Source organism: Gardnerella vaginalis 1500E, assembly GCF_000263595.1.
GTDB classification, from domain to species: domain Bacteria; phylum Actinomycetota; class Actinomycetes; order Actinomycetales; family Bifidobacteriaceae; genus Bifidobacterium; species Bifidobacterium vaginale_E.
On record NZ_ADES01000005.1, the window covers coordinates 115,343 to 173,013 of the forward strand.

The window sequence follows — 57,671 nt, forward strand, 5'->3', positions numbered from 1 at the left end:
GAGCTTTTGTTGTAGCTTTGCACGAGCGCATAAGCCAAGTAAAAAAAGCTGTTATTATTGGCAGCGGCAACACGGCATCTTCGGCAATGGCAGCACTTATAGAAATCGCACAAGCCTCAAAACTTGAACAGGTTAAAGTTATTGCTAGAACCGAAGATAACGGTAGCGTAAAAGGAGTTGAACGTTTTAATAATCTTCTGCAAAAGTACTGTACTGATTTTCCAAATAGCAGAAGCATAGAGCCGTGCTTAGAAAGTAGCGTAACTGAAAGTAGCGTGACTGAAAGTAGCGAAACTGAAAGTAGTGTAACTGAAAGTAGCGAAACTGATGCAAAATACGAATCAGTGCAAGGTATTGAATTTCCAACACTTAGCGAAGAAGTATTCGAATGTGACGAATCTCTCATTTTGCAATCTTTAAGTTCATTAGACGCAATTCGTGCAATCGCAGAAGCAGATATTGTAATAAGCACCGTTCCAGCGCACGTTGCAGACGGCCTGGCAATAGCGTTAAAAGCATACTGTCAAAATAGGTGCGTAAAAAGCCTTGGAACACTTCTTGATGTTGTGTACGATCCTCGACCAAGCATGCTGCTTAGCGCTTTTAGACAATACGGATTAGGAATTGGCGGCGAAGAAATGCTTTTGTACCAAGCTTTAGAGCAAGTAAAGCTTATGACGTTTGAGTACAGAAATTCTAAAGTAAAATCGGAAGAAAAGTCGGAAAATAGTTTCGAGAATGCTTCTGACAAGACCGCAGATTACGATAATTCTAAAGATTGTGAATATTTAACTAATTGCATGCGAAAAGCATTACAGGAGGCATTATGAGCGCCGAAGATCAAGCTGATGCGAAAAGTGATATGCAAAATAGTGAGCAAAATAGTGAGCAAAGCAATCTGCAAAGCAGCCTGCAAAATAGCACTCATCAAGAATTAGACTCAAATACTCACGGTGCAATCAATATGCAATTAGCAGACGGTTTTGAAGTTATGCTAATCACAGGCATGAGCGGAGCTGGGCGCTCGCACGCGGCTAACGCGTTGGAAGACATGGGGTGGTACGTTATTGATAATCTTCCTCCAAAACTGCTCATACCGCTGGTAGATATGATGACGTCATCCGGCTCAAAAGTGCATAAGCTTGCTGCTGTTATTGACGTGCGTTCGCGCGGATACTTCGACGATCTGTTTGCGGTTCTTGCGCATATTGACGAGCTTGGAGTAAAAACGCGAATCTTGTTCTTAGACGCTTCCGACTCCGTGCTTATTAAACGCTACGAGTCCGTTAGAAGGCCCCATCCTTTGCAACGCGGCGGCAGGCTTATTGACGGCATTTTAGAAGAGCGAGAGCTACTCGGTCATTTGAAAGATTGCGCGGATATTATTATCGATACTTCAAGTCTTAGTATTCATCAACTTTCAACCAAACTTTACGAAGGATTACTTGGCAAAGGATCTTCCACCGTAGCCGTGCACATTTTCAGCTTTGGCTTTAAGTACGGTATGCCAATGGATGCTGATTTTGTGGTTGATATGCGCTTTTTGCCTAACCCATTCTGGGTTCCGGCTCTTCGCGATTTAACCGGAAAAGACAAGGCTGTAAGTGATTACGTGCTTTCTAATCCTGCAGCGGTCGCTTTTTTGGACTCTTACGAAAAGGCGCTGCTCACTGCTATTGACGGTTTTGCTAAAGAAGATAAGCATTACGTTACGATTGCAGTAGGCTGCACAGGTGGTCAGCATCGCTCAGTTGCTACAAGTATTGAGCTTGCAAAACGCTTGCGATTGCACGGTTTGCAGGTTACTGTATCTGCACGCGAATTGCAGCGCAGGTAGCAAGTAATAAAGCAAGTAATTTAGTAAGTAATAAAACAAACGCAAAAATTTTGTGCTAAAAGTATATGCAAACGTGTGCAAATAACGCTAAAATGTCCAACGTATTCTGTATCACAGAAAGCCGGGCATGTCGTTTTCAAACGCATCATGCGAGTATCCAACAGCACGCATATTTTAAGAAGAACAAAAGTAGGAGGTTGTCCCTTGGCTCTTCTTGACGACGTCAAAAATGAACTCGTTTCCAACAACAATGAGCTCCCGACGGTCATTATGGCTCAAGCGGCAGCTATGATGCGCTTTGCTGGCGGTTTAAGGCCAGTAAATAACCAAGCTGTGATTCGCGCTCAGTTTGACTCTCAGCGTTCCGCACAGTGGCTTGTAGAGGTCTTAAAGACGCACTTCCAGCGCGAGGCGACCATCTCGCAGGTTTCGCGTCAAACTCCAGCAGGTACTGTTCTTCGTTACGACGTAGTTGTTGATCATGGTGCTGCAGCATTAGCATTACAATCTGGTTTACTTGACCGCCGCATGCGCATTGTTGCAGGACTAGCCCCAGAAATTATCGGCGGAAGTATCGCCCAAATTAAGGCAGCGTGGCGTGGTGCCTTCCTAGCTCACGGCGCAATTTCCGATCCTGGCAAAGCAAGCTACTTGGAAGTAGTGTGTCCAACTCACGAAGCTGCAAACGCTTTGCAAACTATGGCAGCTCGTTTAGGTATTACAGCTAAAGCTCGCCAAGTGCGCAGCTCTGAGCGCGTAACTTTGCGCGATTCCGACGCAATCGAACGCATGCTGAATCTGATTGGTGCTCCTCGTTCTGCTCGCGAATGGACAGGAAAGCGCTCAGATGGTGAAGCCCGAGGAAAAGCTAATCGTCTTGCAAACTTTGATGATGCGAATATGCGTCGTAGTGCGAAAGCCGCTGCCGAAGCTTGCGAAAAAGTTCGTCACGCCTTCGATATTTTGGGTGACGATATTCCAGATAATCTGTTGATGGCTGGAAAGCTTCGCTTGGAGCACAGCGATGCAAGCTTGGAAGAGCTTGGTCATTTGGCTGATCCTCCAATTACGAAGGATGCTATTGCAGGACGAATTCGTAGACTTTTGCAGCTTTCGGCGAAGGTTGAGAAGTCGCGTATGCAGCAGCTTTAGTGCTGTTTTACTGCTTGTTTATTGTAGAGTTAATTTTTAATTGCGCGAGTTTGCGGTTTTCGCTTCTCGCGCTTTTTGTTTGCGGTATTCTCGGGTTTCGGCTGGTGGGTTTTTGGAGTGGCTGTGTGATATGGATTGTTGAAGACTTGCGGTATAATTGCACACGGCATTGAGTTAATGTTTAGGCTGATTTTACGTCTTTTTGAACGCATTAAGCCAGTATGGTAAGCCAATAGATTTGGAAAGGATACCAATGAAGACACTGAAAGATTTGGGAGATTTGAGCGGCAAGCGAGTTTTGGTTCGCGCAGATTTTAACGTTCCTCTCAAGGGTACTACGATTACCGATGATGGTCGTATTCGTGCTGCTTTGCCAACAATTAAGGCTTTGCGTGAGCAGGGTGCTAAGGTGATTTTGATGGCTCACCTTGGTCGTCCAAAGGGCCAGGTTGTTCCAGAGCTTTCTTTGGCTCCAGTTGCAGCTCGTTTAGGCGAGCTTCTCGGCGTGAAAGTTGCTTTGGCTGCAGACACCTACGGCGAGGATGCTCAAGCTAAGGTTGCTGCCATGAACAACGGTGACGTTGTTTTGCTTGAAAACGTGCGCTTCAACGCTGAAGAGACCAGCAAGGATGCTTCCGAGCGTGCAGCTTATGCTAAGAAGATTGCTGCTCTTGGAGAGGTTTTTGTTTCCGACGGCTTCGGTGTTGTTCACCGTGCTCAGGGCTCTAACTACGATGTTGCTGCAGACCTTCCAGCAGCTGCCGGCTTGCTTGTTGAAAAGGAAGTTAAGGCACTTTCTCGCGCAACAGAAAATCCAGAGCGTCCTTTGACTGTTGTTCTCGGCGGCTCCAAGGTTTCCGACAAGCTTGGCGTTATTGAAAACTTGCTTTCTAAGGCTGATCGTCTTGTTATTGGTGGCGGCATGGTCTTCACCTTCCTCAAAGCTTTGGGTCACGAGGTTGGTACTTCCTTGCTTGAGGAGGATCAGCTCGAAAAAGTTAAGGGCTACATTGAAACCGCCAAGAAGAACGGCGTTGAGCTTGTGCTTCCAACCGATATTGTTGTGAACGCTGGCTTCCCAGCAGGTGATACCCCTGTTGCTCCAGAAGTTGTTCCAGCTGACGCTATTCCAGCAGACAAGATGGGCTTGGATATTGGCCCTGATTCTCAGAAGCTTTTCCACGACAAGATTGTTGACTCCAAGACTGTTGTGTGGAACGGTCCTATGGGTGTGTTTGAAGTTCCAGAGTTTGCTGCTGGCACTCGCGCTGTGGCTCAGGGCTTGGTTGACGCAACTAAGAACGGTACTTTCACCATTGTTGGCGGTGGTGATTCTGCTTCCGCAGTTCGTAATCTTGGCTTTGCGGAAGATGGCTTCTCGCACATCTCTACTGGCGGTGGCGCTTCCCTCGAGGTCTTGGAAGGCAAGACTCTTCCAGGATTGAGCGTGCTTGAGTAAATAAGCTTTACGCAAGTCGTAAATAAATTTTACGCAAGTCGTAAGTAAACTAAATGTTTTCAATTATGCCGGCTTTCGATTTTATGAATCTTTTGTAAATCGGAGTCGGCATAATACTAATTCGCGTAAAATCTTGTATAAAATTTTGTATAAAATCTTGCGTAATACTATTAATCTTCAATCCTCAACTTTTAAGGGTGATTATGGTTGTTAAAAGAAAGCCGCTAGTCGCAGGTAATTGGAAAATGAATTTCAATCACCGCGAAGCAACGCATTTTATACAAAAATTTGCGTGGCTTTTGCGTGACTGGCATTACGACTACCGCGATTGCGAAGTGGCTCTTATGCCTTCTTTTACTTCTATACGAAGCGTTCAGGTTCTTGTTGAGTCTGATCGTCTGCCAATATTGTACGGAGCGCAAGCAGTTTCCGTTACTGCACAAGGCGCTTTTACAGGCGATGTTTCTGCAGATATGCTTGCCAGTCTTGGATGCTCAATGGTTATTGTTGGGCATTCTGAGCGTAGAAAGTATCATCCGGAAGACGATGCGAATATTGTAGACCAGGTGCGTGCGGTTCTTGCGGCTGGAATGACTCCAATTTTGTGCGTTGGTGAAAGTTTTGAGGAACGCAAGCAGGGTATTGAGCTTGATTTTGCTGTTGGTCAGGTTCATGACGTAACGCGCGATTTGGACACAAAACAGGCTAAGCGTTTGATTATTGCTTATGAGCCTGTGTGGGCAATCGGCACAGGCATGGTTGCTACTGCTCAGTCGGCTCAGGAAGCGGCGTCTGCTATTCGCGAAGATTTGCGCGCAACTTTTGGAAGTGACGTTGCGGATACTGTTCGTATTCTTTACGGCGGATCTGTGACTTCTTCCAACGCTGCAAGTCTTATTGCTGAGCCTGATGTTGACGGATTTTTGGTTGGCGGAGCTTCTTTGGATGCTCAGGAGTTGTCGAATATTGTGCGACTCACCGCAGCGCAATCGCGTCTATAGGTCAACGGTTCTTATTAAAATTAGTCGAGTACTCTAAGACAGGAGGTTACTTGTGTCCGCTCTGAAAATCGTTTTGCAGGTATTGCTTGTGCTTACTAGCATTTTGCTTACACTGTTAATTTTGATGCACAAGGGCAAGGGTGGCGGCCTTTCCGACATGTTCGGCGGCGGTTTAACGAAGAACGCCGGTAGTTCTGGTGTTGCAGAAAAGAATTTGAACCGTTGGACAGTAATTATTGCACTGATTTGGGTTGCGGTAATTGTTATTTTGAACTTAATGACTAAGTTCTCTCTAATTTAATTATTCTTCTTTGAAAAGCGCATGGTCAGTAGATTGTGCGCTTTTTGTTTATTTAGGTTTGTTTATTTAGGTTCGTTTATTTAGGTTCATTTATTTAGGTTCTTACAATGCTGCGTTTTTCTCCTTCTTTAGTAATTGCTGATCTTGACGGCACTATGCTTCACGATGCCTATACTTTTGAAGGCCGCTATTTAAGCAGCGAAACTGTGCAGGCAGCTGAGCGATTGCGCGAATCTGGGATTCCGCTTGCAATTATTACGGCTCGTCCTGTTGGCAGTGCTTTCGATTTTGTTCACGATTTAAAAGCTCAAGTTTGCGCGTATCTTAATGGAGCGCTTATTGATTTTGATTGCGCGCATAGTACTGTTAGTGAGCTTACTTCACAACGAAACATTGATACTCTTACTCGTTTTGGTTTTGACTCTCAGCATGCGAGTGATGTTTGCTTGCGATTGCTTGATAAAATTCCTACGCTCCGTCTTGGTATTGTTATGAACGACGTTCGTTACACGAATTTTGACGTGCGTATGCTTTGGAATGAGCAAGATTTTGTTATTACTGACTTTTCTGACGTTCCGCACGGCATTGCAGACAAAATTATTATTGTGCCGCAAGATAGCGAGAAGAATGATCTTCAGCGTATTATTCCGGATGATTTTTCTTTGCACATTAGCGAAGACGTGTTGTGGATGCTCACGAATCCTCTTGCAAACAAAGGGCACGCGCTGAACGTTATTTGCGATCGTTTGGGCGTGAAGCCTAGCCGTACTGTTGTTTTTGGCGACGATATTATTGATATCGATATGTTTCGCGCCGGAGGATACGGCGTTGCGGTTGCGAATAGTAATCAGCGTTTGCTTGCGATTGCGGACGAGGTTTGCGCTTCCAACAACGACGATGGCGTTGCTACCTGGCTTAAAACAAATTTCTCTAGTGATTTATTGTAATCATCATAATCGGACGCAAAATCTAATACAAATCGGACGCAAAATAGCTATAAATCGGACGCGTCTTGCAAAATGCGGACGTTTTCTTGTTTTTTGGGCGCAAAACTACTAAAATCAGTCATAAAGAATATAAAATCGGACGGAAAATATATTTGCATCTTAAAACGTCCGATTTTATGCACGGATATAAATACAAACTTAATTAAAAAAACGACATTGCAACAAACCTAACTTACAAAGCGAGACCACAATGCTCAATATAAATTCACTATCTTCACTAAGAGAGAGTAATCAATTAGAAGCAAAAGTGGCTTCAAATGGTACGCCGAGAAGTATGTGGGAAACGTATTGTGCTTTTGCTAACACGAATGGTGGAACTATCTTGTTGGGTGTAAGTGAAGACGCACAGCATAATTTACAACTTGTTGGCGTAAATAATCCTGAACAAATGGTAAAAGATATTTGGGATACGCTAAATAATAAGAATAAAATTAGTTCGAATATTCTTATTGAAGAAAATATTTCTATTGAACAAACGGATGATAATAAATCTATTATTCGCATAACTGTTCCAAGAGCAAATCGTTCTGATAAGCCGATTTATATTAATGGAAATCCTATAGGTGGTACGTATCGTCGCAATTTTGAAGGCGACTACAAATGTTCGCAAGAAGAATATCAAGCTATGGTTCGAGATAATGGTTCGAGTGTAAATTCTATGGATCAATCTCCACTGCTGCAGCGTAGTGTTGACGATTTTGATATGGATACTGTACAATCCTATCGCAATATGCTAAGTGCAGTGCGTCCTCAACATCCTTGGCTTACGCTTGATACAGATGAATTTCTTATGAGAATCGGAGCATTAGCAAAGGACGAGTCGAATAAGTTACATCCCACTCGAGCAGGTCTTTTAATGTTTGGTCATGAGTGGTGCATTCTTACGGAATTTCCGTACTATTTTCTCGACTATAGAGAAGTTACAAATGCTAACAGTAGGTGGAGTCATAGAATTACCAGCTCGGATGGTTCGTGGAGTGGGAATCTTTATGATTTTTGGAATACTGTATGGCAACGTCTTTCTCGTAAAATTGATGTACCATTTCTGCTTAATTCGCAATCATTAAGAGTTGACGATACTCCTTTGCATATGGCAGTTAGAGAAGCCCTTGCAAACACGTTGATTCATGCTGATTATTATATGAGGGGTAACACTGTTATTACATATAATGATGCTGTGAACAATGAGATTGATAGTTTTTCACAGTCTTCTATAGAACCCAATAGTGTGAATACTGGTTTTAAGCTTTCTTTTGCAAACCCTGGGTGTCTACGTATGCCTATAGAAGTGGCTTTAGCTGGAGGTTTTTCGGATTCTCGGAATCCCGCACTTCTTAAAATGTTTGCACTGATTTCTGTTGTTGAACGTGCAGGAAGTGGATTTGATGCCATGAGAGCTGGTTGTGATTGGGCTGGAATAAGCCATCCAAAGTTAAGTGAGTCATTTAATCCAGACCGTACTACTCTTGAATTTTTTGTAAGCGATAATAATAACTTTGTATCTAGTTCTGCAAAAAACAAAACTAAGCTTAATGGTGATTCGTCAAATTTAGTGAATAGTACTTATAATTCAGAACTTACTGCAAATACACTTTTGCAAGATTCTAATAAATCAAATAAACGTATGAGTGTTGACGATTGCTATAAAAAGATTATTGAAGCATTGCATAATCATGGAACAATAAAACGTGAGCAAGTGCAAAATATTCTTAACGTGGGTAGTACCAAGGCTAAGCAATTGTTGTCTAATCTAGTTAGTAGGGGAGATATTTCAGTTTGTGGAAAGGGCCGAGCTACTACTTATATTTTTAACCACTAGGTAAACAAAACCGCACATGTGTGGAAAATAATCTACTTATTCTAAATTTTGTATACAAACAGTTTTACAATGTATCATCAAAATATTTTAGTAGATTGTGAATAAAAAATGAGTAAACAGATGATCGAAACAGAAAGATTAATTTTGCGCGCCTGGACTCAAGATGACGCTGAAGATTTATTTAAGTATGCTGCAGATCCAGATGTTGGGCCTATTGCAGGATGGCCTGTTCATAAAAGTATTGAGGATAGCAAATCTACTATTAAGAATGTTTTTCTTAACGCAAAAGAATGTTACGCTGTGTGCTTAAAGTCAAGTAACAAAGCGATTGGATGTATTGAGCTAAAGCTTAACGGTCATACGGATATGACTTCTAGGGATGATGAGTGCGAGTTGGGTTATTGGGTTGGTAAGCCTTTTTGGGGCAAGGGTTATATTCCAGAGGCTGCGAAAGCTTTGATTCAGTACGGTTTTGACGAGCTTAACATGACGACTATTTGGTGCGGATATTACGATGGCAACAATAAGTCGAAGCGCGTTCAGGAAAAGTGTGGTTTTGAAGCATATTGCGTGGATTCTTCCGTTGATGTGCCGCTTATGCATGAAACTCGCGTGCGCCATCGTAATGTTTTAACCAAATCTCGCTGGCAAACTCTTTCTGGCAAGTAATTACTGTTATTTTCTCAGTTGGCTGACTGCGTTAGTAACGGTGTTTGGGTGATTACCGTTACTTTTGCAGATACTTGACTGCGTTAGTAACGTATAATCTCGCTTTTTCGTTACTGACGCAGTTGGTGCGCTGCATTAGTAACGGATAGACGTGTTTTTTTGTTACTGGTGCAGTTGGCGCTCGCGCGGATTACGCGCTCGCTTACGAAACTCGCGTTGGAAGTCCACTGGACTTCCAACTTAAGCGAGTTTCCGCTCCGAGTTGCCTTCGCGCGCTAAATCGCAGCGCTCAGGCAGGTCGTCAGCGCACACAAAACACAACCAGATTCCCAATGAGCAACCGCGCGAATCTGCCCTGTCTTCGTCTTTTCTGACGAAGACAGACCTCGCTTGCGTTGAAAGCACACCCGTGCTTTCAACCTTGAGCAAGCTCGGCGCTCCGAGTTGCCTTCGCGCGCTAAATAGCAGCGCTCAGGCATGTCGTCGCGCTGCGTTAGTAACGTTTGAAGGTACAGCGTATATGCACCTGCGCTTATTTCATATTAGAGTAGTAAAAATGCTGATTTTGGGGTAAATTTGCGAAATAAAATTGTCGATTTTGGGGTAATACGCTAAAATAAAATTGTCGATTTTGGGAAGAAAGGTGGAATTACAATGGTTTACGAAGGTGATAAATCAACCCTCAAGTTCCCGCGCAAAATCTATTCCGAAATGCTAGCCTGGAAGCGCGAGTCCAAAGGCAAAACAGCGTTGCTTATCGAAGGTCCGCGTCGCGTAGGTAAATCGACAATCGTAAAAGAATTCGTCCAAAATGAGTACGAGAGCTACATTCTTGTCGATTTTTATACCGCATCGAAAGAAGTAAAGGAGCTGTTTGATGACCTTTCGGACATAAACTATATTTTCTTGCAGCTGCAGCTAGCATACAAAACAAGCTTAAAAGAGCGCAAATCTTGCATTGTCTTCGACGAAGTACAGCTTTGCCCTAAAGCGCGTCAAGCCATAAAAGCTTTAGTAAGTGACGGAAGATATGACTATATAGAAACCGGTTCGCTAATTTCGATTCACAAAAATGTTAAGGATATTCTTATTCCTAGCGAAGAACATAAGTTGAAAATGTATCCGATGGATTATGAGGAGTTTACTCGAGCGCTTGGTGATGAAGTTACTATTCCGCTTCTGCGTAAACTATATGATTCTAAAAAGCCAATCGGTCAGGCTGCATACAGGAAGATTCTTAGAGATTTTCGTCTTTATATGCTGGTCGGTGGGATGCCGCAAGCTGTAGAAAGTTATATTGAAACTAACGATTTTAGTGCTGTGGATCAAGTGAAACGCGACATTCTTTCACTGTATGAGGATGATTTTAGGAAGATTGACGCGACTGGTAAAATTTCCGCAATTTTCGACGCTATTCCTGCGCAACTTATGTCTAACACGTCGCGATACCACGTTTCTAGTGTTCTTGCTGGGAAAGGTGCGGATGATATTCTTGAGCAGCTCGCACAGCTAAAGGATTCCGGAACCGTTCTCATTGTGAATCACACTTCTGACCCTTCTGCAGGAATGGCTCAGTATAAGGATTTGACTAAATTTAAGCTTTTTCTTGCGGATACTGGGTTGTTTGTTACGCTTTCTTTTAAGGATAAGTCGTTTACGAGCAATGATATTTACGCGCGATTACTGAGCGGTAAGTTGCAAGCGAATCTTTGGTACGTTTATGAGAATATGGTTGCACAAATGTTGAGTGCGCATGGGCACGGGTTGTATTATCACACTTTTGCGGAGGATCTGATTGACGAAGGCGATGGTGCAAGTGGCGATTGCGCAAGTAGTGATGGTGCAAGTAGTGATGGCACAAGTAGTGGTGCTGCGATTAGTGCAGAAAAGCGTGGTAGGAGCAATTATGAAATTGATTTTTTGATTGCGGAAAATAATAAAATTGTGCCGATTGAAGTGAAAAGTTCTGGATATAAAACTCATGCTTCGCTTGATGTTTTCTCGCGCAAGTTTTCTTCGCGTATTGCGCGCGAGCTGCTGATTTACACTAAAGACTATCAGCGCGTTGGTGCGATTGAATGTTTGCCGATTGTTATGGCTGAGTTTCTGTGAGCACTATGACCTAACTGAGAGCTGCTGTTGAACATTTGCCGTAAGTTTCCTCGGCATTTGTTTTCTAGCGTTACCGTTACTTTTTGCAGATACTTGACTGCGTTAGTAACGTATAATCTCGCTTTTTCGTTACTGACGCAGTTGGTGTTCTGCGTTAGTAACGTTTGATGCTGTTTTTTCGTTACTGACGCAGTTTGTTGACTGCGTCAGTAACACTGGGTAGCTTATTTTATTGCGATTGATAAAACACAAAACAAAAACCGCGCCCGCGTAAGATTAGTACATACGCAAGGTGCGGTTTTCGTTATTTAGCAGTTTCGCTGATTAGCAGTTTCGCTATCAGACGATTAGTAAAATCAGGAGTTTACGCGATCGATACCAGACTGAACGTCTGCAATCACGGAATCCCAAGACTTGATGAAGGCGGCAACACCGTCGGCCTCAAGCTTGTCGGTAACGTCCTTAATGTTGATGCCAAGCTCAGCAAGCTTGTTCATAACAGCGTGGCTCTCTTCGTAAGTGCCCTTAATGGAAGCAGCACCGTTGCCGTGATCAGCAAGAGCGTTCAAAGTCTTTTCTGGCATGGTGTTAACAACATGCTCAGCAACCAACTCATCAACGTACTTGCAATCGGAGTAAGCTGCGTTCTTCGTGCCGGTAGAAGCCCAAAGTGGACGCTGCTTCTTAGCGCCCTTGGCTTCAAGCTCAGCCCAACGTGGGTCAGCTGCGAACTTCTTTTCGAAGAGTTCGTAAGCCAAACGAGCGTTAGCAACAGCAGCCTTGCCTTCAAGAGCCTTAGCTTCAGCGGAACCGTTAGCTTCGAGGAGCTTATCTACGGCGCTATCAACGCGGGAGACGAAGAAGGAAGCTACGGAACCAATGTGCTTCAAGTCGTGGCCGTTAGCGGCAGCCTGAGCGATACCTTCGATGAAGGCGTCGATAACCTGCTCGTAGCGCTCGAGGGAGAAGATCAAGGTTACGTTCACGGAAATACCCTTAGCAAGGGTAGCGGTGATAGCTGGAAGACCTTCCAAAGTTGCAGGAATCTTGATCATAACGTTTGGACGATCAACCTTTGCCCAAAGCTCTTCAGCCTGCTTCTCGGTGTTGGCGGTATCGTGAGCCAAGCGTGGGTCAACTTCGATGGAGACGCGGCCGTCAACGAAGTCGGTCTTTTCAGCAATCTCGCGGAAGATATCGGTTGCGTTACGAACGTCGGTGGTGGTCAACTCGCGAATAGCGGTTTCAACGTCGACCTTGCCGAGTTCCTTAAGCTGTGCATCGTATGGACCGACCTGGCTCAAAGCCTTCTGGAAGATGGATGGGTTGGTGGTAACGCCAACAACATTCTTGTTAGCAATCAAATCCTGCAAAGAGCCGGACTCAATGCGGGTGCGGGACAAATCGTCCAACCAAATAGAAACGCCGGAATCGCTAGTGCGCTGCGTTGCTTCAGTCATGTTATCTCCTTAACACTGTGCTCCACCAATTGGGGCACGTCGGTATTTTGGCGTTTTTACAAGAAACAGCGGTTGATGCCAAACCAACGGTAGCTCGGCATCAATACGCCGTCGCTGTTTCTTGTGAAGTGTTTCGTTAGCACTTCGAGTTTTGTGACATACCAATTTTATTTTGATACATCAAGATTTTTTTATTTTGCTTACTTTATCTTAAGCGCGAGCTTCTTCGATAGAAGCCTTAGCAGCTTCTACTACATGCTCAGCAGTAATGCCCAAGTCGATCATGTTCTGACCGCCGTCACCCTGCAAGCCGTACTGTTCGATAGAAACAGCCTTGCCGCAATCGCCAAGATACTTGTACCAAGGCAATGCCAAGCCAGCTTCGATGGAAACGCGAGCCTTAACGGACTTTGGCAAGATTGCTTCCTTGTACTCTTCGTCCTGCTCTTCGAACCATTCGAGAGATGGCATAGAAAGAACGCGAGCCTTAATGCCTTCAGCTGCCAAAGTCTTGGCGCCGGCAACAGCCCACTGAACTTCGGAACCGGTTGCCATGATGATTACGTCTGGAGTGCCTTCGCAATCAACCAAAACGTAAGCGCCGTGCTTCACGCCTTCGCGAGCCTTTTCAGCAGTCTCAGCGAGGGTTGGAACGCCCTGGCGAGTCAAAATCATGGCAGTTGGGTAGCTGTTCTTCTTCTCGAAGAAGTAGCGGTAAGCTTCAGCAGTTTCGTACTCGTCTGCTGGGCGCACAACCTCAAGCTGAGGAATAGCGCGGAAAGCAGCCAAGTGTTCGATTGGCTGGTGAGTTGGACCATCTTCACCCAAAGCTACGGAATCGTGGGTCCAAACGTAGAGGTTTGGAATCTCCATCAAAGCAGCCAAGCGAACTGCTGGGCGCTCGTAGTCAGAGAACTGGAAGAAGGTGCCGTTGAATGGGCGAGTGTCAGAACCAAGCAAAATACCGTTGGTAATAGCACCCATTGCGAACTCGCGCACACCGAAGTGAAGCTGACGGCCGTGCTCGGAAACGTTTGGCCAAGTGCGGGTTGCGTCTTCGGATGGACCGAAGGAGTCAGCGCCCTTAATGTTGGTGTTGTTGGAGCCGCCCAAATCAGCGGAACCGCCCCAAAGTTCTGGCATAACAGCAGCAATTGCGTTAAGAACTGCGCCGGAAGCCTTACGAGTAGCAACCTTAGAGCCAACTTCGAAGCCAGCAACCAAGTCGTCAATAGCCTTGTCGAAGCCTTCAGGAAGCTTGCCGGCCTTAAGACGCTCGTAAAGAGCAGCCTTATCTGGGTTGGCAGCAGCCCACTTTGCAAGAGCTTCATCCCAAGCCTTGTGAGCAGCCAAGCCGCGCTCTGCAACCTTGCGAGCGTGAGCCAAAGCTTCTTCGTCGATTGGGAACGAAACTTCTGGGTCGAAACCGCAAAGTTCCTTCAAGCCCTTCACAGCTTCCTCGCCAAGCTTGGAGCCGTGGGAAGCTTCGTTGTCGGTCTTGCCTGGGGTTGGCCAAGCAATCAAAGTATTAACCTTAATGAAGTGAGGCTTGTCGGTAACTTCCTGAGCCTTTTCAATAGCAGCAGCCAAAGCCTGAACGTCTTCCTTGTAGGAGCCGTCTGGCTGGATGAAGCTAACTTCATCGGTGTACCAACCGTATGCACGGTAACGAGCAAGAATATCTTCAGAGAAGGTGAGCTTGGTGTCGCCTTCAATCTGAATGTGGTTTGCATCGAAGATTACGGTCAAATTGCCGAGCTTCTGGTTTCCAGCCAAGGAAGCAGCTTCAGAAGAAACGCCTTCCTCAACGTCGCCTTCGCCGCAGATAACCCATACCTTGTGATCGAATGGGGAAGTGCCGGCTGGAGCTTCTGGGTCAAGAAGCCCGCGCTCAAAACGCTGGCCGTAAGCGAAACCAACAGCGGAGGCAAGACCCTGGCCGAGTGGGCCGGTGGTCATTTCGATGCCTGGGGTTAAGCCATACTCTGGGTGGCCTGGAGTACGCGTGTCAGCGCCGCCACGGAAATACTTGAGATCGTCAAGAGTCAAGCCGTAACCAGAGAAGAACAACTGCACGTATTGCGTAAGCGAAGCGTGACCGCCAGAAAGAATAAAACGATCGCGGCCGGCCCACTTTGGGTCAGCAGGATCGTGCTTAATGAAATGCTGGTACAGGGTGTACGCAATTGGTGCCAATGAAACAGGGGAGCCAGGATGTCCGTGTCCTGCTCGCTCAACAGCATCAGCCGAGAGAACCTTCGCCATCTTTACGGCGCGCTCGTCTAATGCAGACCAGTTGAAATCGGTCATGTGATCTACTTTCCTTCCAATAATTCGGGTTTTTAAGCACAGCTTACGCTGGCTTTTTACCCTCTCATTGCCCTTCAATCCTATCTTTCGCGCGCGACGAATATGTTACAAAGTGTGTCAAAAGTTTGCTTTTATGTTCTGTTGTGAGTTTGCTTTTGAGTTCTGCTAATAGTTTGCTTTTATGTTCTGTTGAGTGCTAAGAAATAGACTATTATAAGAATATTAGAAATACTAAGAATATTAGAAATATAGTATTTAGACGTATTTGTTATTTATTAAGGAGCGGTAATGCAGTCACGACGCATGATGATTTTGCGCGCAGTTGTGGAGGATTATATTCGTTCTCAAGAGCCTGTTGGTTCTGCAGCTCTTGCAAAGCATCATCAGCTTGGAGTAAGTTCTGCGACTATTCGTAACGATATGTCTGCCTTGGAAGAAGAAGGTTACCTTGTGCAGCCGCACACTTCTGCAGGACGCATTCCTACCCAAAAGGGGTATCGCTATTTTGTTGACGGCATGGCTGCAGTTATTCCGCTTTCTGAACCTCAACGTCGCGCTATACGTAACTTTTTAAGCGGATCTGTTAGTTTGCAAGATACTTTGCAACGTTCTGCGCGTCTTCTTGCAAGTATTACCGGTCAAGTCGCGCTAGTCGCGTCTCCAGCATTATCTAAATCGAAAGTAAAAAGAATTGAGATTGTTCAAGTATCGTCTTCTACGCTTCTGGTTGTTGTAATTACAGACGCTGGAGGCGTAGCCCAGCACATGATTCAAGCCTCTAACATAAATCCAGACGACTTATTGCATTTAGTTAATATGGTTAATGAGAGCTGCGTTGGAGCATCCATTTTAGATGCTTCTAAGCGCGTTTATTTGCTTGCAAATCGCAAGGATTTAGCGTCAGCTTTGCAAATTATTAGTCAACTTGCTAACGCTTTAGAAGACATGCACGACGGAGAACACACTCATGACTTGTATATGGCGGGGGCTTCCCAACTTGCGCATAGGCAAAGTATTGGCGATTTTGCTTCCCTTTTTGACGCACTTGAAGAGCAGGCTGTTATTATGCGACTTATGACTTCTTTAAGTGAGGAAGCGAGTGATTGCGAAAGCGGAGTTAGTGTTGCAATCGGCTCGGAAACACACACTCCTGGTTTGCTTAATGCGTCTGTTGTAACAAGCGTTTACGGCTACAATGCTGATTCTGATTCCGCGTTTATTGGCTCAATTGGCCCTACTCACATGGATTATGCGGCAACTATGACAGCTGTTAAGGCTGTTGCGCGCTACCTTAATTCGTTTATATCCGAAAATTCTTAAAATTAGCTGTTTTATAGCTGGCTGTGCCTTATGCAAAAATGATTTATGAAAAGGTAAAAGGGGAATTAATTGACTGATTACTACAAGATTTTAGGTGTTGATCATAACGCTAGCGACGACGAAATTCGCAAAGCCTACCGTAAGATGAGCCGCAAGTATCATCCGGATATTGCAGGCGCTGAGTTTGAAGAAAAGTTTAAGGAAGTAAACGCAGCTTACGACGTGCTTTCTAATCCAGAAAAGCGTCGAATGGTAGATATGGGCGTCGACCCTAACGATCCTTCTGCAGGAAGTGCTGGAGCTTCAGGCGCTGGATTTGCAGACATGGGCATGGGTGATATTTTTAGCCAGTTCTTTGGTGGCTCTTTTGGAACTTCGCAAGGCCCAATTTCTAGGGTTCAGCCTGGTGAGGACTCTTTAGCTGAAGCTAAGATTGATTTGAAAACGGCTATTTTTGGCGGAAATGTGAGTGTTCGTATAACTGCTTTTGGAGTGTGCCAAGATTGCAGTGGTTCTGGTTCTGCAGATTCCGCAAATTCTGCTCCGGAGCAGTGCTCGCAGTGTCATGGAACTGGCTTCTGTCAGAAGGTTGTGCGCACAATGCTCGGTCAAATGGTTTCTTCAATGCCTTGCGACAAGTGCGAAGGTCACGGCACGATTATTAAAAATCCGTGCCAAAACTGCCGTGGTCGCGGACGAGTTCGCGCGGTTCGCGAAGTTGGTGTGAACGTTCCTGCAGGTATTCGAGATGGCAGCCGTTTGCGTCTTGCTTCTCAAGGTAGCGTTGGAGAGTGTGGCGGCCCTGCTGGAGACTTGTATGTTGATATTCACATTCGCGCCGACAAGCAGTTTACGCGAAACGGCGACGATTTGCATTGCTGGATTACTGTTCCTATGAGCTGGGCTGTGCTTGGTCACGATGTTGAAATCGAAACTTTTGACGGATCTCAAAAGCTTGAAATTCCTGCTGGATGTCAGAGTGACGACACTGTAACTCTTGAAAATCTTGGAGTTACGAAGCTTCGTTCTAAAGATCGCGGCAATATTATTGTTCATGTTTTGGTTCAGATTCCAACGAAACTTAGTGCAGAAGAGCGTTCGCTTATTAGTAAGTTTGCTAATTTGCATGACGGTGACGTAAAGCATGTTAAGCAAAATTCGCTTGACGAGCAGTCGGGTGAGCGAAAAGGTTTTTTTAGTAAATTAAAGGAAGCTTTTGCTGGATAATTTTTTGCTGGATAATTTTTGCAGTCTGATTTTGCAGTCGAATTTTTACGTCTATTAAAAATAGAGGAAATATGGCATTACCAATTTTGTTTGCAGGCACTCCGGAAGTTGCTGTTCCATCTCTTCGTGAGCTAGCTAAAGATAGTGAGCATTTTGATGTTCGTGCCGTTCTTACGCGTCCGGACGCTCCAACCGGTCGCGGCAGAAAGCTTGTGCCAAGCCCAGTAAAACAAGCTGCTCTTGAGCTCGGCTTGCCAGTAATCGAAATTGACCCTAATAAAGACGAAGCTAACTTCCTTAATAAGCTTGCCGAAACTGGCGCGAAAGCTGCAGCGGTTGTGGCATACGGCAAGATTTTGCGCCAAAACGTTTTAGACGCGTTGCCGCTCGGCTGGTATAATCTTCATTTTTCGCTTCTTCCGCAGTGGCGAGGTGCAGCTCCTGTTCAGCGCGCAATTTGGGCTGGGGATGATATTACAGGTGCTACTGTTTTTCGCATTACGCGCGGCATGGATTGCGGCCCTATTTTGGCGCAGTTTACTACAAAAATTGATACTCGCGAAAATTCTGGCGATCTTCTTTCTAGGCTTGCAATCGACGGTGCGCCTCTTCTTGCAGCATCTCTTCGTGGCATGGAAACTGGCGAAATCGTGCCGGTTGAGCAGGATCAGTCTCCTCAAGAAGTTGCGCAAAAAATCACGGTTGAAGATGCTCACATTGATTTTCATGCGCCGGATTTTGCGGTTGATCGTCAAATTCGCGCATGTACGCCAAATCCGGGCGCGTGGTGCGAGCTTCATGCGGACGACGAGAATAACGCAGAGCCGATTACTTTGCATGTTTTGCGCGCAAAGCCTGCAGACTCTAACGATCCGCATTCTGAAGAATTGATGAAGCTTAATCCTGGAAAATTGCTTGCCGGCAAAAAGCAAGTTTGGATTGGTACTTTAAGCGGCGCGCTTGAGCTTTTGGAAGTAAAAGCGCAAGGTAAGAAAGCTATGAAAGCGGCAGATTGGGCGCGCGGAGCAAGGCTTTCTGCCGAAGCCTACTGCGCATAATTATTGCGCATAAAATTATGAGCACGAACTTTTCTTCTCTATTGCCAACTTTAGCCAAGCCGGGGCTTTTGGTTATGGATGTTGATGCAACGCTTATTGAAGAAGAAGTTATTGATTTACTCGGTGAGGAAGCTTGCTGTGGCAAGGATCTTTCTGCGATTACAGCGCGCGCAATGCGTGGAGAAATCACTTTCGACGACTCTTTGCGTTCGCGCGTAAGTATGCTTCGCGGCTTAAATATTGACGAGTGCAAAAAGCGTATTATTTCTAAAATTCACGCAACTAAAGGCGCGAATGTTTTAATTGACGCTCTTCATGCGCGCGGTTGGAAAGTTGGCGCAGTTTCTGGTGGTTTTCACGATATTTTGGACGAATTTCTACCGAGTTTGAATATTGATTTTTGGGTTGCTCACCATTTAGAGTCTATTGACGGCAAGCTTACAGGAAACGTGCTAGGAAATATTATTAACGCTAATGCAAAAGTTGAATCCCTTAGAGCTTGGGCGAGTGATTTTGGCGTTGAGCGCGAGCAAACTGTTGCCGTGGGGGATGGGGCGAATGATATTTCAATGATTAAATTCGCCGGATTAGGCGTGGCTTTTTGCGCAAAACCAGCAGTTCAAGCGGCTACTCCTTACCATATTCTTACTCGCGATTTAAGTGCTGTATTGCGTTTTTTGAATGCGAATTAATCAGTTTTTGAATGTCTCTTGTTTACTGTGGCGCGAGTTTGGGGGATTTCTCTCCTCGCACGTCCCGTCCTTCGGGCGCTCTGGCTGTTAAAGGCGTTTATTGTGTTCGCCTTTCTTTAAAGAATGTAGCTTCTCAGTCCTCTTTTAGTGCTCGTAAAGAAATCCCCCAAACTCTGCGTGCTAACCATTAATAACCTCGTTTTATCGCAGAGATTTTTCGATTTTTCTTCTTCGCTCGACGAATCAGCAGCCTACGGCTCTGACGTTCGTCTCGTTCAGTGCGAAAAATCTCGAATCTCACCACACGAATATTCCTCGAATGAATTACGAAACATATTGAGATGCAAAATAAATCTTGCATTTATAAAACGAAAAGTTGATGAATGTACATAAGCAATGTAAAATAATGAAGCAATGACTAAAGATTAATGATTAAATTTTTTGTGAAAGTTCTGTAGCTTTTATCCACAGAGCATGAATGTGTTGGTAAATCTTTCTATTGATTAGTAAAATAACAGTTAGTTTTTGAGAGAAAAGTGTGCGTAAACGCAGGAGATTCAATAGTTTACGTTGAAATTTGCGTACGAAGGGTAGGGAGTGTAAGTTGAATTTACGAGAAGTTGCGCTTGAAGTTGCGCGTATTTTGGAAGACGTTGGTAAACATGCGTATCAGGATCAGTTAAGTCCTCAAGATATGACGTCGCTTGCTTTGGGTGGTTCTACGCAATCTGAATCTGGTTTTGCCGACAAGCTCGTGCGCTTTATTCAAAACCGTTTAACCTACGTGAATCCTTTCCAAGGTTTTTGGCGCACTAGGCCGGAACATTGCAATCCTGGAGACCGTTTTTGGTGCGTTGGAAACGTTGACGGCGCTATTAATTTTAATCGTGATATGGCTGAGTGGACTATCACTGTTTCGTTGTTTGAATTTAACGATGAAGGTTCAGCTCGCCCTGTGCTTGGCGTGGTTCATGCGCCGGCTTTAGGGTTGACTTATCTTGCTGCGAAAGGCCAAGGTGCTATTCGCATTCGTAGGACTCCGCAAGGAGAGAAGCGTGAGAAGATTACGCCTTCCACTACGTCGACTTTGCGCGGTTCTGTGGTTTGCTACGGAATGTCTTATATACCGGGCGAATCTAAGCGTTCGCTTGACGTAGTTTCTTTGCTTGAGGAAGGCTGTCCGGCTGATATTAAGCGCATTGGTCCGGCTTCGCTCGACTTGTGCAAGGTGGCTGACGGCACGTACGACGCTTACTTTGAGCCGCATTTGCACCAGTGGGATATTCCAGCTGTTTCTGCTGGAGCTGTGGTTGTGGAAGAGGCGCAGGGGCAGTTTTGCCAGTGGGATGGAAGCCCTATTCATTGGCGACGCGAAAATGATGTAGTTGCTTCTAACGGTTTGCTTATTAACGAGTTAAAGCCGTATCTTAAGTAAGCGTAAACTAATTTTTGCACAAATAACGTAACTATTAGTTTTGCTCTAAAAGTAGCGAAAATCACATATAAAAGTGCTTGAAATGTATGAATTTTTGAGTAAAATACTGGCTGTGCTGGTTTCAGATTGCTAAAAATCTGATGTGCTGAACACATATTAAAACGTTGGCACTGTGATTTAGGCAGTATGATGACACTAATTGGTAGGAAAAACGCTAATTTGCCGAGTTTGATTTAATACGCAAAATCTCTCGGTTGAATAAACGGAGTAAAAGAAATAATGAAGAAGAATAATATTAACGCAAATAGTTTTGCTGATTTACTTAAGTCTGCTAAGAGTACGTCTTATGCGCCACTTTCTAAGAGCGTGTGCGCTGCAATGCTCGCAGGTGCTATGGTGCTTGGGGGGGGGGTATTCGTTTCTCCTGCTCCTGCCTATGCTGACGGTTATGTGAGCCCTGACGGTAATAATATTTACTACGGTTACAAGTCTGACGCAGATTACAGTAAAGATCGAATTAAGATCGAGGTTCATTACTATAGCAATATGAAAGATGCCGAAGAAGACAATATTGCTAAACAAGATCCTTTAGGCAAATATGTACATGTAAAGTACATTGCAAATCTTAATAAAGATGGAAACACTTTTGATAGGTGGGCATTCCGTCCTATGTGGTGGTACGGTGTTCCAGCTGGTTTAACTGACGTACACGATATTAATTATAGTCGTTTTGAAAAATACACTGATACGAGCGCGTCTGCTCCTTCAACTCCTGGCATTCGTAAAGATAGCGATAACGTTACCAAACATTATGCTAATTCAAAGGATTGGAAGGGTATTTCTAACTTCTATATTACCGATCCAAGCAAGCTTACTTCTATGAACGGTTTGAAAACGCTGCTTGGTATCGATGGTGGTAATAACAAAGGCTACGATAATAAAGGCGATACCGCTGGTAACTGGACAGAGTTTTACGATGCTACAAAAGGTATGCAGGGAATGTTTGTCGACTGGGAGTCTGCAGGTAAGCGTTATTATCAAATGACCTACGTTGCAGAACTTACCGAACAAGCATGGCAACAGCGTGATGAGCATCCTTTGCGTTTTGGTGCTGGTGTGTATCGTTTTGCTGGTAACTGGCATATTGCTACTGGTCAGATTCATCGCGCTCCAAAGATTGCAGACAGTTTGAAGGTTAAGTATCCAACGCAGACTCCAGTTGCGAATGTTAATTCACTGACTACTGAAGAACAGAACAAAGTTAAGACAGCAATCAATGATGCCAACAACAAAACTCCACACTTCAAGGATTTGCTTGACGGAACTGCTGGCATAAAAGTTGATGCAGATGGTACTGCAACGCTTAAGTTCAAGGATAATACAACTCTTGTTATGCCTGGAAAGTTGCTTGTAGTAGAAGATAAAAAAGATAACGTTAAGTTCCCACCTGCGTATCCTGCTCCGATTGGCGTTGTGAATCCTAAGAGTTTGAGCGATGCGGATCAGAAGGCGATTATTGAAGGCTTTAAGAAAGCTAATACAGGCAAAGAATTCCTTAATAAAGTTAAGGATCAAGACGCTGATGCTTATACGTTTGATAACAATAAGCAGGAATTGACTATTAATTACAAGGACGGCTCTTCGCTGACCATTCCTTACGATCAACTGGTGTATCAAGGACCAAAAATCGCTGATTGGGCGCCATATTCTGTGCCGGATATGATTACGGTTGATAACCTCACGAATATTACCGATACTGAGGTAACTACCATTAAGAAAGCATTCGACGATGCCAATAGTGGCTTGGATGTCTACACGAATGCGAAGACTAAGGACTCTACTGGTTACTTAACAATTGATAAAAAGACCGGCAATGCCACAATCAAGTGGGAAGACGGTTCTACGACAGAAATTGCTTCTTGGCAATTCTTGAAGGAAAAGGAAAAGACTGCACCTGCTCCAGAACCTTCAACGCCTGTTGCTGAAGAAAAGACCTTTACAGTTGATGCACAGGCTTCGCAAATACAAGTCAACTTCAACCCATTCAGTATGGCTGAAAGTGATTTAACAACTAATTCTGCGCAGATTGACCCTATTAAAGACGTATTGAAAGCCAAGAAAGGTAAGGATTCTAAGAATCCAAATACGCAAGTAAATATTGATAGCGTTGAATATAGTGTTGAAAACGGTATAGGATACATCACATTTAAGGCAAATGGATACAAAGATGCAAAGTATCCAATGGGTATGTTCTTTAAGCAGAGGCCGGATAAGCAGACTCCTAAGGAAACTGAACATAATCCACAAGGAAAGGACCAATATAAGTACAAAGTTCAGCCTGTAGAATACGAAGGTAATTCCGTTACCCCTCAAGACTGGATGAAGGCTTTAAAGCAGTTTGTTAAGTCTAACTACGGTAAAGATTTAACGAGTGATTCTGCAGTTGTTGAAACATATGTATTGCCTGAAGGTATAACACCTGTAGAAGGTACTAAAGGATTACAACGTTTCGTTAAAGGTAAGAATGGCGATAATGGTGTAACTACTATTCATGTTGGTAATGATGGAGTCTTAGAAGTACAAGGTTACGAAAATGGAGATAATAATCTGAAGACTCTATTCACTGTTCCAGCAAGCGAGTTGTATGTTAAGAAGAATGCTAGTGGCGTTGATCACACTGTTTCGGATTTGAAGGATCTTGCTAAAAAGATTCGCGATGCAAAGAAAGCCAGTGGTGTAACAGACATCGATTTCAAGCGAGCTGGTATTGATGATGCTAGTGACAACACTATCAACGGCATGAATGAGAAGCAGCTTCGTGAGCTTATTGCCAAGCTTACTAATGCTACAAAGGCTGAGTACATCTACACTGCAAGCCCAATTGAAATTGATCGCGATCCAAATGCTTCCGACTTTGCAGCAACAGATGACGAGGTTCAAGCAGCTGTTAAAGCATTCTTAAAGGCTAACTACACTGGTGAAGGAATTGATAGTTATACTATCACTGGCAATAGTGGTAACTTTGATAACATAACGTGGACGCCTAAATCTGGCACTAAGAACCTTGAGCTTAAGTCTACCTCTAATCCTGCTGGTATTGATTCATTTACTCTCAACTATGATGATGCTAAGAGTGTCAACTTTAAGAATGGCGATACTGTTCTGTTCAATGTTCCTGCAACTGAGCTGTACAAGAAGAAGGAAGCGTCTAAGCCAGCTCCATCCGCTGAAGACCTCAAGAAGCTCAAGGAGCAGGCTAAGGAGCTTATTGACCGCAATCCAAAGCTTACTGATGCACAGAAGAAAGATTACAAGAAGAAGATTGAGGATGCTACTACCAAGGAGCAAATCCAGAATATCCTCAAGGAAGCTAATAATCAGTCTGCTGCGAGTACTGTCACTCCTGAACAGCTAAAGCAGAAGGAAAAAAGGGAAAAGGAAAAGCGCGAAAAAGAACAGCGCGAAAAAGAACAGAAAAAGCAACTTGGTGAAGACAAAACCAAAGCCAAGGAAACTATCGAAGGCCTGACCAATCTGACTGATGGCGATTCTGGCGATAAGAAGAAGTTATCAGGTGAAATTGATAATGCTCAAACTTCTGAGGAAGTTAAGAATATTATCGAAAAAGCCAAGGCGATTAACGACGCTCGAGGTGCTTTGAAGGAAGGCGCGCTTCCATTCTTAAGCCACGGCAAGGGAGAAAGCGACAACGACGATAAGGCTCTTAAGGAGCTAATCGGTGCTGACCCAACTCAGAAAGATAGCACACTCACTGCTTTGGAAAATGCTATTAAGGACATTTCCAGCGCTCAAACCTCCGCAATCCGCGCTGCTATTGACGCTGCAACACGCCAAAATGGAATTAATGAGCAAGCTGCAAGGCAGGCTGCTAATGCCAAGATTGCTGAGTTTGAGAATAAGCTTACAGCTGCTGAAAAGGTTCTTACCGATAACACAACAATCAAAGCTGACGATAAGACTGCTGCTACTAACGCTATTAATGAGGCAAAAGCTGCTATCACAACTGCCAAGACTCGGATAGATAACGCTACCAAGCCTTCTGAAATGTTGACTCATTTTACCGACGTTAAGGATAAGTTCAATACCGCTAATGGCAAGGTCAATGATGCTGTTAACAATGCTCAGAAGGAAAACAAGAAGGGTAACACCAACGATCCTGATGCTACTACTTTCCAATCCGAGAAGGATAAAGCCAAGAAAGAGATTGATAACATTCCTGGATTGACCGAAGAAGAGAAGACTGAGTACAAGAAGCAGATTGATCAGTCTACTCACACTGGCGATCCTGAAGCAATCGTAAATCGTGCTAAGAAAAACGATAAGATTAAGAAAGCTTTGAAGAAGATTGACGACTTCAAGCATCTTAATAATGCGCAGAAGGAAGCCTTCAAGAAGATTATTGAAGACACTGACGCTTCTGATCACAAGAATGCTGACGGTACAACTTCTGACGACATTGACGATGCGCTCGCCAATGCTGCAAACACCGATAATGCTATGGCTCGTCTTGAAGAGTTGAAGACTAAGGCGGATGAGTTTGCCAAAGGTGAAAAGTACAAGGCCTTGCAAGACGGAAATGAGCAAAAGAAAGCATTTGATGATGCTTCTACTGCTTCAGGTGCTGTACTCGATAAAGTTAAGGGCGATGCTAAGGGTGCTGATGAAGTCAATACTTTGTATGATGACCTTCTGAAAGCAATGCGCGCTATCGACCCTAATGCCCAGAGCGCTGGTCTTAAGACCGATGCACTTAAAGCTGAGATTGCCTCTGATGAGACTTTCAAGCCAGATACTACAGCAAATCCTGCAAAGCCAGGCAATCCTGTTTACAACACTTCTTCTAAGGCTAAGAAGGATGAGTTTGACAAGGCGTTAGGTGAAGCTAAAACGGTTTTGAATGGTGCTGGTAATGCTGATATTTCTACTGCAGATAAAGAAGCAACAGAGCAAAAGGAGATTGACGCTGCTCTTGACAAGCTTGTGAAGGCTCGCTTAGCTCTTGACGGTGTTGACACAACCAAGTTGCAAACTGAGATTGGTAATGCTCCTACTGTTGAAGAATCTGATGCTTATAAGTTTGCAACGAATAAGTCTGATTATGACACTGCTCTTAAGGATGCTAAGGAGCTTATCGATAAGCTGACCGGTAAGAAGCAGGCTAGCGCAGACGATCATCTTGACACCAAGGAGAATAAGCAGACAGCTTTGGATGCGGCTTTGAAGAAGTTGCAAGACGCGGCTAAGGCTCTCGATGGTAAGAAACCAGTCGAGCCAACCCCAACTCCAACGCCTTCTGTTGATAAGTCTCACTTGCAGCAGGGCATTAACGATGGTAGCGATGTTCATAATTCGGATGAGTACAATAATGCTCCTTCGGATAAGAAGCAGGCTTATGATCACGCTTTGGATCATGCTAACGAAGTTAATAATGATCCAAATGCAACTCAAGATCAGGTGAATCAGGCTACTGAGGATTTGAAGAAGGCTGAGCATGATTTGAAGCCGGCTCCAACTCCAAGCCCAGTCCCTGGCGGCGCTGGCTTTGGTGTGAATGATAACGCGTCTACTACTGTGGATAAGGGCGAGTTGAACATTCAGATTGATAGTGCTGAAGCTGATTCACAGCCTGGTAATGCTGGCAACGGTAACGCTGGCAATGCTGGTAACACAAACGCTGCTAATGCTGCAAATTCTGCTGCTGTGAATGCTGCGGTTGAAAATTCGCCGGCTGTGAAACAGGCGGATGCTCAAGTTGCTAAAGCTCAAGCTGCTTTGGACTCTGCTTTGGCTGAGGCTAAGAAGGTTGCGGCTGATCCTAATGCAACTCAGGCTCAGGTTGATGCTGCAGCTCAGAAGCTTTCTGCTGCTCGTAAGGCTTTGGCCGCTGCTAAGGCTCATGCGGCTCAGGTGCGTGCTTCTGTGCGCGCTCAGGTGTTGAAGAGTGGCGTGTCTCAGCTTAGTAAGACTGGTAGCAACGTGTCTGTGATTGGCTTGCTTGCTACTGTTGCTGCTGCTGGTGCTGCGTTCTTCGTGAGCAAGCGCCGCGGAATCTCTCGCCATAGCAACAACTAGGCGAGAGGCTGCAAAGCCTGCAAAGCATGTAAAGCCTGCAAAGCCTGCTGCTTTGCTAGACAATAAATAAATAAATACTTGCCCCACTTCGCATCTTTCTTCACTCCGCGAGGTGGGGCATTTTCGTATGCGAATATTTTTATTTAACACGAATTGAAACAGTCACGAAAATATGGGAGAATTGCCACATGACTACAGTTATTATGCATACTTCTGAAGGCGATATTAAAATCAACCTGTTTGATACCAAAGCGCCTGAAACCGTCAAAAATTTCGTTGGCTTAGCTACCGGTGAGCGCGAGTGGCTTGACCCATTCAGTGGAAAACCTTCGCATGAGCCATTTTACGATGGTTTAACTTTCCACCGCATTATTAAGGAATTTATGATTCAGGGTGGATGCCCACTTGGTAACGGAACCGGTGGACCTGGCTACGAGTTTGACGATGAAATTGACGCATCCTTGAAGTTCAACAAGCCTTATTTACTCGCTATGGCAAATGCTGGAAAGCGTCGCGGTCGTGACGGTCGTTTGCATGGCACTAACGGCTCGCAGTTCTTCATCACAACCGTTCCAACTCCATGGCTTGACGGTCATCATACAATTTTCGGCGAAGTCGCTGACGATGAATCGAAGGCCGTTGTTAATAAGCTCGAGTCGGTGGCAACCGATCGCTCTGATGCTCCTCTTGAGCCTGTTGGCATTATTTCTATTGAAGTTTTGTGAAGTTTAAGCTGGTAAATAAATCAGCAATAAAAAAGCGAGCTTTATAGTTAAGCCATGCAAGATTCCTTGCAAAACCTAGCTATAAAACTCGCTTCGGTTGTTCAACCTTCTTCTGTTATGCATTATCCATTGTAGGTATTTTATTCATTACTTTAAAAAGTAATTCGTGCGCTGTAAGCTCACATAAGCTTGCCTACAGCGCTTAAGTTCGCGCTTATTATCGCTTATTCTTTAACACTTTGGTAAAGCGACGAGCCAGATTCCTGGAACTTCTTGCTCATCTCTTTCATGCCGTCAGCAATAGCCTGGTTTCGAGCTTCTTCAACAAGCTGCTCCTGCTGTGCAGCTCCACCAAAGCGCTTACGAATATTTTGCGAAATAGCCATCGAGCAGAACTTTGGTCCGCACATCGAGCAGAAATGCGCCATTTTTGCTGGTTCTGCAGGAAGCGTATCGTCGTGGAAGGCGATTGCGGTATCTGGATCGTAGCTTAAGTTGAACTGATCCAACCAGCGGAACTCAAAACGAGCCTTACTAATAGCGTTGTCGCGATCCATAGCATGTGGATGATGCTTAGCAAGATCAGCCGCATGGCAAGCAATCTTGTACGCAATTACGCCCTGCTTCACGTCATCCTTGTTAGGCAATCCCAAATGTTCCTTAGGGGTTACGTAGCAAAGCATTGCCGTGCCGTAGCGCGCAATTTCTACGCCACCAATTGCTGAAGTAATGTGATCGTAGCCTGGGGCAGTGTCGGTAGTCAAAGGACCAAGCGTATAGAATGGAGCATTCTGGCAAATCGCCTTCTCCATTTCAATATTCATGCGCACAGTGTCGAATGGTACGTGGCCAGGGCCTTCAATCATCACTTGCACATCATGCTGCCAAGCAATCTTAGTAAGCTCGCCAAGTGTCATAAGTTCGGAAAGCTGAGCCGCATCGTTAGCGTCAGCCAAGCTACCTGGACGCAAACCGTCGCCCAAAGAGAATGCAACATCGTACTTTGCAAAAATCTCACACAATTCTTCAAAGTGCGTGTACAAGAAGCTTTCTTGATGATGCTGTAAGCACCATTCAGCCATAATCGAGCCGCCTCGAGAAACAATGCCGGTTACGCGGTTTGCAGTAAGCGGCACGTAGCGAAGAAGCACGCCAGCGTGAATAGTCATGTAGTCAACGCCCTGCTCGCACTGCTCAATAACAGTGTCGCGGAAAAGCTCCCAGCTTAGCTTAGAAGCGTCATCCTCAACCTTTTCCAAAGCCTGGTACATTGGCACAGTGCCGATCGGCACAGGGGAGTTGCGCAAAATCCATTCGCGCGTCGTGTGAATATCGTTACCGGTGGAAAGATCCATAACGGTATCCGCACCCCACTTCGTTGCCCACGTAAGCTTTTCAACTTCTTCGTCAATAGAAGAAGTTACGGCAGAATTGCCCATGTTTGCGTTGAGCTTAGTTAAGAAGCGTGAGCCAATAATCATAGGCTCTGCCTCAGGATGGTTAATATTGCAAGGAATTACAGCGCGTCCTGCTGCAAGTTCGGAGCGAACAAGCTCTACGTCGCAATTTTCGCGTGTTGCAACGTACTGCATTTCTGGGGTTATGATTCCGTGGCGAGCGTACCACATTTGCGTAATCGGATGATCCGCGCCCTTCATTGGCTTATGAGTGCGACCACGCCATTCTTTAGAAGCCTTACCGCGTTTAATTGCGCGCTTTCCGTCGTCTTGAAGATTACGCCTGCGACCCTCATATTCCACAACGTCACCACGGTCACGAATCCAGTCAAGGCGAAGCGGAGCCAAGCCTTCCTTAGGATCGCACTTTGGACCTTCAGTATTGTAATCCTTAAAAGGCGGATTAGGGCCAACGCCAGGAGTGTCCGAAAGCTTAATCTCAGTGTATGGAACTTCCAAATCGTAAGAACCGTACTCGTATTCAAAATGAACTGGAGTAGTTTTGCGAATATGAGCCTTGTCTCGCTGAGTGCATCCGCGTGATGCAATATCTACGCGCTGCTGCTTAGCTAACTTTGCTGCTTCTTTTGCTTCTTTAGCGTTAATAAAAGTTGGTTTCTTTTCTGCAGTTTCGTTAGATTCGGAGTTTGAAGCTTTTTCGTCAACAACTACGCGCTTAGCGTAGCCGTGCTTGCTTTCTTGGCGCACCGACTTCCAGCTTTCAACAAAATCATGCATTGTTGATTCTGGAGTTTGCGAAGCATAAATCGGTTCTGTAACGAAGAAGCCTGCAGCTTTTGTGCGAGCAATCATAGATACGTCTTCAAGCTGAGTTCTTCCGCCAACCAAAACTGGGAAATCGCTTGCGGAGCAAATCGTATTAATTTTTGCTTCGTCCAGCGTTGTGTGATTTGCTTCCAGTTCGTAAGAGGCAGTAGAGTTTTCTTGCCCCTCTTCTGGGTTTCGCATTGCTTTTACGCAAATGTAGTCAATGCAACCATCTGGAAGCTCGTTAATAACCTTAACTAAGCTTTCTGTTTCAACTGTTAAACCAATAACAGCATCCTCGCCAAGCAAAGCGCGCGCCTCTCTAGGTTCCATGTCGCTTTGAGCTAAGTGAACGCCGTCAACTTTAATGCTTTGATTTCTAGCCTGCCAAGCAACATCAACTCGCTCGTCAATAACAAAAGTTACTGAATCACACTTGTTATTGTCTTCAATAATTTGCGCAATATCTCGAGCAATAGTTGTGATTTCTTTTGCGCTTTCATCGTTTGCGTGCAAACGAATCAACGTTGCTCCTGCGCGCAAAGCATCATCAACAATATCGGTAAGCGGACGATTATTACAAGCTTTTGGGTCTGCAATAAAGCAGGCGGTGAGATTGAACTGATCACGCATTGAGGCGTATGGATAATTCGAGGTCATACTAAAATCGTTGCTCCCTACGTTGTATTAACTAAACAGGTTCGAAGGGTTAGGTTTTGCCTATCTCAGCCTTCTAAAAGAAAGCACCCCTGCAAATGTCGAATTATCAGCCATTTTACACGATTACATGCACTTTTTATTAAAGGCATGTTGCGAAGACTTTGTTTTTGTAAAGTTTTCACAACATGCCTTAGTTTTACAAAGTTATAGTTTGTAAGTTTTAGCGCTCGTGGTGATTTATAGTGCGTGAAATAAAATCTCCCAAGCTTTGCACAATCTGCACAAGAATAATGCAGAGCACCACGGCAACCGTCATAACATCGTACTGGTAGCGCTGGTAGCCGTAACGTATTGCAATATCTCCAAGTCCGCCAGCTCCAACTGTTCCAGCCATTGCACTAAAACCAAAAAGCGTTATGAATGTAAGAGCAGCGCCGCGAATAAGCGAAGGCAAAGCTTCCCAAAGCAGCACTTTGCACACAATTTGAAGTTTGCTTGCTCCAAAGCTTTGTGCAGCCTCAATTAAGCTTCCGTCAACTTCTGCCAAAGACTGTTCAACAATTCGCGCCACAAACGGAGCTGCTGTAATAACAAGCGGCACAATAGCGCCTGGAACTCCAAGAGATGTGCCAACAAGTAGGCGAGTGAACGGAATTAAAGCAACAAGAAGAATAATAAACGGCACTGAGCGCACAATATTAACAATCCAGCCAATAACAGCGCTTAAAGTTGCGTTTGGGCAAATGCCCTTTTTGTCCGAAATAATAAGCAGCACACCAATTGGAAGGCCAATTGCATAAGCTAAAAGTGTTGCAACAGAAGTCATTACTAAAGTATCTTGCACGCCTTCAATTAGTAAATCGCCATAGTTATCAATAAATTGTGTAGCAGTTTCTAGCATTTTACTTCACCTCGCCTGCAAGTGTGTAGTTTTCGGTAAAACTCTTCTTATTTCTATGATTTTCTACTTTGTCGTCTGCAATAAGCGTGCGCAAAATATCGCTTTGTGGATTTGCGAAAAGCTCTGCAGTATCTCCTAATTCCACAATATTTCCGCCGTCAATCATTGCCACACGGTCGCAAATATTTCTAGCAACTGCCAACGAGTGCGTAATAATAACGAGTGTTACGTTAAGCTCGCGGTTAATTCGGCGCAATAAATCAAGTATTTGAGCTGTTGTAGTGGAGTCGAGTGCGCTTGTAGCTTCGTCGCAAAGCATAATCGAAGGATTATTTGCCAAGGCTCGAGCGATTGCTACGCGCTGCTGTTGCCCGCCGGAAAGCTGGCTAGGGTAGCGGTCTGCAAGATTTTGCAATCCAACTAAGTCGAGCAAATAGTGTGCGCGCTCTTCACGTTCTTTTTTTGGAGTGTGATTTAGTTCAAGCGGAAAAGTTACGTTTCGCAATACTGTTCGCTGCTGGAAAAGACTAAAGTTTTGGAAAATCATTCCAATATTCGCGCGAACTTTAGCAAGCTCTTTATCTTTTACTTCTGTAATATCGTTGCCGTCAATTATAACTTTTCCGGAAGTTGGCCTCTCAAGCAGATTCATGCAGCGCACTAATGAAGATTTACCGGCACCAGAAGAGCCAAGTATTCCGAATACTTCACCAGATTCAATGGTGAGATTAATATCGTGCAATGCTTCATGCGCTTCGCTACCTTTTCCGTAGCTTTTATGAAGATGTTCAATCTGAATCATGCTTATTCCCTAACAGCTATTATTTTTAGAAATAATTTAGGTAAGTTCAATACTTAACTAAAATATCTATTCTACGTATATCACAAACTAAAAAATACTAAAAATACTGCCGCAAAGAACACACCTTGCGGCAGTATGTGGCTACTTTTTATTCTTTAGAAAACTGGAAGCACAGCGCCCTTATAATTCTTGGTAATATAATCGCGAACTGCACTTGTTTTCAAAGCTTTAATCAAGGCTTTAATCTTAGCCAGCTTTTGTGAACCCTTCTTTACAACAATAATGTTTTCGTAAGTTTTAGCGGCAAGACCACCAACTTTTTCGGAAGTAAGAGGATCCTTAGTTGGGTTAAAACCAGCCTGAATAGCGTAGTTTCCGTTCATTGCAGCAAGATCAACATCCTTAATAGCTGTTGGAACTGCAGACGGGTCAAGCTCTTTGAACTTCAAATTCTTAGGATTCTCAGTAATATCTTTTGTAGTAGAGTTAATATCTTTTGGATTCTTCAACTTAATCAATCCAGCATCCTGCAAAAGAAGCAATGCACGAGCCTCATTAGTAGGATCATTTGGAACTGCAACAGTTGCTCCGTTTGCTAATGCTTTAATCGTCTTGGTTTTTCCTGGATACAATCCAAATGGTTCAAAATGGATTCCTGCAATTGAAATCAGGTGCGAGCCCTTTTCCTTATTGTAGTTGTCCAAGTATGGAAGATGCTGGTAGTAGTTTGCGTCAACTTCACCTTCTTCGGTTGCAGCATTTGGCTGAACGTAGTCGGTGAATTCCTTAACAACAAGCTTGTAACCTTCTTTTTTCAAAATTGGTTTCACAACATTGTTAAGAATTTCCGCATGTGGGGTTGGTGTTGCTGCTACGGTAATTGTCTTATCATCGCCGTTTGCGCCTTTAGTGCTTCCGCATCCGCTTAAAGCAAAAGTTGCCAGCGCTGCGAGTGCTGTGAGTGATGCAATAACTTTAATCCTGCGCATATTTTCTTCTCCTTGTTTGTGGTTTTGTTTACCTGTTTGTTTGTTGTTTTTGTTGTTTGTTTTTTTTTTATTTTGTTTTTACGTTTTTCCCCTTCGCGAGTAACGAGTTCTCAATATAGGCCAGAAAAATCAAGAATTCTACAATTTGCTTATTAGTAATATTTATGACGTGTTACTAATCCGCGTGCTTACGGCATGTGCGGGGAAAAAATAAGTTTTTCAACACGTCGCTTACTTGCGTAACGCATGCTATTAAACTAGGAAATATGAGTTTTTTGCGATTGGCATTAGCGCAGATAGATACCTGCGTTGGAAACATTGATAGCAATGTTGAAAAAGTGGTGAAATACGCAACTTGCGCCGCAAATAATGGTGCGAATATTGTTGTGTTTCCAGAAATGACATTAACCGGATATCCGATTGAAGATCTTGCTTTAAGAGGAACTTTCCGTGCGGCTGCGCAAAAAGCTGCAGAGTCTCTTGCTAAAAAACTTTCGGAAGAAGGCTTGGGGGAGCTTTACGTAGTAGTTGGAACTGTTGGTTTCGATGAGTCTGCCGGAAAGCCTCGTAACCGTCTACTTGTTCTTCACAAAGGCGAATCAGTTCTTAAGTACGATAAGCATTTTTTGCCCAATTACGGCGTTTTTGACGAGTTTCGTATTTTCTCTTCCGGAAATAAGTGCGAAATTTTGCAAATTAATAATATGCGTCTTGGTTTTGCTATTTGTGAAGACATTTGGCAAGATGGCGGACCTGTTGCGCGCTTGGCAGAACTTGGTATTGATGCTCTTATAACAATGAACGGCTCTCCTTACGAGGAAGGTAAAACTCATGTGCGCTTGAACTTGGCTAAAAAGCGTGCTGCGGAAGTTCATGCTCCTGTTGTGTATGTGAATCAGGTTGGTGGCCAAGACGATTTAGTATTTGACGGCGGAAGTTTTGTTGTTGATTTAGACGGAACTTTGCTTGAGCGCTCGCCAATGTTTGCTGAAGACTTGTCTTTTATTGATTTTGACACTTCGCTTTCTTCTCAAAAAACTTCTAGTATTGCTCCAAAACTAGATTCGGACGAAGAAGTTTACAGCGCTTGCGTTCTGGGTCTTCGCGACTACATGCGTAAAAACGGTTTTAAAGGCGTGTGCTTAGGTCTTTCTGGCGGTATTGATTCAGCTTTAGTTGCAACTATGGCTGCGGACGCGTGTGGCGGCGAAAATGTTCACGGAATTTCCATGCCTAGCATGTATTCTTCTGACGGCTCTAAGGATGATGCGTGCGATTTAGCAAATCGCATTGGTGCACACTACGATGTGCAGCCAATTGAACCGCTTTTTAAAGCTTTTCAGTCTCAGCTTGATTTGCAAGGTGTTGCTGCAGAAAATTTGCAGGCTCGCGTTCGCGGAGTAATCGTAATGGCTTACTCAAATTCTCTAGGAGTGTTGGCGCTCGCAACTGGTAATAAATCAGAGCTTGCTTGCGGATATTCAACAATTTATGGAGATGCGGTAGGAGGGTATGCTCCTATTAAAGATTTGCTAAAAACGCGTGTTTGGGCGCTTTCTCGCTGGCGCAATCGTGCGGCTAAAGCTGGAGTAGGAATTGGTATGTTAAAAATTGTTGGTTTTGAGGATGCTAAAAAGGTGCAGGCTCCTAAAGACGGCATATTGATTCCAGTAAACTCTATTGTTAAGCCGCCTAGCGCGGAGCTTCGTCCGGATCAAAAAGATTCTGATTCTTTGCCTGAATATGAGCTTCTGGACCGTGTTTTACAAGCTCATATTGAGCATGCTCACGGAAGGGCTGATTTGCTTGCAGACGGTTTTGACTCTCATACGGTAGATACTGTTATGCGTTTGGTGGATCGCGCCGAATGGAAGCGCAGACAGTATCCGTTGGGTCCAAAAGTAAGCGCTATTGCTTTTGGTAGGGATCGAAGAATGCCTGTTACAACCGCTTTTCGCGAATAAAATGTGACATATCTCACTAGATTTCTTGCAAAACTCCTCGCGCACTTTTATACGTATGTCTTAAGATTGTTATTGAGACAGCGTGAAGGTGCGCTGCATTACAAAAGGAGCTTAAAATGACATCGGTTGATGCTTCCGTTCTCAATGAAGAGGATCTTCGCACCAAAGCTTGGGACGGTTTTGAAAGTGGCAACTGGCAGAAAGATATTGACGTTCGTGACTTCATTTTGAAGAACTATACTCCATATGAAGGCGACGAAAGCTTCTTGGCTAATGCCACAGAAAAAACGAAGCATATGTGGAAGTATCTTGACGACAATTACTTGGCTGTTGAGCGTGAGCGTCGCGTATACGATGTTGAAACTCATATTCCGGCAGGCATTGACGCCATGCCAGCAGGTTATATTGAAAGCCCAGAAGTAGATAACGTAATCGTAGGTCTTCAAACTGATGAGCCTTGCAAGCGCGCTATGATGCCAAACGGCGGTTGGCGAATGGTTGAGCAGGCTATTAAGGAAGCTGGTAAGGAAGTAGATCCTCAAATTAAGAAGATTTTTACCGTTTACCGCAAGACGCATAACGATGGCGTATTTGGCGTTTACACCAAGAATATTAAGATTGCTCGCCATAACAAGATTTTAACCGGTTTGCCAGATGCTTACGGCCGCGGTCGTATTATTGGCGATTATCGTCGTGTGGCTTTGTACGGCGTTAACATGCTTATTGAGTTCAAGAAGCGTGACAAGGATTCGATTCCATACCGCAACGATTTTACCGAGACTGAAATTGAGCATTGGATTCGTTTCCGCGAAGAGCATGACGAACAGATTAAGGCTTTGAAGCAGCTTATTAACTTGGGTAACGAGTACGGTTTGGATTTGACTCGTCCAGCTCAAACCGCTAAGGAAGCTGTTCAGTGGACTTACATGGGCTACCTTGCTTCTGTTAAGAGCCAGGATGGCGCTGCAATGAGCTTCGGTCGCGTTTCTGCATTCTTTGATTGCTACTTTGAGCGCGATTTGAAGGCTGGATTAATCAACGAAACAGATGCTCAGGAAATTATTGATGCTCTTGTTATGAAGCTTCGTATTGTGCGCTTCTTGCGTACTAAGGATTACGACGCAATCTTCTCGGGAGATCCTTACTGGGCAACTTGGTCAGATGCAGGCTTTAGCGAGGATGGTCGCACTTTCGTAACAAAGACTTCTTTCCGTTTGCTCAACACTTTGACTCTTGAGCATTTGGGACCTGGTCCTGAGCCAAATATCACTATTTTCTGGGATCCAAAGCTTCCAGAAGCCTACAAGCGTTTCTGCGCACGAATTTCTATCGATACTTCTGCAATCCAGTACGAGTCAGATAAAGACATTCGTGAGCACTGGGGTGACGATGCTGCTATTGCTTGCTGCGTTTCGCCAATGCGTGTTGGTAAGCAAATGCAGTTCTTTGCTGCTCGCGTTAATTCCGCTAAGGCTTTGCTTTACGCTATTAACGGTGGTCGCGACGAAATGACTGGCATGCAGGTTATTGACAAGGGCGTTATTGAACCAATTCGCCCAGAAGCCGACGGTACTCTTGATTATGAGAAGGTTAAGGCCAACTACGAGAAGGCTTTGGAATGGCTTTCCGAGACTTATATTGAGGCTTTGAACATAATCCACTACATGCACGATAAGTACGCTTACGAGTCCATTGAAATGGCTTTGCATGATAGGGAAGTCTATCGTACGCTTGGTTGCGGTATGTCCGGCTTGTCTATTGCAGCGGATTCTTTGGCTGCCTTGAAGTATGCAAAGGTTTACCCAATTTACAACAAGGATGCTAAGAGTACTGAAGGTCACGAGTACGAGTACATTGAAGGCGCAGATGACGACTTAATCGTTGGTTACAAGACGGTTGGTGAATTCCCAATCTACGGTAACGACGATGATCGAGCCGACGACTTGGCAAAGTGGGTTGTAAGCACAGTTATGGGCCAGGTGAAGCGTTTGCCTGTGTATAGAAACGCCGTGCCGACACAATCAATTTTGACAATTACTTCTAACGTTGAATACGGCAAAAACACCGGTTCTTTCCCATCTGGACACAAAAAAGGCACGCCGTACGCACCAGGAGCAAACCCAGAAAATGGAATGGATTCTCACGGAATGCTTCCATCTATGTTTTCTGTTGGTAAGATTGATTATGACGATGCCCTCGATGGCATCTCACTGACCAACACCATTACTCCTGATGGTTTAGGTCGAGATGAAAGTGAGAGGATTGATAACTTGGTCGGCATTCTGGATGCTGGCAACGGTCACGGACTGTATCACGCAAACATTAACGTGTTGCGTAAGGAACAGCTCGAGGATGCAGTTGAACATCCAGAAAAGTACCCGCATTTGACGGTGCGAGTTTCTGGCTACGCAGTGAACTTCGTGAAGCTCACTAAGGAACAGCAGCTCGACGTTATTTCTCGTACGTTCCATCAAGGATCAGTCTCTGACTGACTCATCTAATCTATGAGCGCCGGGAGCGAGCTTAGCTTCGCTCCCGGTTTACTTATTTGCACAACGGTTAGACGCAAGTTTACTGTTGCAACAGTTACACATTGCAATAGTTACACACAGCTAAATAAGTTTGGAGGGCAGAAAAGTGGTTGAAAATACAGCGTTTCGTACTACTACTCAGCATATGCTCAAAGAGTCAAAAGAGTATGCTCGTCAAACTTTAATGGGTGGACTTTCCGGCTTTGAGTCGCCAATTGGTTTGGATCGTAAAGATCGCTTAGTAGCTCTTAAAACAGGCGATATTGGGTTCGTGCATTCGTGGGATATTAACACTTCTGTTGACGGCCCTGGAACTCGTATGACAGTGTTTATGAGCGGTTGCCCGCTTCGCTGCCAGTATTGCCAAAATCCTGATACTTGGAAAATGCGCGACGGCAAGCCTGTCTACTTAGATGCGATGATTAAAAAAGTTGACCGTTATCAAAGTCTTTTTAAGGCAACAGGCGGCGGAATCACTTTTTCTGGCGGCGAATCCATGATGCAACCAGCTTTTGTATCTAGAGTCTTTCGTGCTGCAAAAGAAATGGGCGTTCACACTTGCTTGGATACTTCCGGCTTTTTGAATCGCAATTACACGGACGAAATGATTGAAGACATTGATCTTTGCCTTCTTGACGTTAAATCCGGAACTGAAGAAACATATAAAAAAGTTACCGGCGGCTTGCTTCAGCCAACTATTGATTTTGGTCAGCGCTTGGCGAAGGCTGGTAAGAAGATTTGGGTGCGTTTTGTGCTAGTTCCAGGTTTGACCGACAGCGAAGAAAACGTTGAAAAAGTTGCCGAAATTTGCGATTCGTTTGGGGATGCTGTTGAGCATATCGACGTGCTTGGCTTCCATCAACTAGGCCGCCCAAAGTGGCATGAGCTTAGGATTCCGTACCCTCTTGAGAATCAAAAAGGTCCTTCTAGGGCGCTTAAAGAGCGAGTTGTAAACCAGTTCAAAGACCACGGTTTTGTTGTTTACTAGACTGCGTTTAGACTGCATTTAAATTGCGTCAAAAATGTAACTGTAATTTAGGCAATCTTTGCGTATAGTATTGTTTTTTTTTAAAGGATTTTGTATAATTACACAAACACCCTTTTTAGAGAAAGGATACGCAATGAAGCGCAGAATAGGTTGTTGGATTGCATTAGCTTTTGCATTAGCGTTAGCTATTTTTGCACGGTGTAACGATCAGTTTGGCTTTGGCACAGCGCTTGTTATTTTAATTGTTTTGCCGATAATTTTGTTGCCGATAAATATTGTTGCATCTTTCGATAAGAAACTTCTTATTGAAGTGCCAATAATATCTATTGCTATAACCATTGCTACAGAACTTGCCACTTTCCCAATAAGAGATTTAGGTTTACATTCTCTCTATGTTATCCCAACAGTTTTAGTTTCGGCAGTCGCATTTACTCTTACTAGATTCCTTAAAACTAAGCTTGTTAAGCACATAAATGACGAAATAGCAAACAATAAAACAGATTGATTATTTATTTGATTATTTATTTGATTATTTATTTTTGAATAGTCGTAGTTGTGTGCGAAAGTTGAAGCCGTGTTAAAAGATGCATAATCTTTCAACACGGCTTAAATATTTTTTTACGGATATTTTGCAAAAAGTACAGAATATTTTGCAAAAAACGTAAGAATTTGGGTAAAGCATGCAATCGGGAGGCGTACTTGAACGAGGAACCAAAGCTCTTAAAAGAGCCTAGAGACGGTGTTCCAGAAGTCATTGATACGCTTGAAGCATATAAAGAATATTGCAGTTTATTGGCAGCGGGCTCTGGCCCTTTGGCTGCGGACGCTGAGCGAGCTTCCGGTTTTCGCTACAATCATGAAGATTGGTTGATTCAATTTAAACGCAAGGGTGCAGGAATTGGTTTGCTTGATCCTGTCTCTCTTAAGAAGCTCGGTGTTGATTGGCATGAGTTTAACGAGGCAATAGGGGATTCGCCTTGGATTATTCACGACTCTATGCAAGATTTGCCAGGATTTTTCGACATTGGTTTGCGTCCGCGTGACTTATTTGATACGGAAATCGCGGCTAAATTACTTGGCAGAAAGCGCTTCGGCTTAAGTTCTGTAACCGAATATTATTTGGGTTTGACGCTCGCAAAAGAACATTCTGCAGCGGACTGGTCTTACCGCCCTCTTCCTAGAGATTGGCGAAATTACGCGGCTTTAGACGTTGAGCTGTTAATCGAACTAGAAGAAGTGATGCGCGGCGAACTTAAAAAGCAAGGAAAATTGGATTGGGCTAAAGAAGAATTTAAGCACTTGCTTATAAAGGGCGCGCAAAAGAAAGCGCCTCATCCTCGTCCGTGGCTTAAAATTTCGCATATAAATGTTCTTATGCACGATCGTGTTGGCTTAATAATTGCAAAAGACTTGTGGCAAGAGCGTGATGCTTTAGCTCAAAAATACGATATTGCGCCTAATCTTTTGCTTTCTGACGTAGCAATTATTGAAGCTGGAAAGCGTAAGCCGCGTAATGCTCGCGATTTTCGTTCTATTCGTTCGCTAAACGAGCGTGTGCGCATTCACACAGGTAGCGAACAAGACAAAATGTTTGAACGTTACGCGCCAATTCAGCGCAAAATTAAGCCATCTCTTTGGAAGAATATTATTGAAAACGCGCTTAAACGTGCAAAATCCGGCGAAACAGCTATGGATGATTTTTCGGAGATTGAGCATAATAATTCTAACGATTTTAAAGATTCTAAAAGTTTGCAGCAGTCTCAAGACTCGCAATCTGCCCCTCGCTCAATGCGCTATTGGAAAGAGCATCATCCTGCTAGATATGAGCGTTTGCAACGAATTCGCGCAGTTCTTACAAGTATTTCGGAAGACACGCATACTCCAGTAGAAGTCATTATTAAACCGCAAATTATTCGTAACTTATGCTGGTGCGAAAATATTACGGATGTTGACGTTTATTCCTTCTTTTTGGAACAGGGCGCTAGGCCATGGCAAGTTGCACTTATTGCTGAGTCCGTAACTCGCGCTATCATGTAACGGTTGTGCCATACGGCAGAAGGTAGAAAACGTAATTTCAGGAGCGCAAGCGTGAAAATCAGCGTCAGGAATCTTGAGCCAACTAAGGTTAAGCTCACTATCACCGCAGATCTCGAAGACTTCAAGCCATTCTTGGATGAGGCTCGTAAGGAGATTGCAAAGCAAATTAACGTGCCAGGTTTCCGTAAGGGTCATGTGCCAGGCAAGATTGTAGATCAGCGTGTCGGTTTTGCAGCCGTTGCTGGTGAAGCCGTTAATTCCGCTGTACCAGAGCTTTATTCCAATGCTTTGGAAGAAAAGAAGATTCACCCAATGGATCAGCCAGAGTTTGACGTTCAGGAAGTTCCAACGTCTACTGAGGCTGATGCAACTCTTAAGTTTGTTGCGACCGTTGAGCGTCGTCCAGAGTTCAAGCTGAACAAGTTCAAGGGCGTTGAGATTGAAGTTGAGAAGCCAAAGGTTTCCGACAAGGATGTTAAGGCTCGTTTGGAAGCTCTTCGTCAGCGTTTCGCAACTTTGGTTGGCGTTGATCGTCCAGCTACTAAGGGTGATTACACCAATATTGATTTGGAAGCTCGCATTAACGATGAAGTTGTTGACGCTCAGGAAGGCGTTAGCTACGAAATCGGTTCCGGCGTTTTGCTTGACGGCTTGGATGAGGCTTTGGATAGCCTTTCTGCCGGTGAAGAAACCACTTTTGAAGGCAAGCTTGAGTCCGGTAAGCATAAGGGCGAGAATGCTCAGATTAAGGTTAAGGTTAATTCCGTAAAGACTCAGGAATTGCCAAAGCTTGATGATGACTTCGCTCAGGAAGCTTCCGAGTTTGACACTTTGAAGGAATTGAAGGCAGAAATTCGCAAGTCTTGCGAACAGGCTGCTGAAGGTCGTCAGGCCACCAACGCTCGTGACGCATTCCTTGTTAAGCTTCAGGAAGAAGTTGAAATTCCTGTGCCAAAGGGTGTTTTGGACAAGGCTGTTGCTGAGCATTTGAAGGGCATGACCCCAGATCCTGAAAAGGCTACTAAGAAGCAGAAGGATGAGGCTCAGAAGGCTGCAGAAAAGGAAATTCGCGACCAGATGGTTCTCGATGCTTTGGCTGAGCAGATGGATGTATCCGTTTCTCAGGCAGATGTCACTAACTTCTTGATTTCTGTTGCTCAGCAGTACGGCATGGATCCAAACCAGTTCATTAATGCAATCGTGAACAATGGTCAGCTTGGTTCTGCTGTTCAGGAAGTTGCTCGTTCTAAGGGCTTGCTTGCTGGTATGCGCGCTGTAAAGTTTGTTTCTGAAGGCGAGGCTCTTGATTTGAGCGCATTCTTGTCTGAAGAAGATGAAGAAAACGAAAGCGTAGAAGCTGCAACTAAGGCTGCTGCTGTTGCTGACGAGCTTTCTAAGTAGAAGTAGAGTAGAATTAACTAAATTCTAAGTTACTTTGTAAAGGCTTTAAGTAAGACCTGACGGAATTATTTTTCTGTCGGGTCTTATTTATATAAGGATTGCGAGAAGTTATGGATAGTAGCTCTGGAACAAAGTCTGAATCTTGCTCAAGATTTGGCGGTTTAGTTAATCTCGCAATTCGAGTAGCGCGATTTGCTGCAACTTCTGTTTTTCTCGGTATTCTTACAGGCTTAGGTGCAACAGTTCTTACGCTTATTTTTTACGCAGTACAATACCTTGCTTTTGGCTCAATTGAATCTGCTAAAAACGCTGTATTTTCAGCGCTTCCGTGGTATCGCTACGTGCTATCTACAACCATTTCTATGACTATTGCCGGCCTAGCTTGGTATTTTTTGCGCAAAAGAGAGAATCCTCCTCGTATTGTTACAATTCCGCAAGCTGTTTTCGGAAGCAATATGCCAATTTTTTCTACTGTCGCACACATTTTGCTGCAAATCGGCATTGTTGGCTCTGGAATTTCAATCGGCAGGGAAGTAGCCCCGCGAGAATTGGCCGCAATGATTGCTCAGCATTACAGCCGTATTTTTCATGTGCCTGCTAAAACTCAGCGCGTGCTGATTGCCTCTGCTGCTGGTGCTGGCTTGGCTGCAGTGTATCACGCGCCTTTAGCTGGCACTATACTTGCATTAGGTCTGCTTAGTAAAACTCAAGGTCTTGGTTTTTATGCGTGGCTAAATCGTGAAAATGGTCCTGCATTGGTTAATGTAGTTAAAAATATTGCGCAATCAGAGCGCATGTATTGCTTTCCTTTTGCGCTTGTTATGAATTATGTTGCTGCGTTTGTTGTTGAATTGTTATTGCATCATTCTAGTTATTACAATATTCCGCAATTTTCTTGCGCGATTTCTTGGCAAATCTGCGTTTTAGCTGTTGCTGTTGGTGCAGTGTGCGGTTTAGTTGGCTACGTTTTTCGTTTGGGTATTGTTTGGTGTCGCACTCATGCTTTGCGTGGCGTAAAAATGTTGTGTTTTATGCCTGTAGCTGGCTTAGTTATTGGTGTTTCAGCTTGCGGTTTTCCGCATATTATGGGCAATGGTAGGTCGCTTTCTCAACTTGCTTTTTCTGTATCTACTTCTTCGCATGTTGAAGTTGTCTCGAATATTATGATTATTTTGCTACTTCTTGCAATGATGAAAATGTTTGCTACTTTGATTGTTTTGCGAGCTGGTGCTTCCGGTGGCGTGCTGCAGCCGAGCATTTCAACTGGCGCTTGCATTGGTCTTGTTGTAGGCGTTATAAGTATGAAACTTCCATTTATCGGTAGCATGCTATTGAATCAGCCTGAAGTATTACTACTGTCTGCTATTTTTGGCGCTGCAAGTCTATTGACTGCAAGTCGAAAATCATTATGGTTTGCGCTTGTACTTGTGGCGCAATTAGTGGACGTTCCGCTTATTATGATTGTGCCGATGGCTGTTTCCTGCATTGCTGCACGAAGTGTAACGCTGCCGCTAAGAATTTTTAGACGCAAATAAAGTATGCGCCTTTGCCTATTCAATGAGTAACAAAAGCGCATACTTGCATATAGTATATTTGTATATTATTTACTCATCGATGAAGTCATCTTTATAAATAACACTGTCGTCGTTATTTAAAACAGTGTAATACAAGTGTATTGGGGAACTGACCTTATTCTTAGCTTCTTCAACTGCTGGGAACAGATTTGAAAGGAAAAGCCTGTCAGAGAAAGTAGCTTCAGCCTTTGAAATTGCATTGTCAGGTACACGATCTTTGAATTTAATAGTTATATTGAGGCTATCTCCCTGAGCATCAAACGTTGCGGATACGTCATCATCGCCTCTTTCTTCAAAGTCTGATGGATGGCAATCTGCGTATTCTTCAATATTGGCGCTTTTTTCTGCAGAACAATCGGAATGTTTTTTAAAAGTGCCTGAGATTAATCCGCCGAAAAGTATTACTGCTAGTACAATAGCAACAATTACAGCAATTCTTTTCTTATGCTCATCTGCTAGTGTCGTATTTACGAAGCTTATTACTTGCTGCTGAACATTTTTATATGTTTTTATTAAATTATCGCTGTTTATGTAAGTGTTTATTGGATTATTGTTATTCTGATAGCCATTATTCTGGTAAGTATTGTTCTGGTAGTCATTCTGGTAGTCATTCTGGTACCAATTGTTCTGGTAGTCATTCTGGTAGTTATTCTGGTAGTCGTTCTGGTAGTCGTTCTGGTATCCATTATTCTGGTAAGTATTGTTCTGATAAGTATTTGCTGGATTTGCATTATTTTGGTAACCAGAATTCATGTATGAATTGTTTTGATAAGTGTCCGTTTGATTCGCATTATTTGTGTAAGTGTTTTCTAGATTCGCATTATTTGTGTAATCGTTGATCTGATTCTCATTGTTTTCTTCTGTATTTTGAGAATGATTGTTGTTTGGTAAGTTGTTGGAATCCATGTTCTCTCCTCTGTGAGCGAATTTACATTCAAAAAAAGATATACTAAATATTTTATATCAAATCTATATAATAGTTGAATAATTATCTGAATTGATTTGTAGAAATTCAGTGTAGAATATTTCGCTGATTTTATGCATACAATATTTTCTATACGGTCACACGCACACGATAATCTAGGAATACTTAAGTTTATGGTAAGGAGATAAGGTGACTGAGCTTTTTACAGCTTCTCCTGTTATGGAACAGGCGGAAGCGTCTTCGCCAACCGATTCTATTTTTAATCGGTTGCTAAAAGATCGCATTATTTGGTTGGGATCTGAAGTAAAAGACGAGAATGCTAATATCATCTGCGCTCAAATGTTAATGCTTGCTGCGCAAGATCCTAAGAAGGATATTTGGTTGTATATTAATTCGCCTGGTGGCTCTATTACCGCAGGCATGGCAATTTACGACACTATGCAGCTAATCGAACCAGATGTTGCAACTATTGCGGTCGGCATGGCAGCTTCTATGGGTCAGTTCCTGCTTAGTTCTGGCACTCCTGGTAAGCGTTATATTACGTCTCATGCGCGCGTGCTTATGCATCAGCCTTCTGGCGGAGTTGGCGGCACTGCTACGGATGTGCGTATTAATGCAGAGCTGATTATGGATATGAAGAAAACACTTTCTGAATTAACAGCTAAGCAGACTGGTCATACCATAGAAGAAATCTACCGAGACAACGAGTATGATCACTGGTTCACTGCTAAACAGGCGTTGGAGTATGGTTTTGTAGATAAAATCGTAACAACTCCTGCTTCAATGCGAGGTGAGGAGTAACTTATGGCAAGTGAAGAAGCAAAGTTTGTTGCACGTGCTGAGCGTTTGGCTGGTTTTGGCGGCGTTTCTTCAGCACAGCGAATTACTAACCGCTACGTTTTGCCGCAGTTTGGTGAGCAAACTCCATACGGCTTAAAAACGCATGATCCGTACACGAAGCTTTTTGAAGATCGTATTATTTTTATGGGCGTTCAGGTTGACGACACTTCTGCTGACGATATTATGGCTCAGCTTTTGGTGTTGGAAAGCATGAATAGTGAACGCGACATTATGATGTATATCAATTCTCCCGGTGGCTCCATGACTGCAATGACTGCTATTTACGACACAATGCAGTATATTGGTCCAGATGTTCAAACCGTATGCTTGGGTCAGGCTGCATCTGCTGCTGCGATTTTGCTTGCTGCGGGAGCTCATGGTAAGCGTATGATTTTACCGAATGCGCGCGTGCTTATTCATCAGCCTGCAATGGGTCAAGATTTTGGTAAGGCTACTGAAATTGAAATTCAGGCTAAGGAAATGCTTCGATTGCGAGAATGGTTAGAAAACACTCTTGCTAAGCATACCGGTCAAGATGTTGAGCGTATTCGCAAAGATATTGAGGTGGATACAATCTTAACTGCTCCAGAAGCTAAATCCTACGGTATTGTAGATAAAGTTCTTGAGCATCGAGAGTAGTTTTTGTAGAAGCTAAGCAAACTCCGGTCGACACGCCGGAGTTTGTGTTTTGTTTGTGATGGTTGTATATTAGTCAAGTTGCCGAAAACGAGAGAGTTCTTCTTGTGGACGGAAAACATGCGCCAGTAGCCCAACGGATTAGAGCATCTGACTACGGATCAGAAGGTTGCAGGTTCGAATCCTGTCTGGCGCACGAACAAAACGCGAAGCATTTGCCTCGCGTTTTTTTTTTATCTCATCTGTTTGGTTTATCCCTCTCCGCTATACTAAAAAGTGCTGCAAAATTAATATGTTTTGCATAACATTGGGAGGAAATATTTACAACATGATACGACGCAGCTGGATAATAGTACGCAATATAGCAAACAATGAGCGAATTTCTGGCTTAATTATGCTTGGTTTTGCTCTTACTGGCTTATTGCTTGCAAACATTCCTTTAACCGCGCCAGTATTTGAAGCTGTTTCGCATACTCATATTGGTATTCCGTTTACTAATATTCACATGTCGATTAGCCATTGGGTTCAAGACGGCGTGCTTACTATTTTCTTCCTTTCTGTTGGTTTAGACTTAAAACACGAGCTTATTGCAGGATCTCTTTCTGATCCTCGTGCTGCTGCAATGCCAATGATTTGCGCAGTTGGTGGCATGATTGCCCCGCCGTTGCTTTTTGTTGCCACAGTAACAGTCTTTTCCGATCTTCACGCCGGTCAGGAGATTATGCGTCTTACTTCCGGCGCTTTACCTTCGTTAGGTATGGTTCGTGCTGGTTGGGCGATTCCAACTGCAACGGATATTGCTTTTTCGCTTGCAGTATTAGCTTTATTTGCTAAAACTTTGCCTCATTCTTTGCGTGCGTTTTTGATGACTCTTGCAACTGTTGACGATTTGCTTGGAATTGCGCTTATTGCAGTGTTCTTCTCTTCTCTAAACGCGTGGTACTGGTTTGTTGGCGTTGTTGTGTGTGGTCTTATTTGGACCACTTTAGTGCGTCTTAAACATGTTCCGTGGCCTCTTGTGGCGCTAGTTGGTATTGTGGCGTGGGTAATGATGTATGAAGCTGGAGTGCACCCAACTTTAGCTGGTGTAATGGTAGGATTACTCACTCCTGCGCATCTAGTTCACGGAGAAAAAACTTTGCGCGCGGAGCGTTATCGCGAAAAAATTCAGCCTGTATCTGCTTTAGTAGCGTTACCTATTTTTGCGCTTTTTTCAACCGGCGTGCATTTTGAAACGCTAACTTGGGAGCTGTTCTTATCTCCAATTCTTATTGCTATTACTATTGCTCTGGTTGTTGGAAAACCATTGGGAATTATGGTAACTGCTTGGCTTTCAAAGCATTTACTTGGCTTAAAAGTTCCGGACTCTTTGCGTGTAGTTGATTTGCTTCCGACTGCTTGTGCGTGCGGTATTGGTTTCACAGTCTCGCTACTTATTGCTTCTCTTGCATATTCGGACGCAGATTTGTCTGCAGAGGCACGTTTTGGTGTTCTTGTTGCTTCTATTGTTGCAGCTGGTGTTGCGGGATTCTTGCTTTCTATGCAATCAAAGCATATGGAAGAAGAATTAGATGATATTGAAGATTAGCTTTTTTGTATTAGCTTTTGTGATTATTTTTTAGGATTATTTTTAGGATTATTTTTAGGATTATTTTTAGGGAGTAGTTATGAATAATAGTCAGGAAAATTATTCTTCAGAAGTTCCACCTTGGTCTAATACATATCATCGCGGTTCTGTGCTTATGCGCGGGTCTATGATTCCTAAAGAAAGCACAACCGAAACGCTTCTTCGTAAAGATAGAAGTCAGCAGATTGCGGCAGGCGTTGGTGCAGACCGAGATAACAAGTGGGATTGGCGAAGTGCAGACCCTTGGCGCGCGCTTCGAATTCAGGCTGAGTTTGTTGACGGTTTTGACACTCTTGCTGGATTAGGACCTGCTGTTAGTGTTTTTGGTTCTGCGCGCATAAAAGATGGCGAGCCGGAATATATGGCCGCGCTAACTATGGGCAAGGAGCTTGTAAAACGCGGTTTTGCGGTTATTACAGGCGGTGGCCCTGGCATTATGGAGGCTGCGAATCGCGGTGCTGCAGAAGCGGGCGGCACTTCGGTTGGTTTGGGTATTGAGCTTCCGCACGAGCAGGGTTTGAATCAGTGGATTAATCTTGGAATGCAGTTTAGATACTTCTTCGTTAGAAAAACAATGTTTATGAAGTATTCTTCCGGAATTATTGTGTGTCCTGGCGGATTTGGCACAATGGACGAAATGTTCGAAGCTCTAACTCTTGTACAAACGCATAAGGTTGCGCGAGTGCCGGTTGTGCTGTTTGGAACTGAGTATTGGAAGGGCTTGATTAACTGGTTGCAGTCGACTGTTACTTCTCGTGGATTAATTTCGTCTCTTGACCCGCACTTGTTTGCTGTTACGGACGATCCGCTAGAAGCAGTGCGCATAGCGTCTGGTACTAATTAAGATTAATCGAGTCGCATTTTTAAGCGAAAACGACATTTTCTTTACAGTTACGTATAAGTTTATATTACAATTCGTTTAATGTGGCGTGAGTTTTTGGGGATTTCTTTCCTCGCACGTCCCGTCCTTCGGGCGCTCTGGCTGTTAAAGGCGTTTAGTGTGTTCGCCTTTCTTAAAGAATGTAGCTTCTCAGTCCTCTTTTAGTGCTCGTAAAGAAATCCCCCAAACTCTGCATGCTAATTCGTTAATAACCGTGCTAATCGCAGAGATTTTTCGATTTTTCTTCTTCGCTCGACGAATCAGCAGCCTACGGCTCTGACGTTCGCCTCGCTCAGTGCAAAAAATCTCAAATCTCACTATACGAACATCCACATGAATGAATGACGACGCAATTAATATGTAAATCAACCTACAAGTTTTTGCGCTCATTCACTAGTGTTGTAAGTTGCCAAATTTCTTCGCCGACGTCAATTCCGCGCGGACACTGCCTTGAGCACGCACGAACCGACTGGCATGCACTAATTCCGTCGCTGCCGTCAATCAAATCTAATCGACGCTCTGTTGCATTGTCTCTAGAGTCGTAAATAAAACGAGCCGCGTTAATCAAAGCAGCAGGCCCAATAAAAGCCTCGCCGCCGGCGTAGATTGGGCATATTCCTTCGCACGCACCGCACATAATGCAGTTACTTAAAAGCTCAAACTTTTGCAACTCTTCAGGATGCTGCAAAAACTCAATAAGCTTAAGTTTTCCTTCATTATTTCGCACAGAAACGTCTGCTGCTTGTAAATAAGGTTCTAAACGTTTTATTTGCGAAACCATAGGTGAAAGGTCGCAAATAAGATCGCGCTGAACTGCAAATCCAGCAAGAGGTGCAAGTTCGATAATACCGAAACTTCCATTTTTTTGAGCTACAGTCTGCGTAGATTCTTTTTGTAGAATTGGCGATTTTGCTGAGCTTTCGCCGCTACTTGAAGTTCCGGTTTTTCTAAATCCGCGAGATTGCACGTTATTTGTGATTTCTGGACGAGCGTTCGCGCCTATTGTTGCGCTGCAAAGTAAAGTTGGCATGCCGTTTACGTTTGCAGCATCCGATCCGCAAACTCCGTGGCCACAAGAGTAGCGAAAAGCCAAAGTCGGGTCGATTGTGCGCTTAATAGTTAGCAAGCAGCTAAGAATAGTATCCGTTGAACGAACTCGCAAAACGTAATCTTGAACCCAATGCTTGCCTTGAATGCGTTTCATAGAAGGAATGGAAGATTCAGCATCGCTATCTTCTTTTTGTGCAGAATCTACTTTTGCAAAAGGATTGCTACGCTTTTTTCGAGCAAATGGACTTTCGTGACGTTTTCGCACGAGTTTAGTAGCGTCTTGCGGATTTTGCGTTTCTTCGCACGGCGCAAAGCGCGAAATACGCAAAGTAACAAGCGCAGTGTTATCACCAAGCTCATTACTCATTGCAACCTCCAGTACGTACTGTTCTAGTTTGCCACAATACTTGCACAGAAATATTTTTAGTACTTGGCGCATCCTCACGTTAGGCTTTAGATTATGACTGACGCTTTATTTTTGCTAGATACTGACCACGATAATGCTCCTGTGCTTGCAGATGGGATTGAGGAAGGATGGACACTTACGCTTCCTTCCAGCGTAAAACGCCACGCAATATCCGCTATGCGCTTGTTAGAGGGTGACTCTTTGCAACTTTCTGACGGCAAAGGCTTGCGAATTCACGCAACTGTTACGGATGCGGAAAATGGTTTAGTTCGCGTCGATGCGTTCACTCGAGAAGCGCGTTGCACTACGCGTCTTGCGCTTGTGCAGGCTTTAGCAAAAACCGGCCACGATGAGCAAGCAATCGATATGGCTACGCAAATTGGCGTAGATGAAGTGATTCCTTGGTGCGCTGACCGCTCAATCGCAAAGTGGAAGCCTGGTCGCACGGATAAGCGTTGGAATCAGGTGTTGCAGGCTGCTACAGAGCAGTCTCGAAGAGCTTTTATGCCGGAGCTTCAAGAATGCGTGTCCAGTAAGCAGATTGTTGCAATATGTAGACGTGCGTGCGTTTACGGAAACCTAGTAGTGGTATTGCATCAGGATGCAACCGACTGCTGGAGTCAAATCGAGCAAGCTGTAAACACTCTTACAGAGCGCTGCCTGGATGATGGCAAGGAGCGCACTGTTTACGTGCTTGTTGGTCCAGAAGGCGGAATTAGTGACGACGAGGTTTCGATGTTTGTTGACGCTGGTGCTAAAAGCTGCGTTTTGGGCAGCAATATTCTTCGCGCATCCACTGCAGGACCTGTGGCACTTTCGCTTCTTTCGCGCGCTTTAGGCCGGTACGAATAGTGAAAAAATCATAAATAAAATGCGCAAGTTTGTGTAAAATAGTATGTAGTGTGCCGATTGCTTTTGGCTTTTGGCATGAATTTTATTTCGTAATAAAAAATAGGGGAGAAACCATGAGCGATGCAACTATGAGCAATGCTGCGAGCCATACTGATCCAGACTGCATTTTTTGCAAGATTATTGCCGGCGAAATTCCAAGCACGCGCGTTTACGAAGATGATTCGGTAGTCGCTTTTAAGGATATTAATCCGCAGGCAAAAGTGCATGTGCTAATTGTGCCGCGCAATCACTATAAGAATGTTGCTGAGCTTGCTAGTAAAGCTCCTGAAACTTTAGCTCATATTGCTGGTGTTGCGCAAAATATTGCTAACGACGCGTTTAATGGAGACTACAGGCTTGTTTTTAACACTGGTCTTGCAGCTGGTCAAACAGTATTCCATGTTCATGCACATGTGCTTACTGGCGAAAAGCTTGTGGAAGGCAGCTTGTAAAGCTTACAAAATAGCGCACTTTTACAAAATAGCGCGCTCGTGCAAAATCTAAACTAGCAACACTTGAAAAATAAACTTCGAGAGGAATAACAAATAATCATGAGCATTGAAGTCATGAACGAAACCGTGTGGCGAATCGACGCTAAAATCTTCTCCGATCTTGGAATGTGGGTGTTGCAGCAGATGAAAGTCAGCACGCAGTCAGATTTATCAATTACTTTCGTTGATCCGGAGCCAATTGCCTGCCTTCACGAGCGCTGGATGAACCTTGAAGGTCCAACAGATGTTATGAGTTTTCCAATGGACGAACTTACTCCTGGAAGCGATGACAAAGTTTCCGAGGGCATGCTTGGAGACTTGGTGATTTGTCCTTGGGTGGCTCAGCAGCAGGCGCTCGCGGCGGGGCATAGCACAATGGAAGAGATGATGCTTTTAACCATTCACGGCATATTGCATTTGCTTGGTTACGATCACACAACTCGCGAAGAAGAAAAGCAAATGTTTGGTTTGCAGCGTCAGCTTTTGCTTACTTTCTTCGCTGCACGTTCTGGGGAATTGTATGACGCTACTCTTCCGGAAGGAGCTGTGAACGAGCTTGAACGTTACGATGCTGAGCATGATGCAAGCGGAGGCAGAAATAACAAAAGCAAGTAAGCACGAGTAAGCACAAGTAAGCAGTCGTAAGATTTAAGAGCATAATTATGGAAGATATTAAAGCATTTTTTACAAATATATCGTTACCGGAACTTCCGTTGCACGTGTGGCTAGGATTAGCCGTTTTGCTTTTGCTTGCAATTCTTCTTGTGTGGCTGTCTCTTGCAATGGCAGCTGCAGAAGGGGCAGTGCCTAAAGTTACGCGAGCGAGCTTAAACAATCTTATGATTGAAGCTCAAACTCACGATGACGACACAAGCGCAATAGTGCGTATGCGTAGAATTGCAAGAATTCATCGGGTAAAAAAGCTTATTTCAGACCGTTACGCAACTTCTAGCGCATGCGCTTTTGTGCGCGTTCTGTGCAATGTGTTTGACGGCGTTATTATTGCTGCGGTTTCGGCGTTTTTCGGCGCTCCAATGTGGCTTACTTTGGTTGTTGGCGTTGTGGTTTCGGTGATTGTTGCTGTTATTTCTATGCTTGTTCGCCCGCGTTCTGTGGGAGCTGCTCAGCCTGTGGCAAAGTTGATGAGACTTTCTCGCATTGTTTCTATTGCTATGGCGATTAATCCTCTGGTGCATATTGCTAGCGATGCTGACGTAACTTCTAGAAAAAAGAATGTTGATCTTTCAGACGATGAGGCTTTGGAAGATATTCAGCTGGATCAAGCAAAGGCGAGTATTGATCGCCTTGTTGAAGCGAATGATTTTGACCCTGAAGTTTCGGAAATGATGCGCAATGTGCTTACGCTTTCAGACACTTTGACTCGCGAAATCATGGTTCCTCGAACCGATATGATTTGCGTAAAAAGCGACGAAACGCTGGAAAATTTCCTGAAATTATGCTCAAGATCCGGATTTTCTAGAGTTCCTGTTATTGGAGATTCGGTTGACGATTTAGTTGGCGTTGCTTATTTGAAGGATGCAGTAAGAGCTACCGTGTTTAATCCTGCAGCTTCTTCTAGAGCTGTTGACACTATTAGCCGAGACCCTATGCTTGTGCCGGAGTCCAAGCCGGTTGACGATTTATTCCACGAAATGCAGCGAATTCGTCAGCATGTTGCTGTAGTTGTTGACGAATATGGCGGTATTGCAGGCTTGGTTACTATTGAGGATGCTATTGAGCAGATTGTGGGCGAGCTGGAAGATGAGCATGATCGCACGCAGCATGCGGATCCGGAAGAAGTAAGCGATGGCGTGTGGAAGATGCCTGCTAGAACGCCGATTGCGGATTTGGAGGATATTTTTGAAGTTCATATTGACGAAGACGATGTGGACACCGTGTTTGGTTTGCTTACGAAGCTGCTTGGTAACGTGCCGATTGTGGGATCTAGTGCGGTTACAAGAGGCTTAAAATTAACTGCTGTGGATTCTGCTGGTAGACGAAAGAAAGTCTCAACTATTTTGGTTGAGCGCGATGTTAAGGGCTTAGAAGAGCCTAAAGACGAGCAGTCTGAAAATAGCAGCGCGGTAAAACTTTCGGAAAAAATATCTGAAAAGATTTCGGAAAAACTTTCGGAAAAGATTTCCCCACAAGCGCTGGAAAGTAAGCAAACTAACGCGCTTAAGCAAGCAAGTAATATGAAGCAAACGAATTTACTGAAGTAAACGAATATGCTGAAATAAAGAACTGGACGGTAAGAATAACGTGAATAATATTAACAACTTCGACGATAACAGCGACTTTGATGATAAAAGCGACTTTGACGACGAAATGTTTGCAAATCTTGACTCCTCAACTCGCGCAACGATTTCTACTCCGGATTTTAACGGTTACCGTTCCGGATTCGTAGCTGTAGTTGGTAGGCCAAACGTTGGCAAATCTACGCTTATGAATGCTCTTATTGGCACGCAAATTGCTATTGCCTCGTCTCGTCCGGAAACTACGCGTAAAGCTATTCGCGGAATTGTTACAACCGATAATGCGCAAATGGTTTTGGTTGATACTCCGGGTATTCACCGTCCGCGTACGCTTCTTGGTCAGCGTTTGAACGATATTGTTGACGAGTCGCTTTCAGATGTTGACGCGATTGCATTCTTGCTTCCAGCAGACCAGGAGATAGGACCAGGAGATAAGCGAATACTAAGCCGTCTTCGCTCCGATTTTGCTAAAAAAGATGAGCAAGGCAATTGGACTTGGAAAGTTCCGCTTATTGGTATTGTTACGAAAATCGATACGCTTAGCCGCAGTGAGTTAGTTGCGCATTTGCTTCAAATTCAGCAGTTTGCCGATTTTACTGATATTGTGCCTGTGAGTGCGTTGGAGCGAGACAATATTGACGAAGTTAAGAATGTTTTGATTCAAAACTTGCCTGAAGGCCCGCAAATGTATCCGGCGGATCAGCTTAGCGAGGAAAGTCCAGAAAGCATGATTTCGGAGCTTATTCGCGGCGCATTTTTGGAAGAATTGGACGACGAGTTGCCTCATTCTTTAGCTGTTGTAGTTGACGATATTTGCTACCCGAGTGATGGCGAGGATACTCAATACGACGACAACAAAGCGCATGTGCTTGTGTCTGTTTATGTTGAGCGAGATTCTCAAAAGCCGATTATTATTGGGCATCGTGCAGAGCATTTAGTGCGCGTAAAGAAGCGTTTGAGAACTGCTGTAAATCGCATTACTGGCACGAAAGCTGTGCTTGAGTTGCATGTGAAAGTTGCAAAGGGCTGGCAGAGCGACCCTAAGAAGCTTGAGCGTTTGGGGTTCTAGTAAGCATATTTTGATTAGCGTTTTTTGACAAGCGCGTTTTGACGAGCATATTCTGCTTAGTGTGTTTTTATTAGTGTTTTAAACCTTGCGCTTATAAAAAACCGCAGCCGATACACGTTCGACTGCGGTTTTTGTTTTAGTTTTTTTGTTTTAGTTTTTATGTAGTCGCTCTATTTTTATGGAGTAAACCACATTTTCAACTACATGCGACGGTGACGTGCGAAAGTCACACCTCCGCCGATTGCAACAATTCCAGCAATCACAACTGCCGCAACCGCGCCAATTGTAAGAGTGTTGTTGGAGCCGTTTTGTGCCTTTGCAGAATCGCCGTTTGCTTGAGAATTCTTGGACTCTTTGTTTGGAGAGCTGTTTGGCGTGCTGTTTTGAGCGCTGCTATTGCTATTAGAATCCTGAGTTTCTTGCTTTGCGGAGTCTTGCTTTGCAGATTCCTTCGATTCAGAATTCTTAGAATCCTTAGCGTTCTTACTTTGTGCTACGCCAGCGTTAGGAGTTGCGGCCGCATTTGCAGAAGCGGTGCGGTTGGCGTGCTTCGTGTTCTTTGCATTCGCATGCTCTTCCTTAGTAGACTTTCCAGTTTCACTCTTGGAAACAGCCTGTGTAGCGTGATTTTCTGCTGTAGCTGAAGCAAATTCGTTAGATTGCTGTTCTACGCCAACAGCAGGAACGCTGACATGTGGTGTTTGTGGAATGAATGGAACATTACTGTTTCCTGTGTTACCAGTGTTACCTGTGTTACCGGTATTTCCGGTATTGTTTGTGTTTCCTGTGCTACCTGTGTTGCCAGTCTTGCCAGTATTACCAGGTTCAGGTACTTTAGGTTCTGGTGTAGGTGCTGGAGGAACGGATGGTGTAACAGACTCTGGTGCAACTTCTTTCATCTGTTTCGCGAGTGTTTCTGCAGACTTTGTAAGAGATGTAGCAGTAGTTTGCAGGCCAGTACTCTTTGTTGTCAGAGTTTGCATGAAGGTGTTAAACGATGGGTAAGCTGCCAAGAATGTTGACTGCATGAAGGATTGCTGAGTCGTTTTGTCAGTAACAACAGCCTTAAATTTTGTTTCTGCAGCTTTAAGATTCTTCTGTATAGTTTGAATCTTGGTTTTAGCTTCTTCAACAACTTTCTGAGCATACTGAACCTTGGCTTGAGCGGCTTTAACCTTCTCTTGTGCAGTCTTTATCTTCTCAACAACAGTTTTCTTTGCGGTTTCAACAGCTGTTTTTTCTGTCTCAACCTTTTCAGCAGCATTTTTAGCTTTTGTTTTCAATGCTTCAAGCTGGCCTGTTGCTGTACTCTGAGTGTCTTTAGCACCTTGAAGAGCGGTCTGAGCAGCTTGAACGTTACCGTTAGCTTCAGTAACTTCCTGAGTTTCAGTTTGAATCTGAGTTGTAAGCTCTTCAATCTTCTTAGTCAGTGTAGTTACCTTATCTTTAGCTACTTGAAGCTCTTGATCAGCCTTATTTTTGGCTTCTTCAGCAGTTGTAACAGCCTGTTTGGCTGATTCTACATTAGCTTCAGCAGTTTCAACATCCTTAGTAAGTGCGCCATTAACTTCAGTTTGCTTTTCATTGGCATTTCTGCGTGCTGCTACAGCGTCAGCCTCGGCTGTTTGGGCCTTTGACTTCAACCCTGTTGCGGCTGTTTGCAAGGTACTAAGTTCGTCTTGAAGCTTCTGAATCTTCTGCTTTCGCTCATTTTCGTTTAGCTGAGCAGCTTCTTTAGCCTTCTTAGAAGCCTCATCATACGCATTCTTAGCAGTTTCCCAAGCGCTCTTCAGCTCCTCAGCCTTCTTAGCAGTATCATCCTTAGCTTTATTTGCTGCTTCAGCATCCTTCCTAGCCTGCTCGAAGTTCTTCTTTGCTGTTTCAATCTTCTTTTCTAGATCCTCAACAGCAGAGCGCTCATCAGTAGACATATTATGCTTTGCTTTCAAAGCTTCATACTTAGCGTTAAACACTGCCATATTAGCCGAGTTTGCATCAGCATTCAGCTTATTCAGTTTCTTAGCTTCTTCGTCGCTTAGCGAAGGAGTGCTGCTTGTAACTGTGCTTTCATAGCCATTAAGAAGTTTATTGTACTCTTCTATGCTAATTGAGCTTTCTTCATTGCCTCCGTGCCATACTGCAATATCTTGGTATCCCAATCTGTTTGTATGTGAATTATCTGCTTTAGCAAATCCTGAAGCAAAGTTATTGTTTGCGGAGAAGTTAGTGTAGTGGCCGACCACATTCTTAAACAGATTCTTCGCTTGTCCGTTTGAATCATCCTTAAATAGAGCTAGAGTAGGATTTTCCCTTAGATATGCTCCAAAATCTGTGCGATGGTTTTTGAGTGCATCTAAGCCATCTTCTGTAAACTCGTGACCATTCCACTTTCCATCTTTAAGAGCGTTATCATATATTTCCTTTTCCAAGCCATACCATCCGTCAACAGCGTTGTGCTTCTCGTTGGCAGTGTATTGGCATGAAAGATGACCATTACCGGTATTGCATTGTTTAAGATTCTGCTTTGGCCTCTTAGGATCGTAGTTATTATAATCTCCATCCCAAGCGAGATTTTCTGCAACATTAGTAGCATATGCATGAGTTTTCAACTCGTCTGGAGTTTTTGATCCCGTGGTATCGTGGCATGCAGCGTGAGCTTCAGTTGCTGCAGAATAGAAGGAGTGCACGATGCTTTCTGCAATAAGAGTTAGACGCACTTTAACAGTTTTCATGCCAGAAACGTCATCTTTGCGATAATCATCAAGAGCTTTGTAATATGTTGCTGCCTGCTTCATGTTTTCCAAAGAGTCAGCGCTACCAACGCGACCCAAACCAGGCTTCACCAAGTCGTT

The 57,671-nt window shown here is 44.1% G+C and carries 41 protein-coding genes, 1 tRNA gene, 1 pseudogene and 1 riboswitch (2 of these 44 running past the window's edge); of the genes and pseudogenes, 34 read left to right on the top strand and 9 right to left on the bottom strand.

The window, feature by feature from the left end:
- The 10 genes from CGSMWGV1500E_RS04430 to CGSMWGV1500E_RS04390 form a co-directional block, all read left to right on the top strand.
- Positions 1 to 830: the 3' portion of a shikimate dehydrogenase family protein gene (locus CGSMWGV1500E_RS04430; RefSeq protein WP_004127196.1), read on the top strand. 349 nt of this gene lie to the left of the window's left edge; only the last 830 of its 1,179 coding nucleotides appear in the window; the start codon falls outside the window, past its left edge; its stop codon occupies positions 828 to 830.
- A 134-nt stretch (positions 831 to 964) separates the two neighbouring features.
- Positions 965 to 1,837, top strand: a complete 873-nt coding sequence (gene rapZ / locus CGSMWGV1500E_RS04425; protein WP_050543256.1) for an RNase adapter RapZ — start codon at positions 965 to 967, stop codon at positions 1,835 to 1,837.
- A 204-nt stretch (positions 1,838 to 2,041) separates the two neighbouring features.
- The gene (gene whiA / locus CGSMWGV1500E_RS04420) at positions 2,042 to 2,989 is read left to right on the top strand and encodes a DNA-binding protein WhiA (protein WP_032843402.1); all 948 of its coding nucleotides are present in this window, start codon (positions 2,042 to 2,044) and stop codon (positions 2,987 to 2,989) included.
- Between the two features lie 253 nt (positions 2,990 to 3,242).
- The gene (locus CGSMWGV1500E_RS04415; RefSeq protein WP_004127201.1) at positions 3,243 to 4,448 is read left to right on the top strand and encodes a phosphoglycerate kinase; all 1,206 of its coding nucleotides are present in this window, start codon (positions 3,243 to 3,245) and stop codon (positions 4,446 to 4,448) included.
- 203 nt (positions 4,449 to 4,651) lie between these two features.
- Complete coding sequence (tpiA, locus tag CGSMWGV1500E_RS04410; RefSeq protein WP_004127204.1) at positions 4,652 to 5,449, top strand: triose-phosphate isomerase; 798 nt, start codon at positions 4,652 to 4,654, stop codon at positions 5,447 to 5,449.
- Positions 5,450 to 5,501: 52 nt separating this feature from the next.
- Positions 5,502 to 5,750 carry a preprotein translocase subunit SecG gene (gene secG / locus CGSMWGV1500E_RS04405; protein ID WP_004127207.1) on the top strand — a complete coding sequence of 83 codons (249 nt, stop codon included), beginning with the start codon at positions 5,502 to 5,504 and terminating at the stop codon, positions 5,748 to 5,750.
- A gap of 107 nt (positions 5,751 to 5,857) precedes the next feature.
- Positions 5,858 to 6,697, top strand: a complete 840-nt coding sequence (locus CGSMWGV1500E_RS04400) for an HAD hydrolase family protein (protein ID WP_004127209.1) — start codon at positions 5,858 to 5,860, stop codon at positions 6,695 to 6,697.
- A 250-nt stretch (positions 6,698 to 6,947) separates the two neighbouring features.
- A complete protein-coding gene (locus CGSMWGV1500E_RS06230) occupies positions 6,948 to 8,576 on the top strand; it encodes an RNA-binding domain-containing protein (protein ID WP_080572221.1) in 1,629 nt (542 codons plus the stop codon).
- Positions 8,577 to 8,696: 120 nt separating this feature from the next.
- A complete protein-coding gene (locus CGSMWGV1500E_RS04395; protein ID WP_004127215.1) occupies positions 8,697 to 9,245 on the top strand; it encodes a GNAT family N-acetyltransferase in 549 nt (182 codons plus the stop codon).
- Positions 9,246 to 9,899: 654 nt separating this feature from the next.
- Positions 9,900 to 11,357, top strand: coding sequence for an ATP-binding protein (locus tag CGSMWGV1500E_RS04390; RefSeq protein WP_004127217.1), 1,458 nt, complete (start codon positions 9,900 to 9,902; stop codon positions 11,355 to 11,357).
- A gap of 356 nt (positions 11,358 to 11,713) precedes the next feature.
- Here the strand turns inward: CGSMWGV1500E_RS04390 and tal are convergent, their stop codons facing one another.
- Positions 11,714 to 12,817 (bottom strand): transaldolase, encoded by a 1,104-nt coding sequence (tal, locus tag CGSMWGV1500E_RS04385; RefSeq protein ID WP_004127219.1) that lies wholly within the window; start codon positions 12,815 to 12,817, stop codon positions 11,714 to 11,716.
- A gap of 210 nt (positions 12,818 to 13,027) precedes the next feature.
- Positions 13,028 to 15,127 carry a transketolase gene (tkt, locus tag CGSMWGV1500E_RS04380; protein ID WP_004127221.1) on the bottom strand — a complete coding sequence of 700 codons (2,100 nt, stop codon included), beginning with the start codon at positions 15,125 to 15,127 and terminating at the stop codon, positions 13,028 to 13,030.
- 303 nt (positions 15,128 to 15,430) lie between these two features.
- Here tkt and hrcA point away from each other — a divergent pair, with 303 nt between their 5' ends.
- The 7 genes from hrcA to CGSMWGV1500E_RS04345 all read left to right on the top strand — a co-directional run bounded on the left by hrcA (position 15,431) and on the right by CGSMWGV1500E_RS04345 (position 27,677).
- Positions 15,431 to 16,447: a heat-inducible transcriptional repressor HrcA gene (gene hrcA / locus CGSMWGV1500E_RS04375; protein ID WP_004127223.1), complete on the top strand. Its 1,017-nt coding sequence runs from the start codon at positions 15,431 to 15,433 to the stop codon at positions 16,445 to 16,447.
- Positions 16,448 to 16,516: 69 nt separating this feature from the next.
- Complete coding sequence (gene dnaJ / locus CGSMWGV1500E_RS04370; protein ID WP_004127226.1) at positions 16,517 to 17,674, top strand: molecular chaperone DnaJ; 1,158 nt, start codon at positions 16,517 to 16,519, stop codon at positions 17,672 to 17,674.
- A gap of 71 nt (positions 17,675 to 17,745) precedes the next feature.
- The gene (gene fmt / locus CGSMWGV1500E_RS04365; RefSeq protein WP_004127229.1) at positions 17,746 to 18,732 is read left to right on the top strand and encodes a methionyl-tRNA formyltransferase; all 987 of its coding nucleotides are present in this window, start codon (positions 17,746 to 17,748) and stop codon (positions 18,730 to 18,732) included.
- Positions 18,733 to 18,749: 17 nt separating this feature from the next.
- Entirely contained in the window at positions 18,750 to 19,424 is a 675-nt protein-coding gene (serB, locus tag CGSMWGV1500E_RS04360; protein ID WP_032843405.1) for a phosphoserine phosphatase SerB, read from the top strand.
- Between the two features lie 604 nt (positions 19,425 to 20,028).
- On the top strand, positions 20,029 to 20,859 hold the full coding sequence (locus tag CGSMWGV1500E_RS04355) for an inositol monophosphatase family protein (RefSeq protein ID WP_004127234.1): 831 nt from the start codon (positions 20,029 to 20,031) through the stop codon (positions 20,857 to 20,859).
- Between the two features lie 279 nt (positions 20,860 to 21,138).
- Positions 21,139 to 26,952 (top strand): GA module-containing protein, encoded by a 5,814-nt coding sequence (locus tag CGSMWGV1500E_RS04350; RefSeq protein WP_004127237.1) that lies wholly within the window; start codon positions 21,139 to 21,141, stop codon positions 26,950 to 26,952.
- Positions 26,953 to 27,140: 188 nt separating this feature from the next.
- Positions 27,141 to 27,677, top strand: coding sequence for a peptidylprolyl isomerase (locus CGSMWGV1500E_RS04345; RefSeq protein WP_004127243.1), 537 nt, complete (start codon positions 27,141 to 27,143; stop codon positions 27,675 to 27,677).
- 224 nt (positions 27,678 to 27,901) lie between these two features.
- On the opposite strand, the gene thiC is transcribed toward CGSMWGV1500E_RS04345, so the two are convergent.
- The 4 genes from thiC to CGSMWGV1500E_RS04325 all read right to left on the bottom strand — a co-directional run bounded on the left by thiC (position 27,902) and on the right by CGSMWGV1500E_RS04325 (position 33,254).
- Complete coding sequence (thiC, locus tag CGSMWGV1500E_RS04340; protein WP_004127246.1) at positions 27,902 to 30,562, bottom strand: phosphomethylpyrimidine synthase ThiC; 2,661 nt, start codon at positions 30,560 to 30,562, stop codon at positions 27,902 to 27,904.
- Positions 30,560 to 30,663: riboswitch (TPP riboswitch) on the bottom strand. Its footprint overlaps the gene before it by 3 nt.
- 119 nt (positions 30,664 to 30,782) lie before the next feature.
- Positions 30,783 to 31,463: a methionine ABC transporter permease gene (locus CGSMWGV1500E_RS04335; RefSeq protein ID WP_004127249.1), complete on the bottom strand. Its 681-nt coding sequence runs from the start codon at positions 31,461 to 31,463 to the stop codon at positions 30,783 to 30,785.
- Position 31,464: 1 nt separating this feature from the next.
- A complete protein-coding gene (locus CGSMWGV1500E_RS04330) occupies positions 31,465 to 32,265 on the bottom strand; it encodes a methionine ABC transporter ATP-binding protein (RefSeq protein ID WP_004127252.1) in 801 nt (266 codons plus the stop codon).
- A 155-nt stretch (positions 32,266 to 32,420) separates the two neighbouring features.
- On the bottom strand, positions 32,421 to 33,254 hold the full coding sequence (locus CGSMWGV1500E_RS04325) for a MetQ/NlpA family ABC transporter substrate-binding protein (RefSeq protein ID WP_004127254.1): 834 nt from the start codon (positions 33,252 to 33,254) through the stop codon (positions 32,421 to 32,423).
- 266 nt (positions 33,255 to 33,520) lie between these two features.
- On the opposite strand from CGSMWGV1500E_RS04325, the gene CGSMWGV1500E_RS04320 reads away from it, so the two are divergent.
- The 7 genes from CGSMWGV1500E_RS04320 to CGSMWGV1500E_RS04290 all read left to right on the top strand — a co-directional run bounded on the left by CGSMWGV1500E_RS04320 (position 33,521) and on the right by CGSMWGV1500E_RS04290 (position 43,710).
- Complete coding sequence (locus CGSMWGV1500E_RS04320) at positions 33,521 to 35,218, top strand: NAD+ synthase (protein WP_004127257.1); 1,698 nt, start codon at positions 33,521 to 33,523, stop codon at positions 35,216 to 35,218.
- A gap of 116 nt (positions 35,219 to 35,334) precedes the next feature.
- Positions 35,335 to 37,710, top strand: a complete 2,376-nt coding sequence (pflB, locus tag CGSMWGV1500E_RS04315; protein WP_004127260.1) for a formate C-acetyltransferase — start codon at positions 35,335 to 35,337, stop codon at positions 37,708 to 37,710.
- A 145-nt stretch (positions 37,711 to 37,855) separates the two neighbouring features.
- Positions 37,856 to 38,737 (top strand): pyruvate formate-lyase-activating protein, encoded by an 882-nt coding sequence (gene pflA, locus CGSMWGV1500E_RS04310; RefSeq protein ID WP_004127262.1) that lies wholly within the window; start codon positions 37,856 to 37,858, stop codon positions 38,735 to 38,737.
- 133 nt (positions 38,738 to 38,870) lie between these two features.
- Complete coding sequence (locus CGSMWGV1500E_RS04305; protein WP_004127264.1) at positions 38,871 to 39,242, top strand: hypothetical protein; 372 nt, start codon at positions 38,871 to 38,873, stop codon at positions 39,240 to 39,242.
- Between the two features lie 194 nt (positions 39,243 to 39,436).
- Positions 39,437 to 40,774: an HRDC domain-containing protein gene (locus CGSMWGV1500E_RS04300; RefSeq protein WP_004127266.1), complete on the top strand. Its 1,338-nt coding sequence runs from the start codon at positions 39,437 to 39,439 to the stop codon at positions 40,772 to 40,774.
- Positions 40,775 to 40,825: 51 nt separating this feature from the next.
- Positions 40,826 to 42,175, top strand: a complete 1,350-nt coding sequence (gene tig / locus CGSMWGV1500E_RS04295) for a trigger factor (RefSeq protein ID WP_004127268.1) — start codon at positions 40,826 to 40,828, stop codon at positions 42,173 to 42,175.
- A 110-nt stretch (positions 42,176 to 42,285) separates the two neighbouring features.
- Positions 42,286 to 43,710: a chloride channel protein gene (locus tag CGSMWGV1500E_RS04290; protein WP_004127271.1), complete on the top strand. Its 1,425-nt coding sequence runs from the start codon at positions 42,286 to 42,288 to the stop codon at positions 43,708 to 43,710.
- A 69-nt stretch (positions 43,711 to 43,779) separates the two neighbouring features.
- Here the strand turns inward: CGSMWGV1500E_RS04290 and CGSMWGV1500E_RS04285 are convergent, their stop codons facing one another.
- A complete protein-coding gene (locus CGSMWGV1500E_RS04285; protein ID WP_004127274.1) occupies positions 43,780 to 44,655 on the bottom strand; it encodes a hypothetical protein in 876 nt (291 codons plus the stop codon).
- Positions 44,656 to 44,863: 208 nt separating this feature from the next.
- On the opposite strand from CGSMWGV1500E_RS04285, the gene CGSMWGV1500E_RS04280 reads away from it, so the two are divergent.
- From CGSMWGV1500E_RS04280 to CGSMWGV1500E_RS04260, 5 genes and pseudogenes are all read left to right on the top strand, one after another.
- Positions 44,864 to 45,475: an ATP-dependent Clp protease proteolytic subunit gene (locus CGSMWGV1500E_RS04280; RefSeq protein WP_004127277.1), complete on the top strand. Its 612-nt coding sequence runs from the start codon at positions 44,864 to 44,866 to the stop codon at positions 45,473 to 45,475.
- Positions 45,476 to 45,478: 3 nt separating this feature from the next.
- The gene (locus CGSMWGV1500E_RS04275) at positions 45,479 to 46,153 is read left to right on the top strand and encodes an ATP-dependent Clp protease proteolytic subunit (RefSeq protein ID WP_004127279.1); all 675 of its coding nucleotides are present in this window, start codon (positions 45,479 to 45,481) and stop codon (positions 46,151 to 46,153) included.
- Between the two features lie 119 nt (positions 46,154 to 46,272).
- Positions 46,273 to 46,346, top strand: a tRNA-Arg gene (locus CGSMWGV1500E_RS04270).
- 132 nt (positions 46,347 to 46,478) lie between these two features.
- A pseudogene (locus tag CGSMWGV1500E_RS04265) lies at positions 46,479 to 47,717 on the top strand (Na+/H+ antiporter NhaA); the annotation flags it as partial.
- A gap of 100 nt (positions 47,718 to 47,817) precedes the next feature.
- The gene (locus tag CGSMWGV1500E_RS04260) at positions 47,818 to 48,621 is read left to right on the top strand and encodes a TIGR00730 family Rossman fold protein (protein ID WP_004127294.1); all 804 of its coding nucleotides are present in this window, start codon (positions 47,818 to 47,820) and stop codon (positions 48,619 to 48,621) included.
- A 406-nt stretch (positions 48,622 to 49,027) separates the two neighbouring features.
- On the opposite strand, the gene CGSMWGV1500E_RS04255 is transcribed toward CGSMWGV1500E_RS04260, so the two are convergent.
- The gene (locus CGSMWGV1500E_RS04255) at positions 49,028 to 50,074 is read right to left on the bottom strand and encodes a succinate dehydrogenase/fumarate reductase iron-sulfur subunit (protein ID WP_004127297.1); all 1,047 of its coding nucleotides are present in this window, start codon (positions 50,072 to 50,074) and stop codon (positions 49,028 to 49,030) included.
- Positions 50,075 to 50,167: 93 nt separating this feature from the next.
- On the opposite strand from CGSMWGV1500E_RS04255, the gene CGSMWGV1500E_RS04250 reads away from it, so the two are divergent.
- The 5 genes from CGSMWGV1500E_RS04250 to era all read left to right on the top strand — a co-directional run bounded on the left by CGSMWGV1500E_RS04250 (position 50,168) and on the right by era (position 54,819).
- Positions 50,168 to 50,965 (top strand): 16S rRNA (uracil(1498)-N(3))-methyltransferase, encoded by a 798-nt coding sequence (locus CGSMWGV1500E_RS04250; RefSeq protein ID WP_004127300.1) that lies wholly within the window; start codon positions 50,168 to 50,170, stop codon positions 50,963 to 50,965.
- A 113-nt stretch (positions 50,966 to 51,078) separates the two neighbouring features.
- Positions 51,079 to 51,456, top strand: a complete 378-nt coding sequence (locus CGSMWGV1500E_RS04245) for a histidine triad nucleotide-binding protein (RefSeq protein ID WP_004127303.1) — start codon at positions 51,079 to 51,081, stop codon at positions 51,454 to 51,456.
- A 99-nt stretch (positions 51,457 to 51,555) separates the two neighbouring features.
- A complete protein-coding gene (ybeY, locus tag CGSMWGV1500E_RS04240; RefSeq protein ID WP_004127307.1) occupies positions 51,556 to 52,110 on the top strand; it encodes an rRNA maturation RNase YbeY in 555 nt (184 codons plus the stop codon).
- A gap of 47 nt (positions 52,111 to 52,157) precedes the next feature.
- Positions 52,158 to 53,717 carry a hemolysin family protein gene (locus tag CGSMWGV1500E_RS04235; RefSeq protein ID WP_004127310.1) on the top strand — a complete coding sequence of 520 codons (1,560 nt, stop codon included), beginning with the start codon at positions 52,158 to 52,160 and terminating at the stop codon, positions 53,715 to 53,717.
- Positions 53,718 to 53,757: 40 nt separating this feature from the next.
- On the top strand, positions 53,758 to 54,819 hold the full coding sequence (era, locus tag CGSMWGV1500E_RS04230) for a GTPase Era (RefSeq protein WP_004127313.1): 1,062 nt from the start codon (positions 53,758 to 53,760) through the stop codon (positions 54,817 to 54,819).
- 200 nt (positions 54,820 to 55,019) lie between these two features.
- Here the strand turns inward: era and CGSMWGV1500E_RS04225 are convergent, their stop codons facing one another.
- On the bottom strand, positions 55,020 to 57,671 hold the 3' portion of the coding sequence (locus CGSMWGV1500E_RS04225; protein ID WP_004127316.1) for a hypothetical protein. The gene runs 1,296 nt beyond the window's last position; only the last 2,652 of its 3,948 coding nucleotides appear in the window; its start codon lies beyond the right edge, outside the window; the stop codon is at positions 55,020 to 55,022.

What these genes read in the sequence shown, in the direction of transcription:
- CGSMWGV1500E_RS04245 (WP_004127303.1), top strand. Translation starts at nt 51,079, where the DNA reads ATGAGCGATGCAACTATGAGCAATGCTGCGAGCCATACTGATCCAGAC.
- thiC (WP_004127246.1), bottom strand. Translation starts at nt 30,562, where the DNA reads ATGACCTCGAATTATCCATACGCCTCAATGCGTGATCAGTTCAATCTC.
- tpiA (WP_004127204.1), top strand. Translation starts at nt 4,652, where the DNA reads ATGGTTGTTAAAAGAAAGCCGCTAGTCGCAGGTAATTGGAAAATGAAT.
- hrcA (WP_004127223.1), top strand. Translation starts at nt 15,431, where the DNA reads ATGATGATTTTGCGCGCAGTTGTGGAGGATTATATTCGTTCTCAAGAG.
- CGSMWGV1500E_RS04235 (WP_004127310.1), top strand. Translation starts at nt 52,158, where the DNA reads ATGGAAGATATTAAAGCATTTTTTACAAATATATCGTTACCGGAACTT.
- CGSMWGV1500E_RS06230 (WP_080572221.1), top strand. Translation starts at nt 6,948, where the DNA reads ATGCTCAATATAAATTCACTATCTTCACTAAGAGAGAGTAATCAATTA.
- CGSMWGV1500E_RS04345 (WP_004127243.1), top strand. Translation starts at nt 27,141, where the DNA reads ATGACTACAGTTATTATGCATACTTCTGAAGGCGATATTAAAATCAAC.
- serB (WP_032843405.1), top strand. Translation starts at nt 18,750, where the DNA reads ATGAGCACGAACTTTTCTTCTCTATTGCCAACTTTAGCCAAGCCGGGG.
- rapZ (WP_050543256.1), top strand. Translation starts at nt 965, where the DNA reads ATGCAATTAGCAGACGGTTTTGAAGTTATGCTAATCACAGGCATGAGC.
- CGSMWGV1500E_RS04330 (WP_004127252.1), bottom strand. Translation starts at nt 32,265, where the DNA reads ATGATTCAGATTGAACATCTTCATAAAAGCTACGGAAAAGGTAGCGAA.
- CGSMWGV1500E_RS04325 (WP_004127254.1), bottom strand. Translation starts at nt 33,254, where the DNA reads ATGCGCAGGATTAAAGTTATTGCATCACTCACAGCACTCGCAGCGCTG.
- tal (WP_004127219.1), bottom strand. Translation starts at nt 12,817, where the DNA reads ATGACTGAAGCAACGCAGCGCACTAGCGATTCCGGCGTTTCTATTTGG.
- CGSMWGV1500E_RS04250 (WP_004127300.1), top strand. Translation starts at nt 50,168, where the DNA reads ATGACTGACGCTTTATTTTTGCTAGATACTGACCACGATAATGCTCCT.
- CGSMWGV1500E_RS04320 (WP_004127257.1), top strand. Translation starts at nt 33,521, where the DNA reads ATGAGTTTTTTGCGATTGGCATTAGCGCAGATAGATACCTGCGTTGGA.
- CGSMWGV1500E_RS04275 (WP_004127279.1), top strand. Translation starts at nt 45,479, where the DNA reads ATGGCAAGTGAAGAAGCAAAGTTTGTTGCACGTGCTGAGCGTTTGGCT.
- pflB (WP_004127260.1), top strand. Translation starts at nt 35,335, where the DNA reads ATGACATCGGTTGATGCTTCCGTTCTCAATGAAGAGGATCTTCGCACC.
- CGSMWGV1500E_RS04395 (WP_004127215.1), top strand. Translation starts at nt 8,697, where the DNA reads ATGATCGAAACAGAAAGATTAATTTTGCGCGCCTGGACTCAAGATGAC.
- tkt (WP_004127221.1), bottom strand. Translation starts at nt 15,127, where the DNA reads ATGACCGATTTCAACTGGTCTGCATTAGACGAGCGCGCCGTAAAGATG.
- CGSMWGV1500E_RS04285 (WP_004127274.1), bottom strand. Translation starts at nt 44,655, where the DNA reads ATGGATTCCAACAACTTACCAAACAACAATCATTCTCAAAATACAGAA.
- ybeY (WP_004127307.1), top strand. Translation starts at nt 51,556, where the DNA reads ATGAGCATTGAAGTCATGAACGAAACCGTGTGGCGAATCGACGCTAAA.
- CGSMWGV1500E_RS04305 (WP_004127264.1), top strand. Translation starts at nt 38,871, where the DNA reads ATGAAGCGCAGAATAGGTTGTTGGATTGCATTAGCTTTTGCATTAGCG.
- CGSMWGV1500E_RS04335 (WP_004127249.1), bottom strand. Translation starts at nt 31,463, where the DNA reads ATGCTAGAAACTGCTACACAATTTATTGATAACTATGGCGATTTACTA.
- CGSMWGV1500E_RS04390 (WP_004127217.1), top strand. Translation starts at nt 9,900, where the DNA reads ATGGTTTACGAAGGTGATAAATCAACCCTCAAGTTCCCGCGCAAAATC.
- CGSMWGV1500E_RS04290 (WP_004127271.1), top strand. Translation starts at nt 42,286, where the DNA reads ATGGATAGTAGCTCTGGAACAAAGTCTGAATCTTGCTCAAGATTTGGC.
- CGSMWGV1500E_RS04415 (WP_004127201.1), top strand. Translation starts at nt 3,243, where the DNA reads ATGAAGACACTGAAAGATTTGGGAGATTTGAGCGGCAAGCGAGTTTTG.
- CGSMWGV1500E_RS04350 (WP_004127237.1), top strand. Translation starts at nt 21,139, where the DNA reads ATGAAGAAGAATAATATTAACGCAAATAGTTTTGCTGATTTACTTAAG.
- CGSMWGV1500E_RS04260 (WP_004127294.1), top strand. Translation starts at nt 47,818, where the DNA reads ATGAATAATAGTCAGGAAAATTATTCTTCAGAAGTTCCACCTTGGTCT.
- fmt (WP_004127229.1), top strand. Translation starts at nt 17,746, where the DNA reads ATGGCATTACCAATTTTGTTTGCAGGCACTCCGGAAGTTGCTGTTCCA.
- CGSMWGV1500E_RS04400 (WP_004127209.1), top strand. Translation starts at nt 5,858, where the DNA reads ATGCTGCGTTTTTCTCCTTCTTTAGTAATTGCTGATCTTGACGGCACT.
- CGSMWGV1500E_RS04255 (WP_004127297.1), bottom strand. Translation starts at nt 50,074, where the DNA reads ATGAGTAATGAGCTTGGTGATAACACTGCGCTTGTTACTTTGCGTATT.